The 57,671-nt window shown below is 49.7% G+C and carries 54 protein-coding genes and 2 tRNA genes (1 of these 56 running past the window's edge); 34 read left to right on the top strand and 22 right to left on the bottom strand.

What is annotated here, in order from left to right; translation table 11 throughout:
* Window positions 1-1,328, top strand: partial view of a flagellar protein export ATPase FliI gene (gene fliI, locus EDI28_RS20005; protein WP_128785659.1) — the 3' portion only. It extends 13 nt beyond the left edge of the window; 1,328 of the gene's 1,341 nt are visible here — the last part of the coding sequence; the start codon falls outside the window, past its left edge; its stop codon occupies window positions 1,326-1,328.
* Between the two features lie 3 nt (window positions 1,329-1,331).
* Complete coding sequence (locus EDI28_RS20000; RefSeq protein ID WP_128785658.1) at window positions 1,332-1,763, top strand: flagellar export protein FliJ; 432 nt, start codon at window positions 1,332-1,334, stop codon at window positions 1,761-1,763.
* A gap of 6 nt (window positions 1,764-1,769) precedes the next feature.
* On the opposite strand, the gene EDI28_RS19995 is transcribed toward EDI28_RS20000, so the two are convergent.
* From EDI28_RS19995 to flgA, 3 genes are all read right to left on the bottom strand, one after another.
* Window positions 1,770-2,204, bottom strand: a complete 435-nt coding sequence (locus EDI28_RS19995) for a flagellar protein FlgN (protein ID WP_128785657.1) — start codon at window positions 2,202-2,204, stop codon at window positions 1,770-1,772.
* Complete coding sequence (flgM, locus tag EDI28_RS19990; RefSeq protein ID WP_128785656.1) at window positions 2,204-2,476, bottom strand: flagellar biosynthesis anti-sigma factor FlgM; 273 nt, start codon at window positions 2,474-2,476, stop codon at window positions 2,204-2,206. Before flgM ends, EDI28_RS19995 begins: the two co-directional genes overlap by 1 nt.
* A gap of 95 nt (window positions 2,477-2,571) precedes the next feature.
* Window positions 2,572-3,321: a flagellar basal body P-ring formation chaperone FlgA gene (gene flgA / locus EDI28_RS19985; protein ID WP_233353480.1), complete on the bottom strand. Its 750-nt coding sequence runs from the start codon at window positions 3,319-3,321 to the stop codon at window positions 2,572-2,574.
* Between the two features lie 145 nt (window positions 3,322-3,466).
* Between flgA and flgB the strand changes: the two genes are divergently transcribed.
* From flgB to EDI28_RS19870, 23 genes are all read left to right on the top strand, one after another.
* Window positions 3,467-3,838, top strand: coding sequence for a flagellar basal body rod protein FlgB (flgB, locus tag EDI28_RS19980; protein WP_128785655.1), 372 nt, complete (start codon window positions 3,467-3,469; stop codon window positions 3,836-3,838).
* A gap of 5 nt (window positions 3,839-3,843) precedes the next feature.
* On the top strand, window positions 3,844-4,263 hold the full coding sequence (flgC, locus tag EDI28_RS19975; RefSeq protein ID WP_128785654.1) for a flagellar basal body rod protein FlgC: 420 nt from the start codon (window positions 3,844-3,846) through the stop codon (window positions 4,261-4,263).
* 9 nt (window positions 4,264-4,272) lie between these two features.
* Window positions 4,273-4,944 (top strand): flagellar hook assembly protein FlgD, encoded by a 672-nt coding sequence (locus EDI28_RS19970; protein ID WP_128785653.1) that lies wholly within the window; start codon window positions 4,273-4,275, stop codon window positions 4,942-4,944.
* Window positions 4,945-4,976: 32 nt separating this feature from the next.
* The gene (gene flgE, locus EDI28_RS19965) at window positions 4,977-6,182 is read left to right on the top strand and encodes a flagellar hook protein FlgE (protein WP_128785652.1); all 1,206 of its coding nucleotides are present in this window, start codon (window positions 4,977-4,979) and stop codon (window positions 6,180-6,182) included.
* 12 nt (window positions 6,183-6,194) lie between these two features.
* Window positions 6,195-6,929: a flagellar basal-body rod protein FlgF gene (gene flgF / locus EDI28_RS19960; RefSeq protein ID WP_128785651.1), complete on the top strand. Its 735-nt coding sequence runs from the start codon at window positions 6,195-6,197 to the stop codon at window positions 6,927-6,929.
* Window positions 6,930-6,998: 69 nt separating this feature from the next.
* On the top strand, window positions 6,999-7,784 hold the full coding sequence (gene flgG / locus EDI28_RS19955; protein ID WP_128785650.1) for a flagellar basal-body rod protein FlgG: 786 nt from the start codon (window positions 6,999-7,001) through the stop codon (window positions 7,782-7,784).
* A gap of 10 nt (window positions 7,785-7,794) precedes the next feature.
* Window positions 7,795-8,454 (top strand): flagellar basal body L-ring protein FlgH, encoded by a 660-nt coding sequence (gene flgH / locus EDI28_RS19950; RefSeq protein ID WP_128785649.1) that lies wholly within the window; start codon window positions 7,795-7,797, stop codon window positions 8,452-8,454.
* A 5-nt stretch (window positions 8,455-8,459) separates the two neighbouring features.
* A complete protein-coding gene (locus EDI28_RS19945) occupies window positions 8,460-9,563 on the top strand; it encodes a flagellar basal body P-ring protein FlgI (protein WP_128785714.1) in 1,104 nt (367 codons plus the stop codon).
* Window positions 9,563-10,066, top strand: a complete 504-nt coding sequence (locus EDI28_RS19940) for a rod-binding protein (RefSeq protein WP_128785648.1) — start codon at window positions 9,563-9,565, stop codon at window positions 10,064-10,066. The genes EDI28_RS19945 and EDI28_RS19940 overlap by 1 nt, the downstream gene beginning before the upstream one ends.
* Window positions 10,063-11,469: a flagellar hook-associated protein FlgK gene (flgK, locus tag EDI28_RS19935; RefSeq protein ID WP_128785647.1), complete on the top strand. Its 1,407-nt coding sequence runs from the start codon at window positions 10,063-10,065 to the stop codon at window positions 11,467-11,469. The genes EDI28_RS19940 and flgK overlap by 4 nt, the downstream gene beginning before the upstream one ends.
* A gap of 24 nt (window positions 11,470-11,493) precedes the next feature.
* On the top strand, window positions 11,494-12,408 hold the full coding sequence (flgL, locus tag EDI28_RS19930) for a flagellar hook-associated protein FlgL (RefSeq protein ID WP_128785646.1): 915 nt from the start codon (window positions 11,494-11,496) through the stop codon (window positions 12,406-12,408).
* A gap of 67 nt (window positions 12,409-12,475) precedes the next feature.
* Window positions 12,476-13,561 (top strand): hypothetical protein, encoded by a 1,086-nt coding sequence (locus EDI28_RS19925; RefSeq protein WP_128785645.1) that lies wholly within the window; start codon window positions 12,476-12,478, stop codon window positions 13,559-13,561.
* 407 nt (window positions 13,562-13,968) lie between these two features.
* Window positions 13,969-15,234 carry a flagellin N-terminal helical domain-containing protein gene (locus EDI28_RS27610; RefSeq protein WP_128785644.1) on the top strand — a complete coding sequence of 422 codons (1,266 nt, stop codon included), beginning with the start codon at window positions 13,969-13,971 and terminating at the stop codon, window positions 15,232-15,234.
* Between the two features lie 208 nt (window positions 15,235-15,442).
* Window positions 15,443-16,993 carry a flagellar filament capping protein FliD gene (fliD, locus tag EDI28_RS19915; RefSeq protein ID WP_164918595.1) on the top strand — a complete coding sequence of 517 codons (1,551 nt, stop codon included), beginning with the start codon at window positions 15,443-15,445 and terminating at the stop codon, window positions 16,991-16,993.
* Window positions 16,994-17,005: 12 nt separating this feature from the next.
* Window positions 17,006-17,413, top strand: a complete 408-nt coding sequence (gene fliS / locus EDI28_RS19910) for a flagellar export chaperone FliS (RefSeq protein ID WP_128785643.1) — start codon at window positions 17,006-17,008, stop codon at window positions 17,411-17,413.
* Window positions 17,403-17,693, top strand: coding sequence for a hypothetical protein (locus tag EDI28_RS19905; RefSeq protein ID WP_128785642.1), 291 nt, complete (start codon window positions 17,403-17,405; stop codon window positions 17,691-17,693). The genes fliS and EDI28_RS19905 overlap by 11 nt, the downstream gene beginning before the upstream one ends.
* Window positions 17,694-17,701: 8 nt before the next feature.
* Window positions 17,702-18,925 (top strand): flagellar hook-length control protein FliK, encoded by a 1,224-nt coding sequence (locus EDI28_RS19900; protein ID WP_128785641.1) that lies wholly within the window; start codon window positions 17,702-17,704, stop codon window positions 18,923-18,925.
* Window positions 18,926-18,970: 45 nt separating this feature from the next.
* Complete coding sequence (locus EDI28_RS19895) at window positions 18,971-19,462, top strand: flagellar basal body-associated FliL family protein (protein WP_128785640.1); 492 nt, start codon at window positions 18,971-18,973, stop codon at window positions 19,460-19,462.
* Window positions 19,463-19,487: 25 nt separating this feature from the next.
* Window positions 19,488-20,228, top strand: coding sequence for a FliA/WhiG family RNA polymerase sigma factor (locus EDI28_RS19890; protein WP_233353479.1), 741 nt, complete (start codon window positions 19,488-19,490; stop codon window positions 20,226-20,228).
* An 11-nt stretch (window positions 20,229-20,239) separates the two neighbouring features.
* Complete coding sequence (motA, locus tag EDI28_RS19885; protein ID WP_128785638.1) at window positions 20,240-21,091, top strand: flagellar motor stator protein MotA; 852 nt, start codon at window positions 20,240-20,242, stop codon at window positions 21,089-21,091.
* 3 nt (window positions 21,092-21,094) lie between these two features.
* Complete coding sequence (locus tag EDI28_RS19880; protein WP_128785637.1) at window positions 21,095-22,081, top strand: flagellar motor protein MotB; 987 nt, start codon at window positions 21,095-21,097, stop codon at window positions 22,079-22,081.
* Between the two features lie 428 nt (window positions 22,082-22,509).
* On the top strand, window positions 22,510-23,556 hold the full coding sequence (parM, locus tag EDI28_RS19875) for a plasmid segregation protein ParM domain-containing protein (protein WP_128785636.1): 1,047 nt from the start codon (window positions 22,510-22,512) through the stop codon (window positions 23,554-23,556).
* Complete coding sequence (locus tag EDI28_RS19870) at window positions 23,549-24,583, top strand: hypothetical protein (protein ID WP_128785635.1); 1,035 nt, start codon at window positions 23,549-23,551, stop codon at window positions 24,581-24,583. The genes parM and EDI28_RS19870 overlap by 8 nt, the downstream gene beginning before the upstream one ends.
* A 122-nt stretch (window positions 24,584-24,705) precedes the next feature.
* On the opposite strand, the gene EDI28_RS19865 is transcribed toward EDI28_RS19870, so the two are convergent.
* The 3 genes from EDI28_RS19865 to EDI28_RS19855 form a co-directional block, all read right to left on the bottom strand.
* A complete protein-coding gene (locus tag EDI28_RS19865; RefSeq protein WP_128785634.1) occupies window positions 24,706-26,409 on the bottom strand; it encodes a sodium:solute symporter family protein in 1,704 nt (567 codons plus the stop codon).
* An 11-nt stretch (window positions 26,410-26,420) separates the two neighbouring features.
* Window positions 26,421-26,687, bottom strand: a complete 267-nt coding sequence (locus EDI28_RS19860; protein WP_128785633.1) for a DUF4212 domain-containing protein — start codon at window positions 26,685-26,687, stop codon at window positions 26,421-26,423.
* 228 nt (window positions 26,688-26,915) lie between these two features.
* Complete coding sequence (locus EDI28_RS19855) at window positions 26,916-27,551, bottom strand: response regulator transcription factor (RefSeq protein WP_128785632.1); 636 nt, start codon at window positions 27,549-27,551, stop codon at window positions 26,916-26,918.
* A 188-nt stretch (window positions 27,552-27,739) separates the two neighbouring features.
* On the opposite strand from EDI28_RS19855, the gene EDI28_RS19850 reads away from it, so the two are divergent.
* Window positions 27,740-28,918 (top strand): GGDEF domain-containing protein, encoded by a 1,179-nt coding sequence (locus EDI28_RS19850; protein ID WP_128785631.1) that lies wholly within the window; start codon window positions 27,740-27,742, stop codon window positions 28,916-28,918.
* 89 nt (window positions 28,919-29,007) lie between these two features.
* Here EDI28_RS19850 and EDI28_RS19845 read toward each other — a convergent pair whose 3' ends face one another.
* The 3 genes from EDI28_RS19845 to aspA all read right to left on the bottom strand — a co-directional run bounded on the left by EDI28_RS19845 (window position 29,008) and on the right by aspA (window position 33,928).
* On the bottom strand, window positions 29,008-30,885 hold the full coding sequence (locus EDI28_RS19845) for a protein-disulfide reductase DsbD (RefSeq protein ID WP_128785630.1): 1,878 nt from the start codon (window positions 30,883-30,885) through the stop codon (window positions 29,008-29,010).
* Between the two features lie 169 nt (window positions 30,886-31,054).
* A complete protein-coding gene (locus tag EDI28_RS19840; protein WP_128785629.1) occupies window positions 31,055-32,356 on the bottom strand; it encodes an anaerobic C4-dicarboxylate transporter in 1,302 nt (433 codons plus the stop codon).
* A gap of 111 nt (window positions 32,357-32,467) precedes the next feature.
* Entirely contained in the window at window positions 32,468-33,928 is a 1,461-nt protein-coding gene (aspA, locus tag EDI28_RS19835) for an aspartate ammonia-lyase (RefSeq protein WP_128785628.1), read from the bottom strand.
* Window positions 33,929-34,378: 450 nt separating this feature from the next.
* Between aspA and EDI28_RS19830 the strand changes: the two genes are divergently transcribed.
* Window positions 34,379-34,915: an FxsA family protein gene (locus EDI28_RS19830; RefSeq protein WP_128785627.1), complete on the top strand. Its 537-nt coding sequence runs from the start codon at window positions 34,379-34,381 to the stop codon at window positions 34,913-34,915.
* Between the two features lie 106 nt (window positions 34,916-35,021).
* Here EDI28_RS19830 and EDI28_RS19825 read toward each other — a convergent pair whose 3' ends face one another.
* Window positions 35,022-36,389 (bottom strand): MATE family efflux transporter, encoded by a 1,368-nt coding sequence (locus EDI28_RS19825; RefSeq protein WP_128785626.1) that lies wholly within the window; start codon window positions 36,387-36,389, stop codon window positions 35,022-35,024.
* 209 nt (window positions 36,390-36,598) lie between these two features.
* On the opposite strand from EDI28_RS19825, the gene EDI28_RS19820 reads away from it, so the two are divergent.
* Both EDI28_RS19820 and groL read left to right on the top strand, forming a co-directional pair.
* Entirely contained in the window at window positions 36,599-36,889 is a 291-nt protein-coding gene (locus EDI28_RS19820; protein ID WP_128785625.1) for a co-chaperone GroES, read from the top strand.
* A 41-nt stretch (window positions 36,890-36,930) separates the two neighbouring features.
* Window positions 36,931-38,577 (top strand): chaperonin GroEL, encoded by a 1,647-nt coding sequence (gene groL, locus EDI28_RS19815; RefSeq protein ID WP_128785624.1) that lies wholly within the window; start codon window positions 36,931-36,933, stop codon window positions 38,575-38,577.
* A gap of 807 nt (window positions 38,578-39,384) precedes the next feature.
* Here the strand turns inward: groL and rimK are convergent.
* From rimK to epmB, 4 genes are all read right to left on the bottom strand, one after another.
* On the bottom strand, window positions 39,385-40,290 hold the full coding sequence (rimK, locus tag EDI28_RS19810; RefSeq protein ID WP_128785623.1) for a 30S ribosomal protein S6--L-glutamate ligase: 906 nt from the start codon (window positions 40,288-40,290) through the stop codon (window positions 39,385-39,387).
* A 439-nt stretch (window positions 40,291-40,729) separates the two neighbouring features.
* Window positions 40,730-41,944, bottom strand: a complete 1,215-nt coding sequence (gene alr / locus EDI28_RS19805; protein ID WP_128785622.1) for an alanine racemase — start codon at window positions 41,942-41,944, stop codon at window positions 40,730-40,732.
* A gap of 40 nt (window positions 41,945-41,984) precedes the next feature.
* The gene (locus tag EDI28_RS19800; protein WP_128785621.1) at window positions 41,985-43,601 is read right to left on the bottom strand and encodes a methyl-accepting chemotaxis protein; all 1,617 of its coding nucleotides are present in this window, start codon (window positions 43,599-43,601) and stop codon (window positions 41,985-41,987) included.
* 215 nt (window positions 43,602-43,816) lie between these two features.
* Window positions 43,817-44,839 (bottom strand): EF-P beta-lysylation protein EpmB, encoded by a 1,023-nt coding sequence (gene epmB / locus EDI28_RS19795; RefSeq protein ID WP_128785620.1) that lies wholly within the window; start codon window positions 44,837-44,839, stop codon window positions 43,817-43,819.
* 33 nt (window positions 44,840-44,872) lie between these two features.
* Between epmB and efp the strand changes: the two genes are divergently transcribed.
* Window positions 44,873-45,439 carry an elongation factor P gene (gene efp / locus EDI28_RS19790; protein ID WP_128785619.1) on the top strand — a complete coding sequence of 189 codons (567 nt, stop codon included), beginning with the start codon at window positions 44,873-44,875 and terminating at the stop codon, window positions 45,437-45,439.
* A 140-nt stretch (window positions 45,440-45,579) separates the two neighbouring features.
* Here efp and frdD read toward each other — a convergent pair whose 3' ends face one another.
* From frdD to frdA, 4 genes are read right to left on the bottom strand one after another with little or no spacing between them, the layout of a single operon-like run.
* Window positions 45,580-45,942 carry a fumarate reductase subunit FrdD gene (gene frdD, locus EDI28_RS19785; protein WP_128785618.1) on the bottom strand — a complete coding sequence of 121 codons (363 nt, stop codon included), beginning with the start codon at window positions 45,940-45,942 and terminating at the stop codon, window positions 45,580-45,582.
* A 10-nt stretch (window positions 45,943-45,952) separates the two neighbouring features.
* On the bottom strand, window positions 45,953-46,336 hold the full coding sequence (frdC, locus tag EDI28_RS19780; RefSeq protein ID WP_128785617.1) for a fumarate reductase subunit FrdC: 384 nt from the start codon (window positions 46,334-46,336) through the stop codon (window positions 45,953-45,955).
* Between the two features lie 2 nt (window positions 46,337-46,338).
* Window positions 46,339-47,079 carry a succinate dehydrogenase/fumarate reductase iron-sulfur subunit gene (locus tag EDI28_RS19775; protein WP_128785616.1) on the bottom strand — a complete coding sequence of 247 codons (741 nt, stop codon included), beginning with the start codon at window positions 47,077-47,079 and terminating at the stop codon, window positions 46,339-46,341.
* Window positions 47,079-48,893: a fumarate reductase (quinol) flavoprotein subunit gene (gene frdA / locus EDI28_RS19770; RefSeq protein ID WP_128785615.1), complete on the bottom strand. Its 1,815-nt coding sequence runs from the start codon at window positions 48,891-48,893 to the stop codon at window positions 47,079-47,081. The genes EDI28_RS19775 and frdA overlap by 1 nt, the downstream gene beginning before the upstream one ends.
* A gap of 550 nt (window positions 48,894-49,443) precedes the next feature.
* On the opposite strand from frdA, the gene epmA reads away from it, so the two are divergent.
* Complete coding sequence (epmA, locus tag EDI28_RS19765; protein ID WP_128785614.1) at window positions 49,444-50,415, top strand: elongation factor P--(R)-beta-lysine ligase; 972 nt, start codon at window positions 49,444-49,446, stop codon at window positions 50,413-50,415.
* Window positions 50,416-50,852: 437 nt separating this feature from the next.
* Here the strand turns inward: epmA and EDI28_RS19760 are convergent, their stop codons facing one another.
* From EDI28_RS19760 to rsgA, 4 genes are all read right to left on the bottom strand, one after another.
* On the bottom strand, window positions 50,853-52,736 hold the full coding sequence (locus EDI28_RS19760; protein WP_128785613.1) for a methyl-accepting chemotaxis protein: 1,884 nt from the start codon (window positions 52,734-52,736) through the stop codon (window positions 50,853-50,855).
* 227 nt (window positions 52,737-52,963) lie between these two features.
* Window positions 52,964-54,379 (bottom strand): SLC13 family permease, encoded by a 1,416-nt coding sequence (locus EDI28_RS19755; protein ID WP_128785612.1) that lies wholly within the window; start codon window positions 54,377-54,379, stop codon window positions 52,964-52,966.
* Between the two features lie 140 nt (window positions 54,380-54,519).
* A complete protein-coding gene (gene asd, locus EDI28_RS19750) occupies window positions 54,520-55,407 on the bottom strand; it encodes an archaetidylserine decarboxylase (protein ID WP_128785611.1) in 888 nt (295 codons plus the stop codon).
* A 164-nt stretch (window positions 55,408-55,571) separates the two neighbouring features.
* Window positions 55,572-56,624 (bottom strand): small ribosomal subunit biogenesis GTPase RsgA, encoded by a 1,053-nt coding sequence (rsgA, locus tag EDI28_RS19745; RefSeq protein ID WP_128785610.1) that lies wholly within the window; start codon window positions 56,622-56,624, stop codon window positions 55,572-55,574.
* A gap of 133 nt (window positions 56,625-56,757) precedes the next feature.
* Between rsgA and orn the strand changes: the two genes are divergently transcribed.
* From orn to EDI28_RS19730, 3 genes are all read left to right on the top strand, one after another.
* Window positions 56,758-57,303, top strand: coding sequence for an oligoribonuclease (gene orn, locus EDI28_RS19740; protein WP_128785609.1), 546 nt, complete (start codon window positions 56,758-56,760; stop codon window positions 57,301-57,303).
* A 127-nt stretch (window positions 57,304-57,430) separates the two neighbouring features.
* Window positions 57,431-57,507: transfer RNA gene (locus EDI28_RS19735), tRNA-Met, on the top strand.
* Between the two features lie 18 nt (window positions 57,508-57,525).
* Window positions 57,526-57,601: transfer RNA gene (locus EDI28_RS19730), tRNA-Gly, on the top strand.
* Window positions 57,602-57,671: the final 70 nt, after the last annotated feature.

Below are 57,671 nucleotides of genomic sequence, written 5' to 3'. Positions count from 1 at the left end.
TCCAGGAGCTGAATGCTCGTTTATCCTCGGCTGTCGAGCAGGTTCCTGATGTACCGGTTGCCCGTACTTACGGGCGGCTAACCCGCATGGCGGGACTGACCCTGGAAGCCGTCGGCTGTCGTCTGTGCACCGGCCAGCGCTGTATGATTGAAACCGATCTCGGCACCTTGGTCGAAGCAGAGGTGGTAGGGTTTGACCGCAATGCCTCGGTATTGATGCCAATTCGCCATACTACCGGGTTGCGGCCGGGCAGCCGGGTGCTGCCGCTTCAGGGCGATAGTAAAATCAATGTCGGCTACAGCATGCTGGGCCGGGTTCTCAATGGCCTCGGCGAGCCTCTGGATAGCCGCGGTGCTATCTCGGCCGAGCAGCGAATCAACCTTCATGGTGACACCATCAACCCGTTGCAGCGTCTGCCGATTTCTACCCAGCTGGACGTCGGGGTCCGGGTGATCAACGGCATGCTGAGTGTCGGCAAGGGGCAGCGGATGGGGCTGTTTGCCGGTAGTGGTGTCGGCAAGAGTGTGCTGCTCGGGATGATGACCCGCAATACCACCGCCGAAATTACCGTGGTCGGGCTGATTGGCGAGCGTGGCCGTGAGGTACGCGAGTTTATCGAGCATTCACTGGGTCCCGAAGGGATGAAGAATGCAGTGGTTATTGCCTCGCCGGCGGATGATCCGCCGTTGATGCGGCTGCGGGCATCGATGCTGTGCCACCGTATCGCTGAGTTCTTTCGTGATCAGGGCCATGACGTACTGCTGCTGATGGATTCGCTGACGCGCTATGCGCAGGCCCAGCGTGAAATTGCCTTGGCCGTGGGCGAGCCGCCGGCCACCAAGGGCTATCCGCCGTCGGTATTCAGCTTGTTGCCGCAGCTTGTTGAGCGTGCCGGCAACGGTGCGACCGAGCATGGCTCGATAACCGCGTTCTATACCGTACTGTCGGAAGGGGATGATCAGCAAGATCCTATTGCCGATGCCGCACGAGCCATTCTGGATGGTCATATTGTTCTTAATCGTGAACTGGCCGAGCAGGGGCACTATCCGGCGATTGATATCGAGCAGTCTATCAGCCGCGCTATGCCTCAGGTGGTCGCGCCGGAGCAGCTGCAAAAAGCCCAGCGGGTGAAACAGCTCTATGCCCGATACCGTCAGGTGCAGGACTTGATTTCTCTCGGTGGTTACCAGCCTGGGCAAGACCAAAATTTGGATATGGCCGTGCATTATTACCCTGAAATTTGTGGTTTCCTGCAGCAGGGAATGCATGAACAGGTTCCGCTTAGCGACAGTCAGCAACAGATGATGCAACTGGCCGGAGGGCAGTAAGCCGTGAAAAAGCGAGTGAAAGTGGTACAGGGCTGGCGTGATCAGCAACAGAAGAAATTTGATGAGTTACAGCAACAGCATTCCGAGCTTAACCGACAAACCCATGCTCATCAGCAGCGTCTGGATCTGTTGGAAGATCTGTCTGGTCAATATGCGGTGGCTAGTGGTAGCGAAACCTCGGCTTTGTTGCTCAAGGGGATAGGGCGATTCCGTCATCAGCTGGACAATTTAACCAACCTCCAGCGTCAGGAACTGGCGCTGTCGCAGGTAGAGCTTCGCAGTATGAATACCCGTCTGGTTGAGCAGCACTGTCAGGTTAAAATGGGCGATAAGATCATTGATAAGCGCCTGGCCCAAATCCAGCGCAAGCAGGAACGGCAGGAGCAGAAAGTGATGGACGAACTGTCGATGAATCGTTTTTTTCACCGTCGTTGAACGAGCTCAGCAGCCAGGGCTATAGCAATACTGCTGCTCAGGCTTCAGTAGCTTATCAATCATTTGCTTCTGCTGTGCCAGCAGGCGTCCGTTGCAATTATTACGTTCCTGACATTGCAGTGTTAACTCATAGAGTTGTTGCCATAATACGTTGCCTTGCTGCTGGTACTGAGCAGGCAGGGCCGCAAGCAGGCGTTTCATGCCGGTATCATCGGCACTAACCCCCAAAGATTCAAGATATTCGCATCGGCGCTGTGCGTGATCACCGAGCTGTTTCATCAGCTGCTGGAGCTGGGCATTATGTGTCAGCAACGCTTGGCTGTCTCGGTTAACCAAGAGTGTTTCCTGATGCTGTAGCTGTCGCGCTAGTTGCTGGTAGCTTTTTACATCCAGAGCCAGCTCACTGAGCAGGGCTTTGACCAGTTCGGCTTGTGAGGCCATCAGCTCTGTCCCTGATAGAAGTCAACCATGCTACCTGCCAGCGAGTCCAGATTGACTGAGATATTGCCTGACTTCAGCATTGCCTTCATTTCGGCAACTTTATCCATATCGACATCGCTGGTTTTCGCCATAGCCTGCTTGGCTGATTGCAGCGATTGCATGTCATGGCTGAGTTCAACTTGTGCTACTGGTGCCGCTTTTGCCCCAGCAGGTTTGTTTGCTGCCTCCGTCGGCAATGCGACGGGCTGCGAGTGAGATATTTTTCCAATCATAGTCTTCACATAAAAACAGATGTGCGGTTACTGATCTAAAGCGACCAATCAGCGGAACGCTTAAATTATTTTGTGGTTATTTGGATATATTACCATTAAAAGGTTGTTTGCACTCTTTGTTGTCCGATCACCGTTGCGAAAATCTCTTTGTTGGACGACAGGTTTCGGACCCTGATCGAGTCACCCTGAGTCCCCGATTCCAGTGCAACTCCCTTCATTTTAGCGGTCATGCTACCCATGCGGGCTTCGATGACCACTCCTTCATTACGCTGTACCAGCTCAGGCGCCTCGATCATTCGCGGGCTAATAATTTTTCCGGCTATGATCTTTCGGCGGCTGTTTAACCCGGCTACGGCACTGATATCGGTGAAATAACTGTGGCGCAAATAGGCCAAGTTACTGCGTTTGAGGCTGAGATCGGCCCGGGTGATGGCTTGGTTGCGGGCCAGAGGGTGCTTGGCAACCACGAGCGGAAGAAAAATGGCCACCTCGGCCCTGGCCCTGGCTTTCCAGTAGCTGGGCTGGTGGCACTCCAGCGTTACGGATAGCCGGCCGACAGGTTGCGTCGGTTCACTTAGCGTTTGCTGCAATGGTTTATTACATCGGGGAAGTTCCGCGAGGGGCTGTAGATTAATTTGATAGTCGCGGCTGCCAATGCTGGCGGCGTAGCGCCGAACCTGCTGTTTCAGGTAGCGGGAAACTTCTTGCTGGGCGGAAGATGTGCCTGCCGAGACTGTCGGTGTGGTTTTTGCCAGACAGGCGGAAGGTACTGCATATCCGAGCAAGCAGGCGATTAGGACAGTTTCCGCTCGGAAGTGGTACTTCCGCATTGGCTTTTGATCCACGCTGATACAACCATAACTGTTTGAATAAAAAGGGTATAACTGTTGGCACGTTTTGTGCTTGTTATCGTTCTGGTTTGACCATCACAACGGTGTGCATCTAGGCATGATTGCGATGAACAATAGTGATAAGTAATGGCGGCAAATAATGGCAATTAACTTTGAACAAGCACTGGGGGTACACCCTAATACATTGGCGTTTCGAACACAACGCGCAAAAGTATTGGCCAGTAATTTGGCCAATGTCGATACCCCTAATTTCAAGGCGCGCGATATTAGCTTCGAAGAGGCAATGAAGCAGGTGGCCAATGATGCAAGGGCCAAACATCAGGCCCGCCGTCGTCCTCAAAGCTACGAGTTGCTCTATCGAGCTCCGCAGCAGCCCGCACAGGATGGCAATACCGTTGAGCTGGGGGTGGAGCAAGCCCAGTTCGCCGCCAATGCAATGGCTTTTCAGACCAGTACTACTTTTTTGAATATGAAACTCAGCGGCTTGAAAAAAGCCATTAACGGACAGTAACAGCTATGGCTTTTTCTACGATTTATGACATCGCCGGTTCCGCAATGACGGCACAGACCGTACGTCTGAACACGGTGGCCAGTAACCTGGCTAACGCAGACGTGGTGTCGGGCTCTGAGCAAACCGGCTATCGCGCTAAGCGACCGGTATTTTCCACTGTGATGGTGGATCTCAATAGCCCGGCAGCAGGCGCGAAAGTGCAAATTGAGGATGTGATTGAGAGTGACGAGCCACTACGCCGTCGCTATGAACCGAATCATCCGAAGGCAAATAAAGACGGGTATGTCTTTCATTCGACGGTTAATGCGGTTGAAGAAATGGCGGACATGATGGCGGCATCCCGAAGTTTCGAAACCAGTGTTGATGTAATGAGCCGAGCTCGCAGCATGCAGCAGAGTATTTTGCGTCTGGGTCAGTCAAGTTAGGAGGCTTAAGTGAGTTTGCCACAAATTAGCACCACCAGTCAGTACAGCCCAAAGGCGGCACCTAAAGAACCTCAGGTGGCCGGCAACGGAATGAATCCGTCCAGCAATGATTTCCTGACCATGATGGTCGCCCAGGTTCAGAATCAGGACCCGCTCAATCCGACAGACGGCACTGAGTACCTGACCCAGCTGGGCATGATGTCAGCTGTCGAGAGCTTGGAAGGGGTCAAGTCGGGGTTAGCGAACCTCAACATCGGTATGACCAATGTGGAGATGCTGCAGGCGACCAATCTCGTTGGCAAGAAAGTGCTGATGGAGGCCAACCAGGAGGTCGACGTGGCCAAAGGCCAGGTGATTGACGGTCGGGTCCAGTTCGATCAATCGGTCGACAGTGCCAAGGTCATGGTCTACGACGAAGATGGCAAAGTGGTTGATGAAATCAAGCTTGGTCCTCAGGGCTCTGGCATGGCGGAATTCAAGATCGACGGCGATGATCTGGGCTCAGGCAGTTATACCTTCGAGGTGCTGGCTGAGAAAGGCGATGATGCCTGGAGCCAGAAAATGATGATTGCTGCCGAGGTTGAGTCGGTCAATATTCCGTCTGGCGGCGGTGCGATCCTGCTAAGTCTCAAGGGGCTGGGCAAGATGTCTATGTACGATATGCGTGAAATAACGGCGTAATCACGTCAACAAGAATTAAAGTAGGAAAGGTAATGTCAATTAATATTGGTATGAGTGGCCTCAAGTCCACCACCGAACAAATGAACACCATCAGCCAGAATATCGCCAACGTCGGTACCATTGGCTACAAATCATCACGTACCGAGTTTCAGGATATCTATGCGCCACAGTTTGGCGGTGGCGAGATGAATGGTGTCGAGGTATCAACTACCCGCCAGAGCTTCATGAGTGGTAGCACCACGCCAACCGGCCGCAACAGTGATTTGGCGATCAATGGCGAAGGTTTCTTCATGGTGCAGAGCAACGGCCAGCAGATGTTCACCCGCAACGGGGTAATGAACCTGGATGCCGACGGCTATCTGGTGACGGCTGATGGCTACCGCCTACAAGGCTATGATGCGACGGATACAGGCCAGATCCAGACCGGTAATATGGCCGACCTGAGTGTCAGCACCGGTGATATGGCGGCAAAAATAACCACAAAAGTTAATCAGGGTCTTAACCTGGATGCCAACTCTGCTGCTATCGATACGGCTAAAACCCCATTTGACCCTGAAGACCCAGCCACTTTCACTACCAGAACGACCACGACTATCTATGACTCGATTGGCGGCGAGCACGAGATGACCCAGTACTTTGTCAAAACTGGCGACAATCAGTGGCAGGCACATTATGTACTTGATGATCAGAAGACGCCGATACAGACAGAGGCGGTAGTGTTCAATGCCGAGGGTAAGATTGTAACGCCGGCAGGTGGTGTCAGCCTGAACTTTGCTCCAGGCAACGGTGCCAACCAGCAAACAGTTACCTTCGATATGGCCGAAGTGAGCCAGTACGGCAGCAAGTTCTCAATCAATAAAAATGCCCAGGATGGCTACGCGCCGGGCAAGCTTGCGGGCTGGTATTTCGAAGATGACGGCACGGTGTACGCACGTTATTCCAATGGCCAGACCAAGGCCCAGGGCCAGGTTGTGCTGGCACGCTTCCCGAATCAGGAAGGTTTGCAACAGGCTGGTGGTACCCGCTGGACTCAGAGCTTTGCCTCTGGTGCGCCATTGACCGGAACGGCCAATACTGGCCAGATGGGCTCACTTCGCACTGGTGTATATGAAGGCTCGAACGTTGACCTGACTAATGAGATGGTTGGTTTGATGTCGGCGCAGAGCAACTACCAGGCCAATGCCAAGACGATCCAGGTGTCTCAGGAAATGACCCAGATATTGTTCCAAAATCTGTAGTAGGAGCCGGTAATGGATAAGCTGTTATTCACCGCCATGTCTGGCGCCAGCCGGGTCATGATGGCCCAGCAGGTACATGCCAATAACCTGGCCAACGTCAATACTACCGGTTTCCGGGCGGATATCGAACAGGCCGAAAGTATTGCGGTAAAAGGGGAGGGCTATAACAGCCGTACCTTGGTTGCGGCAAGATCGGGCGGGACGGACTTTTCCAGCGGCGCCCTGCAAAATACCGATAATCCGTTTGATATTGCTATTCGTGGTGAGGGCTTTTTTGCGGTGCAAGCCGGAGAAAATGATGAAGCCTATACCCGGACCGGTAACTTTCATCTTGATCAGGATGGCGGGCTGATGCTCGGCGACCGGCCGGTAATGGGCGAGGGTGGCCCGGTAGTGATCCCTGAATATCAGCAACTGGATGTGGGTACCGACGGTACGATTTCAATTGTGCCGCAGGGAGGCGGACTCGTGCAGGAAGTTGGCCGACTTAAGTTGGTGAAACCGGACTTGGCCAATTTACACAAAAGAGAAGATGGTCTATTTCGTGTCGCGGGTGCAGGTGGACAGGCCGAAATGGATGACACGGTTACGGTTGCGGCAGGCTACCTTGAAAGCAGCAACGTGAATGCGATTGACTCGCTGATCAACAATATGTCCCTGTCCCGGAACTTTGAGTTCCAAGTCAAAATGATGAAGACCGCAGAAGATTTGGCCACCGCCGGTAATCGCATTGTACGCGGTAATTAATCCCGGCCAATTAGAACGATCACAGTCCTTACTACTCAGGGGCTGAATATTTTTTAGGAGCAACGCCACATGCATGCAGCACTTTGGGTCAGCAAGACCGGCCTGGCGGCACAAGATACCCAAATGCAGGTTATCTCAAACAACCTGGCCAACGTGAACACTGTCGGCTTCAAGCAAGATCGTGCGGTATTTGAAGACCTGTTCTATCAGATGAAAAAACAGCCGGGCTCAATGGCTGATCAGCAAAATGAAACACCGGGTGGTTTGCAGCTGGGTAATGGTGTTCGCACTGTCGGTACCCAAAAGCTGATGAAAACCGGGGCCTATCAGAATACCGAGCAGGCAACCGATCTGGCGATTCTTGGCTCGGGCTTTTTCCAGGTGGAAATGGCCGACGGAAATACCGGCTATACCCGTAATGGTCAGTTCCATCGCAATTCGGAAGGTGCGCTGGTAACGGCATCGGGTTTGCCGTTGATGCCTAACATCGAAATCCCGGAGAATGCGACGAGCTTTAGCGTTGGCTCTGATGGCATCGTCACTATCTCGACTGCAGATGATCCGCAGGCTCAGGAAATCGGTCAGCTCACCCTGGCAAACTTCACTAACCCGGCGGGTTTAGAATCCTTGGGTGGAAACCTGTTCAAAGAATCGGGAGCTTCAGGCGCGCCGATTGAAGGGGTGGGTGGTGAAGATGGCTTGGGCCAGATCAGCCAGTTCAGCCTTGAAGGTTCCAATGTGAACGTGGTGGAAGAAATGGTGAATATGATCACCACCCAGCGCGCCTATGAAATGAATGCCAAAGTGGTATCGAGTGCTGATCAGATGCTGAAATTCGTCAGCCAGTCAATGTGAGTTTTCAGGCATGTTACGCGTAATTTATTTGTTCGGTGTTCTGTTGCTAACTGGATGCGCGCCCGTTTCTTCGCTTGTCGATGTGCAGCCGAAGGAATCGGTGCCAAGTATGGAATTTCCGGAGTACACCGTTGACCCTGATGGCAGCTTGTTCAGTGCCAATTATGGTATGGCGCTGTTTCAGGATCGCCGGGCCTTTCGTCTTGGTGATATTTTAACGGTTGAGCTCGATGAGCAGACCCGCTCCAGCAAAAAGGCCGGTACCAGCTATGGCAAAGACAGTAATGTCGGAATTGGCATCCCGCTGATTGCCGGAAAAGCACAGCCTAAAGGACAGTTTACTCTGGAAGGCGAGCGTGACTTTAAAGGCTCGTCATCAAGCTCGCAGCAAAACTCGCTGTCGGGCAGTATTACCGTGATGGTAGCCGAGGTGCTGCCGAACGGGGTGCTGCGGATCCGGGGGGAAAAGTGGCTCAAGCTCAATCAGGGGGATGAATATATCCGCCTTTCCGGCTTAGTGCGGGTTGATGATATCGACGGCTCTAACCGGGTCTCCTCGCAGCGATTGGGCGATGCCCGGATCACCTACTCTGGTCGTGGTGCACTGGCAGATGCCAATGAATCCGGCTGGCTATCCCGATTCTTCAATAGCTCCTGGTTCCCAATCTAATGGCGATGAAAAAATTTATAGCGGGCCTGCTTTTGCTGGCCACCCCTTTGCTGCTTCAGGCCCGTCCGTTGTTAAGTCTGGTGGATATCCAGGGCGTGCGTGATAACCAATTGGTCGGGTATGGCCTGGTGGTTGGCCTGAGCGGTACCGGAGACAAGAGCCAAACCAAGTTCACTTCCCAGTCGGTCAAGAACATGCTGAGCCAGTTTGGTGTTCAGCTGCCGGCCAAAGCCGATCCTAAGCTCAAGAACGTTGCCGCCGTGGCTATTCATGCCACGCTTCCACCGCTTGCAAGCAAAGGCCAGTCATTGGATATCACTGTTTCTTCAATTGGTGATGCCAAGAGCCTGCGTGGCGGCACCTTGCTGTTAACACCGCTAAAAGGGCTCGACGGTCAAATTTATGCGGTGGCTCAAGGCAACCTCGTCGTGGGTGGTGTCGTCGCTCAAGGTAACAGTGGTAGCGGGATCACCATAAATATCCCGACCGCAGGTTTGATCCCTAATGGCGGGATCATCGAGCGCGAAATACCGTCCTCGTTTTTAACCGCGACCGATGTGGTGCTGAATTTAAAACGGCCGGGCTTCAATACTGCCCGTAATATCGAGAAGGCAATTAACAAGGTATTTGGCCCGGAAGTTGCTGTCGCGCAGAGCCATGCAAGGATCACCGTCCGTGCCCCGCATAATCAAAGCCAGCGAGTCACCTTTCTGGCGATGCTGGAAAATATCGATGTTGAGCCCGGCCCGCGCAAGGCCAAGGTCGTCTTCAATGCCCGAACCGGTACCATTGTGGTCGGTAAAGACGTCAGGGTACATACCGCTGCCGTCAGTCACGGTAACCTGACTGTCAGTGTGGTGGAGAACTACAACGTCAGCCAGCCGAATGCGTTTGGCCGCGGTAATACGACGGTCACACCGGAGTCTGATGTGTCTATTGACCAAGAACGCGGCAAAGTATTTATCTGGCCTGAAAGCGACGAGGGAACTTCTCTGCAGACTATCGTTGATGCGGTAAACAGTTTAGGGGCGACGCCGAATGACTTGATGGCGATTTTGATTGCGTTGGATGAAGCTGGCGCTTTGGATGGCGAGCTGGTGGTGCTGTAATGAAAATTCTCGAGAACGACAATAATTCGGCGATGTATAACGATTTAACCAGCCTGCAGAATATCAAGGCCAACGGTGACAAGACCGAAGCCCTCAAGCAGGCCTCTGGTCAGTTTGAAGCAGTTTTTTTGCAAAGTGTGCTCAAGCATATGCGTCAGGCATCTGATGCGCTGAATGATGAGGAGGACTCCTTATTCAATAGCCGTCAGCAGAAGTTTTATCGTTCGATGCATGACAGCCAGATTGCGATGGAAATGAGCCAGCAGCAAAGTTTGGGTATTGCCGACATGCTGGTGAGGCAGCTGGGGCAACATGATGCATTTAAGCCGCAGCCCCAACTGGTCGCTGTTAATCAACAGGAGCTGAAAAATGCATCTGTGGCAGCCAGTCCGCTGCTCGGTGATACCGAAGCTTCGTACAGCAAAGTATCACGGTCATGGTGGGGGAATACCGCACCGTTATCGCAGCAACTGAATATCCATCTTGATGACGAAGAATTATGAGCATAATTAATATCGGTTTATCCGGCATGAGTGCCGCCAATGCTGGGCTTTCAGTCACAGCACACAATACAGCCAATGCGATGACGCCCGGTTACAGCCGTCAGCGTATCGGTTTCGGTGCCGAGGTCGGTGGCCAGGGCAGCGGCGCGGGTGTCGGAGTCAGCAGTGTTGAGCGAATGGCCGACAATTACCTGAACCAGCAAATTTATAAGCAGAAAGGTTCTTGGGGTTATAACGCGATCCGCTCTCAGTACATGGCAAAAACCGAGACGCTGCTCAATAACAATAGCACCAGTGTCAATACCGGGCTGGACCGTTTCAATGCCGCCTTGAGCGAAGCATCGACCAAGCCGCAAGATATTGCCTACCGCCAGACGATTATCAGTCAGAGCCAGTCAATGGTGCAGCGTTTCAATAACCTGAGCACGCAGCTAGACAGTCAGTCAAAGCAGGTGGGTAGCCAGCTAGATGCCGCAGTATCCGACGCCAATTCATTGATGGCCAGTATTGCCGAAATGAATGACAGTCTACGTAATAGCGGAGGCAACGGGCAGAAAATGACTGAGCTGCTTGATGCCCGTGACGAAGCCATTCGTCAGCTATCGTCGCAGATGAATGTCAATACTACCTATAACGATGATGGTACGGTGACGATTAGTCTCGATCAGGGTGAGCCTCTGGTCAGTGGCTCTCAGGCCAGCAAGCTACATCAGACTCAGGATGGCGGATTGGAACTGCAGCGAGGCAATGGCCGTTTTGCCTTGGGTAAAAAGGTCGGCGGAACGATTGGCGGGCTGATGAACTATCGTGACGGCGAACTGAAAGACTTGCAAAAAGAACTCGATGTGATGGCATATAGCTTTGCCACCCAGTTTAATGAAACACACAGTAAGGGGTATGATCTGAATGGCGATCAGGGTCAGGCGGTATTCGGCGGCGTCGACCAGATTGATGGTGCGGCAAAGAATCTGTCGCTGTTAATTGACGATCCCAAGCAACTGGCCTTTTCCGCCAAAGCAGGTGAACCTGGCAATAGCGAGAACCTGCAGCAGCTGATTGATCTGAAAAATGCCCCGATAGCGATTGATACCAGCAAGCTTGATCCCGCCGAGGCGGAAAAATTCAAGAATGCGATTACGGTTCTCGATGGAAAAAGTATCCACAGCAGCTATACCGGTATTACCGGTGACTGGGCAATTAAAACAGCCCAGCTAGAAGCGGATACCACTGCGGCAAAGTCGTTGGTGGATCAGGCCGAGGGCGAGCGTGCCAGTGTTAGCGGGGTCAACCTCGATGAGGAAGCGGCCAATATCATGAACTATACCCAGATGTATCAGGCCAATGCCAAGGTTATTTCAACGGCGCAACAGTTGTTTGATATTACCCTGTCGATGTTTCGCTAACGGATAAAAATAGAGGAAAGAGACATGCGTTTAAGTACGGCTCAGCTCAACAGTGTTATGCTCACCAGCATGCAGACCTCGACTACCGGGGTCAATAAATCGTTCATGCAGATGAGTTCCGGTGAGCGGATGCTCAAGCCGTCGGACGATCCGATCGGCTCGGTGCAGTTGATGATGCTCGATCGTGAGCAGGCCAATATCAGCCAGTTCCAGAAAAACATTTCTAATCTGGAAGCGCAGCTGGGCCAGACTGAATCCCATCTGGATGCATCAAATAATGCCGTTTTGCGGGCGCAGGAGCTGGTTACCAGCGTACTTAATGCCAGCAACAGTACCGAGGAAGGCCGCGAGGCGATCGCAACGGAGCTGGATTCGATACTGGATCAGCTGGTCGATGTTGCCAACAGCAAAAATCCCAATGGCGATTATATTTTTGCCGGTACCCAGACGGATACCCAGCCAGTGGTAAAAGATCCGGCTACAGGCAAGTACATCTATATGGGCAATAGCGATCAGCGGATGGTTCAGGTGGCAGAATCGATGACAATTCCATCCAACCAGACAGCAGATGCGATCTTTTTTAGCGGCGGAAGTGATATATTCAACACTTTGGATCAGCTGGTAACCGATTTGCGTGATCCGTCGATAGATCAAGGTGGGCTTACCGCCAGTGTGACCAGTGCACAAAGCAATCTCGATACCACCATGAGTACCATCAATCAGGTATGGACGGATGTTGGTGGTCAGCGTAATGCGCTGGCGAGGATCGAGGGATCTCATGCAGACAACAAATTATTGAATAACAAGCTGATCGGCGAAGTAAAGGATCTGGATTACAGCGAAGCGATTCTAGAGATGAATACTCAGATGGCAGCACTGCAGGCAACCCAGATGACTTATAGTAAAATTCAGAATCTATCCCTGTTTAAATTGATGTAATCGGGGAAACCCGAGTGGGTCGGTAACCAATTATCGGCCACTATCCGACTGATTATATGAGGCCACATTGGTTAATCAAATTACCTCCAGCCACAGTACTCTGCGCAGCAGTGACAGTACACAGCCCGATCGTATAGCGAAACAGCTGCCCGTTGTTGCGGTGGCAAAGGTTAGTGATAAACAACCGAAACAGCAGCAACAGCATTCGAGTTTGGCTGGTAAGAATGGTAGCCTGTTGGTGCAGACCAGCGAGGCGCATCGTCAGGCCGCACAGGCGCAGAGTACACAGAAAGCACTGCAGGAAGCGAGTGAGCTCTTGGGGCAGCTACGCCAGATGGCCCGCCGTTCGCTCAATGCCCAGGAAAATAAAAAAGACCAGCTGCAGCAGTCGTTACACCAGTTGAAAAACAAGCTGGTGAAGCTGACGCGTGAAGCCAAATATGAAGGCGAGCAGGTACTGCATCACGACTTGACCCCGCGGTTAAGCGAGCAGCCGCAGCAAGAAGGCTTTTCGGTGAAAGGTCTGCGCCTGAATACCCTGCGCCAGCAAGATGAAATCCTGCGCTTTCAGTTTGATTCCGGTACGCCCAATTCAGTGCGGGCGCGGATTGATAATGATGAAACGACCGAGGAAATTGCCGATAAGTTAAGTCAGGCGTTTGCCCCGCGCAGTATTCAGGTTGAGGTTGACAAATACGGTGATCTCGCTTTTTCGGTGCCGAAAGAGCAATGGTCGGAAATCAAGAAAGGGATCTGGATGTCCGGTGGCGGGCAGATCTTACCGTCAGGCAATCCGGTCAAGGCTAAACTGGAATCGAAAGACAAGGCTGCGGTTGAGCCGCAGGAACTTGATTTTGGCAAGCCCCAGTCAACCCGCAAGGCATTGGCGGATATTGAACGCATGATGCAGAAAATTCAGCAGGCCCTGAGCCAGATGAGTAAGGTACAGCGCCAGGTGAGTCTCGATTTGGAGCAGTTGATGACCACTAACCAGATGAAATCCGGAGTGATCAATGCCGACGGGGTTATCGAAGCCAGCTGGCTGGAAGCGCCTGATGACGTGTCGCTGCAACTTATCGATAATGCGGTGCCGACCCTGTTGGCCCAGGCCAATGCCTCACGTCATAACGTCGTGGCGTTACTCGAACCTTAAGTTATTCTCTTTCTTTCAAAAAAAGATATAAAAGCGAGCTTCGGCTCGTTTTTTTATTTCTGTTGTAACTCTCTGTTGTTGCCTATTGGTACTCGTTATTGACTATGTGTTATTAACCGTGCGCGTGGTTGCGTATAGCTGTTGGCTGTAAGTCAACTTATAGCGACAAAGCCCCCGCCAATGGCATTGGAAGCCATATCACGCTGCCTCGGTTCTCTTCGAAAAAAAGCCGAAAAAAGCCGAAAAAAGGTTTAAGCATTCCTCAGGGCAGGTCGCATTAAAAAAGTAACAAGACAAGAAGTACTGTCATTCGAACCTCGACCCAAGCATTTCGACGCTGGTTTTGACATCCGTTTTGACATCCGTTTTGACATAAACCGTTTAATACTGAACTGAGGAATATTCCCATGGCAATGAGCCTAAACACCAATTTCGCATCAATGAATGCACAGCGCAACATGATGGGCACCCAGAACTCTCTGAATACATCATTGAACCGCCTGTCTACCGGTCTACGTATCAACAGCGCAAAAGATGATGCTGCGGGCCTACAGATTGCCAACCGCATGGATTCTCAGATCAACGGTCTGGGTGTGGCTCAGCGTAATGCCAATGACGGTATTTCAATGTCTCAGACAGCGGAAGGTGCACTGCAAGAATATACCAACATTCTGCAGCGCCAGCGTGATTTGGCCGTCCAGTCTAAAAACGGCACCAACTCTGATTCTGACCGTAAGGCACTGGACAAAGAATTCCAAGCATTAAGCAAAGAGTTGGATCGTATCGTTGATACTACAATGTTTGGTAAAGGTGAAAATCTATTTGACAAGTTGAATACTGGCGTTAACTTCCAGGTTGGTGCCGATGTAGACAAAGGTGCGGGGAACCTTGCTGCCGTTGTTGATGATGGTAAAGGTAACCTTCGTGCACAAGCAGATATCGCAGATGCATTGTCTGAGACTCTAGGTACAACAACAACTGCTGATCTTACAAAAATCAAAGCGGGTGCAACAGCACTAAAAGATCCAGCTATAGCATCTAACTTTGCAATGACTGCTGATACTGTTGAAGCACTAAAAGCTGCGGGTATCACAGAGGCTAAAGATGGCACGTTAATCGCGGTTGGTACAAAATTAGACGCAATTGAATTACCTGATGATTTTTCAACTAAAATGACGGACCTAGAAACAGTCGCAACAGCCGCTGAAGCTTACCAGACAAAAGTAGATGCAGGTACGCAAACAGTAGCCGATATGAACACTGCGGTCACAGCACTAAATGACTACACTGCTAAAACAGCAGGCGGTGCGGGTGCTGGTGCGAATACAATCAAAGTAGAAGTGAAAGCTTCAGACTTAAATACGACTGCTTTAGGTGATGTTACATCAGAAGCTAATTCAGGTACTGCAGTTACTGAAATTGATAAGCTAATCGAAAACGTTGGCTCAATTCGTGCTGACCTAGGTGCGACGCAGAACCGCTTCCAGTCAACGATCAATAACCTGGGCAACATCAAAGAGAACATGTCTGTGGCGAAAGGTCGCATCATGGATGCAGACATCGCGGCAGAATCTGCCAACATGACTAAGCAGAACACAATGATGCAGGCTGGTATCACAGTGCTTTCTCAGGCAAACCAGATGCCAAGCATGGTTTCTCAGCTACTACGTTAATCGTTGTAGTTGCATAACTTCAGGCGGCTATTTTATGTCGCTTATTATTCAGAGCGGAAGTTTTACTTCCGCTTTCTTTTTATCTGTCCCTTTAAAATCACTGATTTATAAATGGTATGAATTTTGCTTGTAGTGCTATTTCGGAGCGTATCCGGTTGTTCCGGTTGGTTGAACTCGGGAAAAGGCACTCTTTGGCGGAGGTTAAAATATGTTAATGACAGGATTAGGCTCGGGCATTGATTATGAAGCCATGATCGGTGCCATTGTTGCTGCCGAACGTGCGCCGAAAGATAACCAGCTCAAACGCACCGAGGGCATGAACAGTGCCGAGATGGATGCGCTGAAAGAAATTCAGAACACCATTAACAGTTTCCGTGACAAAGTCGAGGATCTGAACTCCAGCAGCGAGCTTGAAAAATTAAAGGCGCTGCTAAGTAATGAGGACGTACTGTCGGCGACCGTCGATAGTAATGCGGTTTCTGGCGAATACAGCTTTGACGTGACCCAGTTGGCACAGACCCAGCGCGATCAGCTGTTCAAGGTATCGGAAGGTAGCACCTTTTCCAAGGGCAGTATTAGCTTTGACTCGGTCAACATTGATATTGCTACGTTGCAAACGGATCTGATCACCAAGGAAAACGATAAGAAGCAAGCGCATCAGGATCAGGTCTACAAAGATATCGCCGACAAGCATGGTCTCGATGTCACCACCGATCAGGCTGCGATCAAAGACATTCTGGAAAACTCGGCTAACTCAGATTTTGACCAGAGTCGACTCGATAGCTATAACACCCGGCAGAAAGCCTACGATGACGAAGTTACCCGCCTGACCAATGATGGGGTAACGATTGAAGAGCTGCAATCGGCGATCAATAGCCACCCGGATAATGACGGGGTGAAAGCGACGCTGGTACGTTCCGGTGACGGGATCAGCATGGTGCTGAACGGAAAGAATACCGGACAGGCCAATGCCATCGGCGGCGTTAGCGTGACCCTTGCCCCTGCGGATATCAAGGGTAATACGGTAGATATTACCCAGCCTGAAAATGGTCAGAAGAATCTGCAGGCGGCCAAAGATGCCATCGTGAAGTATGGCTCGATGGAGCTTACCTCGGCCACCAACAAGATGGAAAACGTGATCGACGGTATCAGTCTGAACCTGAAAGATACCGGTGCGGTCAACGTCAAGGTCGAGCGTGACGAGGCTGCGGTCAATACCAATATCAAGGCGTTTGTCGATGCCTACAACTCAGTGATCGAGACGGTGAATACCTACACCAAATCGAGCGAGGACGGTGCAGCGGCGCTGTCGGGTGATTCGGCTACCCGTAGCATGATCAGCCGGATGCGTGGAGTTATTGGTGACGAATACACCATATCGACCTATCAGACGCTGTCCCAGCTGGGTATTACCACCTCCCGCAAAGGGACGCTGGAAATCGACCAGAAGAAGCTCGATAAAGCATTGGAAGATGACTTCGAGGCCGTCTCTACCATGTTTCTGGGGAACGACACCCAAACCGGCATGATGGATGAGATGCTGGTTATTCTTGATGATTACCACAAGAACGGCGGTACTTATGATCGCCGGATAGATCAGCTGGAATACAGCAATAAGCAGATTGTAGAAGATCGCGAAAAGCTGGACGAACGGATGGAAGCCAAGACCCTCTATCTGCGTAACTACTACGCAAAGATGGATAGCCAGATTGCCCAAATGAACCAAACCCAGAGCATGCTGGTTAGCATGTTGATGTAATTAGAGCGGAAGATGATGAATAACGAAGGTTTAGGTGCTTACCAACATTCACAGAACCATGCCCAGGCGGCGTCGGCCAGCCCGCACCGTCTGATCCAGATGTTGCTGGAAGGGCTATTGGAGAACCTGGGACGTGCCCGTGGTTTTATGGAGCGCGGCCAGATTGCCGACAAAGGCATGATGATTTCCAAATGCCTCGATATCTTGAACGGTTTGAGTACCGTACTGGACGAGGAAAAAGGCGGCGAGGTAACTCAAGAATTGTTCCGTCTGTACGACTACTGCGGTCGTCGCTTGTTCGAAGCCAATATTGGCAACGATGTCGCAGCCATTGATGAGGTGGTCCACCTGATCAACGAAATCCTCGAAGGCTGGGTGGTACTTAAACCAAATCGCGTGCAGGTCGGCAGTGAAGCTTGATCTGCAACTGAAGGGATTACACAACAGCTTTGAGCAGGCTCTGGCCGCTCAGGACTGGGAAGCGCTCGCGCAGCTGGACTGCAAATTACAGCGTGCAATCCCGACAATCAGGCAACAGCGACTGACGGAAGCCGCGAAGCATCAGCTTCAGCGGCTTAATTTGCTTTATAGCACCATGATTGCTGAGGGCGAGCGAGAGAAAGCAAGCACCCAGCAGCAAATTCAGCAGCAGGCGGGTAACCGAGAAGGTATGCACGCTTATCTGCAAAACCAAGAATAAAGAGTGACATGCAAGTTTCAGCCAATGTAGCAGCAAAAAACGCAGCCCAGGCCACTTCCTCGTCAACGGGCTCTCCACGCGTTAAATCGAATGGTTCCAATGACAGCGAGCCGATGAGCTTTGCAGAGTTCGAGCAGCGACTGGATAAGCCGTCAGAGCCGAAGGAAGAAGTCACTGAACGTGATGAGGCATCTGCAGAACTGTCACAGGATCAGTCACAGGAAGTATCCGCTGAAGCGCAAGCATTGCAGGATAAGACACCTCAATCGTTAGCAATGAGTCTGGCCCAGCAGAACGCTTTGGCTGCCTTGCCAAAGGGCTCGTCAACAGAGAACCCTATCGCTGGTCTGGATGAAAAACAGCAGGCGCAAATGCTGGCCCAGCTTTCTACTCAGGCCTCTGAACAGTTGTCTGGTCAGGTTGCCGAGCAGCTATCGGCCCAGCTTTCTAATCCGCTAGTCGGGCAGCAAATAGGCCAGAGCAAGGGCCAGGATGCTGCGCAGCAGATGAACCAGTTGCTGGCGCAGTTAACTGGGCAGCAGGCGCAAACTGATCCGGCCAACGCCGAGTTGCTTGAGCAAATGCAGCATCTGCTTAAACAACAAAAAGCCAATACTGGTGATGCTTTGCCACTTGCCAAAGATATGGCGATACCGTTTGACGGTTCTCTGATGGATAAACTGGCAGCAACCACGCTGTCGGGGCCGGCAATGAATATGCACAGTAATTTGAGCAGCCAAATCAACAACAATATGTCCTTGCCATCATCTGCGGCAGCAGCTGCTACAACCCAGCAGCTACATGCAGGTGTAGATATCACCGAGCCTGAATGGGGCCGTGATTTGGTCGAGCAGCTACGCTCGCGTTTGCAGCTGAGCAAAACCGATCAGATCCAGCATGCTCATGTGCGTCTGGATCCGCCAGAACTTGGACGATTGGAAGTAAACCTGCGACTAGAGGGAGACAAGGTCTCGGTGCACTTTACCGCAGCCCATCCACAGCTGCGTGAGGCATTGGCGGCCAATGCCGACCGGTTACGATTTGATTTTGATGGTAGCCAGATGCAGCTAGCAGACGTGTCTGTTTCCAGTGGGTTGCATCAGCAATCACACCAGCAGTCAGGGGCGGAAGGCGAGTCAGACATTATGGCTAACCAAGTGGTGATGCAGGCTGAAGATACATCGTCAGCGACGTTGTCGGGGCTGGATGGTCGTTATGAGGCCATGGTTTAAGAACATGGTTTAAAAATGCGGTTTGATGATAAGTAAGATATTGATATGACAGATGAAATTAAAACGCCTAAAAGCAAGCGTCCGCTGATCATTGCGGCTGTTGTGCTGGTTGTCGCCCTTGCCGGGGGCGGTGGCTGGTGGTATTTCCAGCAGCAGGCAAAACAACAGGCAGAACAGCAGCTGGCGTTAGCTGAGAGCGTGTCTACAGCTGCATTAGTGAAAAAGCCGGTGTTTCTGCCGCTGACAAAGTTTGTGGTGAGTATTCCTGGTGATGATCGTCTGCATTACCTAATGCTGGAACTGTCATTGATGAGCTATAACCAGGAACAGCTCGACACGGTTCAGGAATATATGCCAGTCGTACGCAATGCTGTCATCACACTGTTGAGTGATCAGCATTACAACGATTTGGCCCAGTCGGGTGTAATGAAGCCATTGCAGCTGGCGTTGCGGGGTGCGATCCAAACTGTCATGAGCGATATGGCAAACAGTAATGGAATCGATCAGGTACTGATCACAAAAATGGTGATCCAGTAAGGTGGCCGATGTGCACGGTGCAGCAATGTCTTATGAATCTCAGGGGCTTCACGCCTATCAGCAGAGCCGTCAGCTGGGGCAGAAATCGCGAGAGCAGCGTCTGATCACTCAGTTTGCCGGCCTTGTGAAACGTGTAGTGAGGCACCTGACAGGGCAGGTGACGACAGTGATGTCGTCTGAAGATATGGAGCAAATCGGCCTGGTGGCCCTGCTCGATATTATTCGCCGTTACCCGGATGAAGATGATGCGGCACTGGAGCGTCTGGCTGCGCAGCGTGTTCGTGGTGCCATTCTAGATGAGCTGCGCCGGATGGACTGGCGTTCTCGCCGTTCTCGTCAGAACGGCCATGAACTCAGAGATACTGAGCGCCAGCTTAGTCGTCAGCTAGGACGGGTACCGACGGATCAGGAGCTGGCCGCAGAAATGGGGCTTGAGTTATCAGATATCCAACAACGGCGGCTTGATACCAAGGCCGAAAATCTCGGTAGCCTGGAAGGCCTGCAAGAAGATGGCGAGCAATTTTTCGGTTTGAGCTTCCAATGTAATAGCTACGAGCGTGCACAACTAAAACAGGCCATGGCCAAGGCATTGTCTCGCTTGTCCGAGCGGGAGCAGGTCATGCTGAGTTTTTATTATGAGCACGAAATGAACCTTAAAGAGATCGCCTTGGTCTTCGAGCTGACCGAAGCTCGTGTTAGCCAGATCCACAAAAAGGCCCTGAAAAGCCTGAACAGTATGTTGACTGACTGGCGTGAGTCAGTTTAGCGGAGTAGAAGATGCAAATTATTATCGGTTTTGTCATTGTTTTCGGGTGCATTGTATATGGTTACACCCATGCCTCGGGGCGCTTATTGGCACTCTGGCAACCTGCTGAATTTATTATAATCCTAGGCGCCGGTTTCGGTGCGATGGTGATCTCGAACCCTACTTATGTCCTGAAGAATACGGTCACTCGCCTTAAAATGACGTTTGGTAAGGGGTATGGTCCTGATTTCTATAAGTCGACCTTGGAGCTGATGTTCGAGCTGCTGGAAACCATTCGTAAAGATGGGATTAAAAAGCTTGATGATCACATTGAAAACCCGCAAGGCAGCGCAATTTTCAATAAATACCCTGAGGTGGCCAAGTCCAATGTGCTGGTGAGCTTTATTACCGACAACTTGCGCATGATGGCGATGGGAAAAATGAATCATCATGATCTTGAAGCCGTATTGGAACTAGAGCTGCACACTCTTGAAGAAGACTTGATGCGTCCATCGAAAGCGCTAGGCAAGGTTGGTGAGGCGATGCCGGGTTTTGGTATTGTGGCTGCGGTGCTTGGGATTGTGGTGACGATGCAAAGCATTGGGGGTGATCTGGCTTTGATTGGGGTAAAAGTTGCCGCCGCCTTGGTCGGGACATTCTTCGGTATCTTGATGTGTTATGCGGTATTTGAACCGTTGGCAGCGTCGGTTGCCAATCAGGTAAAGAAAGAAATGATGGCGCTGAATATGATCTCGGCCATACTGGTTTCTCAGGTTCAGGGTAAACCGACCTTGCTGGCACTTGATGCCGGACGTAAGGTTCTGCATACAGAATATAAGCCTACCTTTGCTGCAATGGAAAACTGGATGACAGGGCAAGGGTAAATCATGAGCAAAGATAACCATATCATTATTGTTAAGAAAAAAGCCCGGGGTCATCATGATGAGCACCATGGTGGTGCCTGGAAAGTAGCATTTGCCGATTTTGCGATTGCGATGATGGCTTTTTTCATGGTGCTGTGGCTGATGGGGATCACGACTCAGGAAGAGCGGATCGAAATCGAGAAACGGCTACAGACGGCGACAGTGTTTGACAATATTTTTGAAATTACCAATAGTCCTTTTCCAATCGATTTTGATGGTAATGTCTCGCCGTTTGAAAAACCGATGAGTGATACCTCCAACGGTAACCATCGGTTCGGCTCCTCAATGTCGCAACAAGTTCCCCAGGAGCAAAGTGCCGGCAGAGGGCGCAAGCTGAATGCGGCATTGGCAGGCAATCACCTATCAACCCCGCAGCTGGCTTTGCTGGCAAAGGCACTAAACCAGATCGCAGAAGAGCTCTCGGCATCCAACAATATTGTGCTGGAAATTGTTCCGCAGGGGCTGCGGATCCTGATCCAGGATGATAAGGATCATTTTATGTTCGAGCGTGGCAGCATTCAGATCACGCCTTTTTTTGAAGATATGTTATTTAACATTGCGCCGATATTGGGGCAAATCCAAAACCGGCTGGTGATCAGTGGCCATACCGATAGTACCCAGTTCCAGCGTAGTGATTATAGTAACTGGGATTTATCGGGATCTCGGGCGCTGAAGGCCCGTCAGGTGCTGGTTGATTCCGGCTTGCCAGGTAGTAATGTACTGCAGGTGGCTGCAATGGCTGAGCGGATGCCGGTAAATGAAAAAGATACCAGAAGTGGAAAAAACCGCCGGATTGAAATGATGGTGCTTACCAAGGAAGCCGATGAACAATTGGCGTTGTTGTTTGGTAAAGGCCAACCTGAAGGCAATGAGGGCACGGCAGTACACAAGGCGAGAAATTTTGCCGAGGCCAATCGTCCTGTGTCACGACTGGATATGATGGTGAATTAATACTATTGCTGGCCAGTTATGCCATTTTTGATAAATGTCTCTGGTCAGTATGTTTTTTTATTTAATAACATTTAGTTAGCTTTGTACTTGTGTGGTAGCGGGCGTTTTAATGGCAATTTGTAATCAGTAGCGAGCAGGTAATCATTGTTTATCGACGCTACCTGCAAGATAATGCAGCCGCTCTTACGTACTCTGAACTGCCCCGTAGGAAAGCTTCAAAGGACATAATGAGATAATGTGTTGATGGAAATGCATTTATATCTCATGAAAAATTGTTACTTATTGATTATTTTCGTTTTGTTTTTCAATAAATAAAACGTATTTCATTGTTTTTGGTTGATTGTATTTAGTTCGATTTTTTATAAGGGTGTATTTATAAATCATCGAGGCTGGTTGCGAATTATTAATAGTTATTGTGAGTGAAAGTTATGACGGTATCTGCGTTTAAAATTGCGGTTGATGATGGTTCAACGAATGTAAAAGTTAGCTGGATTGAGAATAACCAGTTGAAAACTATCGTATCACCGAACTCTTTCCGTAAAGATTGGAAGAGTGCAGCCCTACGACGCGATAAAAAGGTATATAACTACACTATTGGTACGACCAAATATACGTATGATGCGACATCGGACAAAGCGCTGGAAACGACTCACGTCGACTACCAGTACGATGATCTGAACCTGTTGGCTGTTCACCATGCGCTGCTACAGACAGGCCTGAAGCCATGCCCGGTTGTCTTGGTGGTTACCTTGCCAATTACCGAGTTTTATAATTCTGAAGACTGCCAGCGTAACGAAGAAAAAATTGCCAAGAAGCGCAAAAACCTGATGCGTGAGATCACCCTGAACAAGGGTGAAGTGTTCGAGGTGGTTGATGTCGAAGTCATGCCAGAAAGTCTGCCGGCTGTGATGTCGACGCTGATTAACTCAAACTGTAATGAGTTTACCCGCTCACTGGTTGTCGACTGTGGTGGTACAACTTTGGATATGGGTATTGTGGTTGGTGAGTTTGATGATGTATCGGCTATCTACGGTAACAACGAGATCGGTGTATGTATGGTTACAGATGCCGCGCGCAAGGCACTGGCTTCTGCCGACAGTGACTCAAGCTACCTGGTTGCCAACGAGCTGATCAAGCGTCGCAATGATCTGGAGTTTGTCAAAGAGGTCGTAAATGATGAGTCTAAGCTCGACAGCATTTTAGACAAAATTGATATCAAGATTGAAGAGCTGGGCAATGCCGTTGCTTATGAAGCAAAGAAGTTTGCCAAAAACCCGAACCGTGTTTACTTGGTTGGTGGCGGCGCACCTCTGGTTTATCCGGCGATTATGGCTGCCTATGAAACCTTGGGTGAACGTGTGGTACTGATCAAGGATGCCCAGTCAGCGCTGGCTCGTGAATTATGCCTGTATAACACTGAAGAAGAAGATATCCATATCGAACGCGAAACTCTCATCGAGGTAGAAGATGAGTAGTAAGCTAAAGCGAGTTAACTACTCGATTTATCTAAATCCTGTTAACTCCTTGTCCGACCGCTATGCGGTCGGCATTATGCAGAAGTGGGTGAACGAGCGTAAAGATATGCTTGATAACCCCGATGACGGCCTCAATCTGCATAACAGCCTGCATATGCATAAAAACATCTACCTATCCGGGATGTTTTTGCATCTGCTTAGCCCGACCCTCAGTGCCGGGCTGGCAAGCTCCTTGGGTGATGACTCCATCAAGATGGCGACGTTAAAACAGCATTTTGACGCGTGCGGCCTAATGATCCCGATGGCGCCAGCTTCGGAGTCTGCGATTTCCCGACAGGATCTTGATGGTCTTAGAGCGGCTGTCGATATGTCCCCGCTACTGAATGAAATCCAGTTCCTGCGCAGTGAACTGCAACAGGCAAATGAAAGCCACCAGCAGGTAAGCAAGGATCACCAGCGACATTTTGCACAGTCGTCCGAGCGTGAAAATGCACTATTGCAGTGTCAGCAGAAAACACAGCAGGAATTGGCTGAAACGCGACAGACCTTGGTGACGCTATGTACCGAGTCGTCCGAGCGCGAAAGTGCGTTGCTACAGACTCAGCAGCAGACCCAGCAGGAATTGATCGAAACCCGTCAGGCGTTGATGAGCCTCTGCTCAGAGCTGGCCGAGTCGGTTTCGGCCAATGCTGTCCAGCCAGCCGAGGTTACAGCTCCCGACGTTATCGCTGATGAGGCTATTGCTTCTGAGATCAAGGCTTCTGAGGATGTAGCGCCTGATGGTGAATCCGTAACGCCAGATATGACTGAGTTGCAACAGGCTCTGACTGAAGAGATCCGGGCCAATAGTCAAAAGCGTGAAATTGCGGAGCTAAAAGCGTTAATCAAGGCGCAAAGCCAGCTAATCAAGACGATGTCGCTGACAGCCTCTGCGGATTCGGTAAAAGAGCAGCCAGGTGATGATGAGGCGGATCTGACGACAACCATAGCCAATATGCAGAAGGTCAAGAAAAAAGGGTTATGGTAAGACTAAACCGAACAAGAAAAACGGAGCGTGATGCTCCGTTTTTGTTTTCTAGCCACTGACTCTTCAGGCAGTATGATACCAATCTACATCAGTATCTGAACAACTACTTATCCAGATTGGTATTAGTGATCCTGTGCGGCTCCGGCGCCTTTTGGATAACGGATGGATTCAACCATATCCTGTACTTCTGTCGGTACTTCGGCGGTGAACTTGTTCACAACAATCGAGACCACGAAGTTCAGACACATACCCAGCGTACCGATACCTTCCGGGCTGATACCGAAGAACCAGTTGTCAGGCGTATTTGCGGCTGGGTTGATGAACTTGAAGTAAATGATGTATGACGCAGTAAATGCGATACCAGAAAGCATACCTGCAATCGCCCCTTCCTTGTTCATCTTCTTGTAGAAGATACCCAAGATAATGGCCGGGAAGAAGGAGGCAGCCGCCAGACCGAAGGCAAAGGCTACAACCTGTGCCACAAAGCCCGGAGGGTTGATACCCAGATAACCGGCACCGACAATGGCCACTGCGGCACCCACCCGGGCAGCGAGCAGTTCTTGTTTGTCGGTCATGTTCGGCCTGAAGCCTTTCTTCAGCAAATCATGGGAAATCGAGGTCGAGATAACCAGTAGCAGACCCGCTGCTGTTGATAGTGCGGCAGCCAGACCACCTGCGGCCAACAGGGCAACAACCCAGTTTGGTAGGTTCGCCAGCTCTGGGCTTGCCAGTACGATGATGTCACGGTTGATCTTCATCTCGTTGCGTTCATCGCCCGAGTAGAACATCTTGCCATCGCCGTTTTTGTCTTCCCAGTTAACCAGGCCAGTTTTCTCCCAGTTTTTGACCCAGCCCGGTGCTTGCTCTGCAGCAACGCCCTGCATGTCCGGACCGTTGATAGTCTCAATCATATTGACACGGGCAAAGGCGGCAACAGCGGGTGCTGTGGTATATAGCAGTGAAATGAACAGTAGTGCCCAGCCAGCTGAAATACGCGCATCTTTAACCCGAGGTACGGTGAAGAAACGGATGATAACGTGCGGCAGACCGGCAGTACCCACCATTAGGGCTGCACAGATGAAGAACACGTCAACCATACTCTTCGAGCCGTCGGTATAGGCGGTAAAGCCTAATTCCGTGGTTAACCCGTCAAGCTTGTCCAGTACATAGGTTTCCGAACCTGTTAGCGTCGAGCCCATACCGATTTGTGGCAGCGGACTGCCTGTCATCATGATAGAGGTAAAGACAGCCGGTACCAGGAAGGCAAAAATCAACACGCAGAACTGGGCAACCTGGGTGTAGGTGATCCCTTTCATTCCGCCCAGTACCGCGTAGAAGAATACGATACCCATACCGATGATGATACCCATGTTGATATCAACTTCGAGGAAACGGGCGAATACCACGCCAACCCCACGCATCTGGCCTGCAACATAGGTAAAAGAAACGAAGATGGCACAAAAGACAGCTACCATACGTGCAGTTTTTGAATAATAACGCTCACCGATGAAATCCGGCACGGTGAACTGACCAAATTTACGCAGGTAAGGTGCCAGACAGAGGGCAAGCAGTACATAACCACCGGTCCAACCCATCAGGTATACCCCGCCGTCGTAACCGACAAATGAGATAATACCGGCCATCGAGATGAAGGAGGCGGCCGACATCCAGTCAGCGGCCGTAGCCATACCGTTGGCAACCGGGTGAACACCGCCGCCGGCGACATAGAATTCGCTGGTTGAGCCGGCCCGGGCCCAGATTGCGATGCCGATATAAACCGCAAAGGTTATACCTACTAAAATAAACGTCCAGGTTTGGATATCCATGCTGAAACCTCTTAGTCTTCTTGTACGTTGAACTTACGATCGAGCGCATTCATACGCACTACGTAGACAAAAATCAGGACAACAAAGGTGTAGATTGAACCTTGCTGCGAGAACCAGAATCCCAACTTAAAACCGCCAAGCTGGATGCTGTTGAGGGCATCGACAAATAGAATGCCTGCACCGTAAGATACGAGGAACCAGATGGCTAGGAGGGAGCCCATCGTTGCGAGGTTCTCTTTCCAATAGGCCTGGGCCTGCTCCTTGGATTCAAACGCCATTGTCATCTCCTTTCACGTCGTCATAAATCACGTTAATAAAATGTTACGTAGTGACAATAGCAACGTTCAGGCAATGAAACAGTGCAACTTTAGTCGAGACAGAAACGACAAAATCGCCGAAAATACGGCGATTCTGTGAGCAGTGCAGAGATTTAAAGATGTTACGTAAATGTTGGGTTAGCCGAAAGTCTAACTGTTCAGAGAAAATAACTTGCGGCTAGATAGTGCCTACTGACTCAGATCCATCTGTTGCAGAAGAATAACCGCTTGGGTACGGTTCTTTACCCCGAGCTTACGAAAAATAGCGGTCATATGGGCCTTGATGGTCGCTTCGGACACACTAAGATCATAGGCAATCTGCTTGTTGAGCAGGCCGTCAGACAGCATACACAATACCTTGTATTGCTGTGGTGTCAGGGCGGCAATGCGCTCGGCCAGCTCGTTGACCTCATCGTCTTCGTCACCGAGTCCTTCGGGGAAGTAGGGGTCGCCTTCCAGTACTTGGTTCAGGGCACTAATTAGAGCCCGCATGTCACTGGATTTGGGAATAAAGCCAAAAGCACCATGGCTGCGAACCTGACGTACGACATTGGTTTCTTCGCTGGCAGAGATCACCACCACGGGGAGATCCGGGTACTGGTTACGAAGCTGGATCAGCCCGGACATGCCGTTGGCTCCGGGCATTTTTAAGTCCAGCAGCAGCAGGTCAACGTCCGGCTCTTTTTCCAGCAGGGAGAGCAGGGTATCAAGAGAATCAGCTTCCAGCAGATTGGCACCGCTTATGGCCATATGCACTGATTGAAACAGGGCATTGCGAAACAGCGGGTGATCATCGGCAATAACAATAGTGTACTGAGCGTCCATGGCAGTCTTGTCTGATTGTTTTTAATTACGCTATCACTGCTTATAGAGTAGATCAATTTGTTAACAGTCAAGATCTGAACTGGATCGGTTCTTATGTTACAAGTAGGGCAATGACGAATTACTTGTTAAGGAGCTGATCAAATTGGTCGCTTAATATCAATGGGATAGCGTGAATCTAGGAATGCGGAATGATCCGGCACATCGAGACATGGACGACAGGGAAAGACTATTTTGAGCAGCAGCAATTTAAGCGCCAGGAACAAGGCTGGAAGCTGATCACGATTACCTCTTTGTTGCTGCTGGGTCTGGTTATCATTGAGCTGTTCTGGTTAGAACCCACGGTATCTAGTCATGTTAAGTCCATCTTTAGCGGCGTTTTTGCGCTGATGGGGGGCGTGGCATTTGTCTTATGGCTGGTGGTGCAAGTTATACCGATTAAAGTTCGCTGGCAGGTTGCCTCTTTGGCATTGGCCGGTTTGCTGGGGGGCTGCTGGGCGGTCTTGTTTCCGTTACTGATCCACTACTCCCATTTTTCTACATTTTACGTGTATAGCGATTTATTCATCTTCCTCTCCGTGGTGGCATTTTTCAGTTACCGCCCCGCGATGTACCTGGCGATTGGCCCCGTTTTCTGTTCGTTTTTATTTGCTGGTGTATATCTGGATCCCACCCACGAGGCGCTCACTGTCCTGAGTGTCGCAAGCCGTCTGGTGATGGCTATTGTGGTGCGTGAATGTTTATACCACTGGTTCCATGCGTCGGTATTTCATGAATATGAAGAGCAGCGTTTGCGTCTTGAGCTGGCCTCTGTCTCTTTGGTTGACCAAGTCACCGGGCTGCAAAATAGTCGGCATTTTGAATTGATGCTAGAGCGCGAAATTATGGCAGCGCGCCGCCATCACAGCGAGCTGACGTTGATGATCGTGAGTGTAGAACCGTTACGCTTATATACCATGACATGCGGTCACCAGGCCTATGAACAGCTGCTACAGCGGGTGACCAAAGGGCTGCGTCGTGGGATCTATCGTCCTCGTGATTTTATTGCCCGGGTCGGAAGTGACGAGTTTGCGATCTTGCTACCCGATACCGACGTCGGCGGTGCTGAAATGGTGGCTGGACGGATCCAAAGGCATATTCATCGCTGCTGTGACAATTTGGTGAAAGCGGATCTGGAGCAGCCGGTTTGTGTCATGATCTCGATAATGGAGTGGGCACCGAACTGGAATGTTAACCAGATGCGCAAGTATATGCATGATGCGATTAATGAATTACGCGCCGATAATGAACTCGATGATCAGGATAATGATAACGAAAACGAACAAGTTGATGTTATTGCTCGTTATGAGCCAATAAGCCGTCCTGGATAGTTAAGTTACCGAGAATAACCGTATGACAGGTTATAGAGGGAATAAAAAAAGAGCACTTAAGGTGCTCTTTCTTGTATGTGAGTAATCACTTAGTTGAGTAGCTTGTGATTATCCAGGTGGCTGAGAAAAGGCGAGGCTTCCATGAAACCAGTCAGGCGGGCATTGCTAATACGGTTGCCTTTGGTATCCCAGAAGTCCAGCGTCGGCAGGCCGAGTACATCCATTTCCTTTAGTAACTCAATGTCTGTCGGTGAGCTTTTGGTGACGTCGGCCTGCAGCAGGACAAACTGCTGTAACTTGGGTGCAACCTCCGGATCATGGAAGGTATATTTCTCAAATTCCTTGCAGGCCACACACCAGTCGGCGTAGAAATCCAGCATTACGGGCTTGCCCTGGGCTTTGGCCTCGGCCAGCGCCAGGTTCAGATCGTCAATAGTACTGATGCGCTCAAATTCTACCGTGACTGGTTCCTGGCTTGTTGATGGCGAGTTGCCGGTCAGAGACTGATACAGCGGCTGAACAGAAGCAAACAGGCCGACAATGGCAATCACCGCCAGCGTACTGCTGCGCCACGATACCGTTAGGGTGTTTTTGACATGGTATAGCCAACCGAACGCGGCGATCCCCAGTACTGACCACAAATAAGGAACCAGTTCGTGCGGCAGAATGCGTTCAAGCAGGAAGACCGGAACAGCCAGCAAGATAAAGCCAAAGAAGACTTTGACATGGTTCATCCAGTTACCGGCTTTAGGCAGTAGCTTGTTGCCAAACATCGCCGCGAGAATGAGCGGGATCCCCATCCCCATAGCCAGTGCGTATAAAGCGATGGCTCCGGTTAGCAAGTCACCGCTTTGGGCGACATAAATTAAGGCTCCGGACAATGGGGCGGTGGTGCAAGGTGAACATACCAGTCCGGAAATGGCCCCCATTGCAAATACGCCACCGGTATTGCCCCCTTTTTGCTTGTTACTCAGGCCGCTGAGCCAGGTTTGGATGCTGCTCGGCAGTTGCAGGGTGTAGGCTCCGAACATCGACAGTGCCAGCAGGACGAACATCACGCTCAGGCCGATCAGCACATAAGGGTGCTGCAGGGCTGCCTGGAACTGCATACCCGCAGAGGCAACAACCAGACCGAGCAGGGTATAGGTCAGTGCCATCCCCTGTATATAGGTAAAGGATAGACGGAATGTCCGGCCATGGCTGAGCTGGCCGTTGCCCAGTACAATTCCGGTCAGGATGGGGTACATCGGCAGCACGCAAGGGGTAAAGGCCAGGCCTACCCCCAGCGCTAGGAAAACAAGCGGCGTCCACCATTGTTCGGCCAAATCACTGGCCAGCTTATCCTGCTCAGAAGCGGGTGGCTGTGTCGCTTTTACGCTATTGGTGTTAGTACTTACTTTGGCTGGGTTGCTTGCTGTTTTTGTTCTTTCGCTTGCATATCCACTATCGGTAGCGTCTGTTGGCAGCCGCGACGATGAGCCTGCTGTAACGGCGGACAGCGGTACTTGGCGGATCTCCGGCGGATAGCAAAAACCCGCTTTGGCACAGCCTTGATAACGTACGGTTAGCACCGAGCTGTCTGTGGCGTTAACTATAGGGACGCTGACGGTTAGCGGATCGGTGTAGATAAAGACATCACCGAAAAATTCATCCCTGTACGGCTGGCCCGCGGGAATATCAATGGTGCCCAGTTCGGCATTGTCTGAGGTAACCGATAGCTGGTGCCGGTACAGGTAATAGCCGGGTTTGACTTGCCAGTCGAGGTAAACCACATCACCTTGCTGGCTGAAATTGAAAGGAAAGGCCTCGTCAACAGTCACAAACTTGTTGGCACTATTGTCTGAAAACCCGGGGAGGGAAAATTCAGCTCGGACAGGCAGGCTGACCACACTGGCCAGTAAGGTTCCCGTTAGCGCAACAAGGGCAAGAAATCGGGAGAATCCGCTATATTGTTTAAATTTCATCATTCAGATCAGGCTCGTCAGCAGGGATTTATACCCAAACCACCTCAAGGTGCTTTGGGTATCTACTATACCCTCTCAGACCGTGTTATTCAGTGTTTGGTTTCATCTACGGTGTAAAAACAAAAAGGCCACCCGAAGGTAGCCTTTGTATTTGATTGCCTGACCGGCGCTATTACAGGAAGATACCGCCAATAGCAAAGCCCAGTGCCACAGAGGTTGAGATGGTTACAACACCCGGAATGAAGAATGGGTGGTTGAATACAAGGTTACCGATACGGGTAGAGCCTGTGTCATCCATTTCAACGGCTGCAAGCAGTGTTGGGTAAGTCGGCAATACGAACAGTGCACTTACGGCGGCGAAAGAAGCGACAGCGGTTAGCGGAGCCACACCAATTGCCAGTGCCGCAGGCATTAGAGCCGTTGTTGTTGCGCCCTGAGAGTAAAGCAGCATAGAAGCAAAGAATAGCGTTACCGCAAGCATCCAAGGGTATTGCTCAAGCACTTCACCGGCGAACTCTTTGATTTCGGTAATGTGTCCAGATACGAACGTATCACCTAGCCATGCGACACCCAGTACGCACACACAAGCACTCATACCAGACTTGAACGTTGCCGCGTTGGCAATCTTGGACGCATCGATTTTGGTGAAAGTAACGATAGCCATGGCTGCTGTCAGCATGAATACCATGATGGCATCGTTACGACCCAGGGAAGGATCTTCGATAAGGCCTACCGCACTTGAAATCATGGTTGCGTAGGCAACGACTGCAATAATGGCAGCAATAAAGATATAAGTTGCTGTTTTTGCTGTTGGCAAGATTTCACGCTTAGTGGCACCTTGGATCTTGATCAGGCCCTTGGCCAGGCGATCTTGGTAAATCGCATCGTCTTTTAGCTCGCAGCCCAGGAAGTTAGATACAAATGCACCAGCCATACAAGCCACAAATGTGGTTGGGATACAGATAGCCAGTAGCGTTAGGTAGCCCACTCCCAGCGGTTCGAGAATGCCAGAGAAGAATACAACCGCTGCGGAGATAGGCGATGCGGTGATGGCAATTTGTGATGCCACAACTGCAATTGAAAGCGGACGAGAAGGGCGAACGCCTTGCTCTTTGGCAACTTCAGCGATAACCGGCAGGGTAGAGAACGCGGTATGACCGGTACCTGCAAGCAGCGTCATGAAGTAAGTAACCATCGGCGCATAGAAGGTGATGCGTTTCGGGTTTTTACGCAGAAATTTTTCTGCTAGGTCAACTAGCCAGTCCATACCGCCTGCAACCTGCATAGCTGCGATCGCGGTAATTACTGACATGATAATAAGGATTACATCTACAGGGATATTACCTGCATCCATACCGAGAATAAGGGAAAGTACTAATACACCGGCACCGCCAGCAAAACCAATACCAATACCGCCGATTCGTGCGCCTAAATAAATAAACGCGAGAACGACAAATAGTTCTACACCAATCATGAGATTGTCCTGTCTTTAAAGTAAAAAAATATAAAAGGGGGAAATCTGTAGCAAAAAAATGGCGGATCCTCTTCTTGAAAATCCGCCGGGTTTTATCGCGTTTGCGTTCTATTAATTGTAACGCTTCGCTTTATATTCTGGGTGCATCAGGTTCTGGACTGAGAAGATGTCATCGAGCTGTTCTTCAGTTAGAAGGCCACGCTCTAGCACGACGTCACGTACGCTCTTGCCTGTCTCAGCACAGATCTTACCAACGATGTCACCTTCGTGGTGGCCGATGAACGGGTTCAGATAAGTCACGATACCGATAGAGTTGAATACGAAGTACTCACAAACTTCTTTGTTTACCGTGATGCCGTCAATGCACTTGTCGCGTAAGTTGATAGATGCATTCTTCAGTAGGTCGATTGACTCGAACAGTGCCTGGCCGATAACCGGCTCCATCACGTTTAGCTGAAGCTGGCCCGCTTCTGCTGCAAAAGTAATGGTCGTGTCGTTACCGATCACTTTGAAGCAAACCTGGTTGACCACTTCTGGGATCACTGGGTTTACTTTTGCTGGCATGATAGAAGAGCCTGCCTGCATTTCAGGTAGGTTAAGCTCGTTTAGACCAGCGCGAGGGCCTGAAGATAGCAGACGAAGGTCGTTACAGATCTTAGAAAGCTTAACAGCAGTACGCTTAAGCGCGCCGTGGATCATAACGTATGCGCCACAGTCCGACGTTGCTTCAATCAAGTCTTCTGCAGGTGTGCATGGAAGGCCAGTGACTTCAGCCAGACGCTGAACGGCCAGTTCCTGGTAACCTGTCGCAGCGTTCAGACCAGTACCAATCGCTGTAGCACCCAAGTTAACTTCAAGCAGAAGCTGCGCGGTGTGGCGAAGGTTCTTGATCTCTTCTTTGATCAGTACGCCGAAAGCGTGGAATTCTTGACCGACAGTCATTGGAACAGCATCTTGCAGCTGGGTACGGCCCATTTTAAGTACGTCTGCGAATTCTTTGTCTTTCGCGTCGAATGCACCTTTCAGGTACTCAAGAGCTTCAACCATATTCAGGATGCTGTTGTAAACCGCAACACGGAAGCCTGTTGGGTAAGCACAGTTAGTTGACTGGCTCTTGTTTACGTGGTCGTTAGGGTTAACGATGTCATACTCACCTTTTTCTTTGCCCATAAGCTCAAGAGCAAGGTTTGCAATCACTTCGTTGGCATTCATATTAACTGAAGTACCGGCACCACCCTGGTAGACGTCAGACGGGAACTGATCCATGCACTTGCCTGTTTCAAGGATCTCGTCACATGCTTTGATGATGAACTCGCCAACATCGGATGGGATAGCACCCAGCTCTTTGTTCGCCATGGCAGCAGCTTTCTTGGTGAAAACCATACCGCGAACAAACTCAGGTACGTCAGAAATAGTCGTTTGGGAAATGTTGAAGTTCTCAACGGCACGAAGAGTGTGAATACCCCAGTATGCGTCTGCTGGGACGTGGCGATCGCCAAGAAGATCTTCTTCGATGCGGGTTGCAACGTTTAAAGTTGCTTCATTTTTTTCTAGATCAATCATCTGAGACATAATGTAGCCTTAGTATAATCTGCTGATAAAATTCAATTATTGAGCCAATTCTTAAAGTATAGAATCCGTTCTGCAGAGATTTTGGCTAGATGATCGTACCTGACACCTATTGTTTGGAGCCGATAATACTACCCTTTAGGGGTAAAAACATAATCCAGATCACTTTTTGAATCCGGCTGAAAAGATTTGCACAAAAACGAGATCTTGATCACATCCAGTGTTAACAACCCTCCGGTGGTTTGTGTGTAAAAATGACAGGGTGTGACAGAATGTGAAGGTTCTGTTTTTCGTTGTCAGCATGGGTTCAGCTTCCGACTTCTGGTACACTCGAGAGGTTGAAAAGCGTCTTATTATTCCCAATATTAAAAGATAGAACGTAGAGTGATGACTGCTGGTGATTTTATCCGTGTAGTGCATAATTCACAGACAGCAACCGCAAAGAGGTGAGTCGTGTTTCCTGTTTTACTATTTCTGTTTATTGTTGTTCCAATTATTGAAATTGCCTTATTTGTCCAGCTAGGGGGATTTCTGGGCTTATGGCCAACAATTGCACTGGTTCTGGTGACGGCGGTTGTCGGGGCATCGCTAGTAAGGAGCCAGGGGATTGCTACCCTGATGTCGGTGCAAAGCCGCCTGCAGCAAGGTGAGCTGCCGGCACAACAAATTGTGGAAGGGGTGATGCTGGCGGTTGCCGGGGTGCTGCTACTGACTCCTGGATTTATGACAGATGCACTGGGGATGTTGGTATTGCTGCCTGCTCCGCGAGCTATGTTGGCCAAGCAGCTGATGAGCCGAGTGAAGGTTCAGGGTATGGGTTCGGGCTTTAGTGCCGGCTTTGGCGGTGGTCAGGGTTTTAGCGGTCAAAGTCCGTTTGAGCACCATGACTCGAATTCGCCGGATAAGCGCTCTTCAAATGGCGATGTATTTGATGGTGAATTCGAACGTAAAGACGAGAATAAGGATAACAATGATCGTCGGTTACCTTGATAGGTTCTGCCACCGCTATGCAATAAAGTGAATTTAAAAGGCAGCCAACAGGCTGCCTTTTTGTTAATACTGTTCATATTTTGGGGCTAACAGAAAGGGCGCCAAATTAGCTCGAGCTGGCTAAATTGCTATACATGTTACGCCGCATTTTAACCGCATATAAGTATGCCCCGATCCCGCTAAGCATGTTGGCGACAGCAATGCCGATAAATAACCCCTCGGTACCATATATCCAGCTACCCAACCATGCAGAAGGCAGCAGGAAGGCAAATAATCGCAATAAGTTCCATACCAGTGCATGGATTGATTTGTGCATTGCGTTGAGCGCGCTGATCAGCAACATACACACCGCCTGCATACCGTAGCTAATCGGGACTACAATCAAGTAGTGCCAAAGCTGCTGCTGTACGGCACTATCTTGGCTAAATAGTGAAGATAGGGGCCAACTGAGCGGTATCATCATAATAAAGATTAACAGCTGGAACATAATGGCGAAGCGCATTGCAGTAAACATTGCCTTGAATGCGCGCTGGGGCTTGTTGGCACCGAAATTCTGGGCCATGAACGGCATCAGTGCCGATCCCAGGGACATCATTACAATCACCAACAGAGATTCTATACGCATAGCAGCACCATAGGCCGCCACTGATGCCGTTCCCTGAAAAGCGAGCAGCGACATCAGTATGGCACCGGACAAAGGGTTCAATGCATTCGACAGGGCGGCAGGAGTTCCGACTTGCATGATCTGGTGGCAGTCTCTACTGAATAGCCTAAGCTGCGGCATCGCCAACAGTTTTTCTCTCCTGATCAATATATAGAGGGAATAGATCAGGGCAAAAGCCCAGCTGATCCCACTGGCAATGGCCGCCCCTTTTACGCCCAGTTCGGGAAAAGGTGCGTAGCCAAAGATCAGTAAAGGATCGAGTACACCATTGATCCCGCCGGCCAGCATCATGATTTTTGCCGGCGTCTTGGCATCCCCGGTGGCTCGGATGGCACTGTTGCCCGCCATCGGTATTACCAGTAATGGAATTGCCAGATACCAGATACCCATATACTGTTTGATGATTGGCAGCAGTTCCGGCGAAGCACCAATGAGGGAAAACAGGGGCTCGAGAGTCAGCAAGCCAATACCGGATGCCGTAACCATCAATACCAAAGCCAGCAACAGCCCGTGAGTGGCAAAGCGAGCGGCCGTGTGATTATCCCCGCTGCCGAGCAAGCGGCCAATTTTGGTTGATATCCCGACACTGACACCCATGGTGATGCAGTTGATGGCAAAAGTTACCGGAAAGGTAAAGCTGACAGCTGCCAGTGCCTCGGTGCCCAATAGCGAAATAAAGAAGGTATCGACCAGGTTAAACATCAAGATCGCAACCATTCCGAATACCATCGGAACGGTTAAGCGGCGCAGGACGGTAGGAATGGGCGCGGAGAGTAGCCCATGTTTGTCTGCTTTTCTTTCTGTTGACATAGTGGTCTCGGAATTGGGATGCCCGCCTACCCTAAAGCAAAGAGTGTGATCGGGCAAAAATCTCAGAGAATTTTTTTAAAAAAAATGGCCTCAGGGGCTTGGGATCTAGAAAAACGTCCCAACATGTTTAGGTATCAGAAAAAGTTAGCGTGAAACTACGCTAGCCTTATTAATCCTATGGATATTACCAAAATCAGGAGAGACGACCGATGAACATTCGTCCTTTACATGACCGAGTTATCGTTGAACGCCAAGAAGTTGAATCTAAGTCTGCCGGCGGCATCGTTCTAACTGGTTCTGCAGCTGAAAAATCTACTCGCGGTATAATACTGGCAGTAGGTAAAGGCCGCATTCTAGAAAACGGCACAGTACAGCCGCTGGACGTTAAAGTTGGTGATACTGTGATCTTTGCAGAAGGCTACGGCACTAAATCTGAAAAGATCGACGGTAAAGAAGTCCTGATCATGTCTGAAAATGACATCATGGCAATCGTTGAATAATCCGATCACTACGAATAAAGAATTAAGAAAGGAAGAAAGACATGGCTGCTAAAGACGTTAAATTTGGTAACGATGCACGAATTAAAATGCTGGAAGGTGTGAACGTTCTGGCTGACGCAGTAAAAGTTACACTGGGTCCTAAAGGTCGTAACGTAGTTCTAGATAAATCTTTCGGTGCACCAACAATTACTAAAGATGGTGTATCTGTCGCGCGTGAAATTGAGCTGGAAGACAAGTTCCAGAACATGGGCGCACAGATGGTTAAAGAAGTTGCTTCTCAAGCGAACGACGCGGCGGGTGACGGTACAACTACAGCGACTGTTTTGGCTCAGTCTATCATCACTGAAGGCCTAAAAGCCGTTGCTGCTGGCATGAATCCTATGGATCTGAAGCGCGGTATCGACAAAGCTGTTGTTGCTGCTGTTGAAGCACTTAAAGAGCTGTCTGTACCATGTGAAGACACTAAAGCGATTGCGCAGGTTGGTACTATCTCTGCGAATGCTGATGCGACAGTGGGTAACCTGATTGCTGAAGCAATGGAAAAAGTAGGCCGTGATGGCGTTATTACGGTTGAAGAAGGCCAGGCACTTCAAGACGAACTAGACGTTGTTGAAGGTATGCAGTTCGATCGTGGCTACCTGTCTCCTTATTTCATCAACAACCAAGAAGCGGGTTCTGTTGATCTGGAAAGCCCATTCATTCTACTTGTAGACAAGAAAGTATCGAACATCCGTGAACTACTTCCTGCTCTAGAAGGCGTAGCGAAAGCTTCTCGTCCACTGCTTATCATTGCAGAAGACGTTGAAGGTGAAGCGCTGGCGACACTTGTAGTGAACAACATGCGTGGCATCGTGAAAGTGGCTGCGGTTAAAGCTCCTGGTTTCGGTGATCGTCGTAAAGCAATGCTACAAGACATTGCTGTTCTTACTGCTGGTACGGTTATTTCTGAAGAAATTGGCTTAGAGCTAGAAAAAGTTCAGCTTGAAGACCTAGGCCAGGCGAAGCGCATTACTATCACCAAAGAAAATACCACGATTATTGATGGTGCTGGTGAAGAAACAATGATTCAAGGTCGTGTTGCTCAGATCCGTCAGCAAATTGAAGACGCAACATCTGACTACGACAAAGAAAAACTTCAGGAGCGTGTAGCGAAACTTGCTGGTGGTGTTGCCGTTATCAAAGTAGGTGCAGCAACTGAAGTTGAAATGAAAGAGAAGAAAGACCGTGTTGAAGATGCCCTACACGCAACGCGTGCAGCGGTAGAAGAAGGCGTGGTTGCTGGTGGTGGTGTTGCCCTAATCCGTGCTGCATCTAAAGTGGTTGGCCTTGAAGGCGACAATGAAGAGCAGAACGTGGGTATCCGTGTTGCACTACGCGCAATGGAATCACCAATTCGTCAAATCACCAAGAATGCCGGTGATGAAGAATCTGTTGTTGCTAACAACGTTCGTGCGGGCGAAGGTAACTACGGTTACAACGCGGCAACTGGCGAATACGGCGACATGATTGAAATGGGTATTCTAGACCCAACAAAAGTGACCCGTTCAGCCCTGCAGTTCGCTGCTTCTGTTGCTGGCCTGATGATCACCACTGAAGCAATGGTTACAGACCTGCCACAAGATTCTGCTCCAGCAATGCCTGATATGGGCGGCATGGGCGGTATGGGTGGTATGGGCGGCATGATGTAATTGCCGTAATAGTTTATCTCTTTGCGGTATTTGAACAATACTGCTTTGAGCTGAACCGTTACTACTTTCTACGATAGTAGATTGTTGAAAGCTGGAGCTCTGTCTCCAGCTTTTTTGTACCTGCCGTATATCGTAAAGAAGCGGCTTCTTTCCTGACCGAATGTTGTCGTTCCGACTATTTTATTTGACAGTTAAGGCTGCTTTTCTTTCCCCGAACAGTTCATCCGTAAATTTCCTTAAAAAGCTGTACGCTTATTATTATTGTTTAAAACAATAACTTACCATCACATTTGGAGCCTTCGCCTTATAGTGTTACTTTTGCTCTGCTTTTTGCTGAACAAAGCTCTGTTTGCTGATCATGTTCGACAGTACGAGAAGGGAAAAGCCATAAAAAGACTGTGCAGGGTTCTCCGGAGAAAAAGCCGGAAAAGCTGCACGGTTTTTTATTGTTTAAATTCAAAATCTTATATGTGGGTGTGAAGTTATTAGAACTAGGTGTTCTACTTGATCGCATAAAAGCTGTCTCAGGAAAGAAAAGCTGTACACAATCCAGAGTAATACAGCATTTTAATTATGATAAGCTTAGTGGGAAAAAAGCTCGAAAAGCTGATCGGAATTATATCCTTTAAAAACAAGCGCTTAAATTAGTGATGCGAGTTATTGTATTAAGTGTTTGTTTTGCTCGGCTTTAAGGTGTACTTCATTGAGAAAGGTGTACTAATTATTTCTCGGGTTGCGGCTGAGGCGGATTGCGCTTCATCAGTTTACGCTGACGTTGGTCAGGCCACATTGCATTGTTCTCCTGGTTTATTGAAACGGTAGCCGGCGACGCCCTTTCTTGGTGGCATGCTTTTCGATGTACTCGACAATCAGTCCGGCAATGTCCTTTCCTGTTGCGCTTTCGATGCCTTCCAGACCCGGTGAGGAGTTGACTTCCATAACCAGCGGTCCACGTTTTGAACGCAGCAGATCAACTCCGGCGACGCTGAGCCCCATAGCCTTGGCAGCAGCCACGGCTGTCTTGCGTTCTTCCGGACTGATTCTAATTAACGTTGCACTGCCACCGCGGTGCAGATTCGAGCGGAACTCGCCATCGGCAGCTTGGCGTTTCATTGCGGCAATTACTTTGTCACCAATGACAAAGCAACGTATATCGGCGCCACCGGCTTCTTCAATAAACTCCTGGACCATGATGTTGGCTTTCAGACCCATAAAGGCTTCTATAACACTCTCTGCTGCCTTTTGAGTTTCAGCCAGAACCACGCCAATGCCCTGGGTACCCTCGAGTAATTTAATGACCAGCGGTGCTCCGCCGACCATCTTAATCAGGTCGGGCACATCATCGGGCTTGCTGGCAAACCCGGTAATAGGCATGCCGACCCCTTTGCGACTTAATAGTTGCAGCGAGCGCAGTTTGTCGCGAGAACGGGAGATCGCAATGGATTGGTTGACCGAAAACACATCCATCATTTCAAATTGACGCAGTACCGAACAGCCATAAAAAGTGATGTCTGAACCAATACGGGGAATGATGGCATCAAAGCCCGTTAAATTATTACCCTCGAAATGAATCGAAGGCTGCACCGAGTTGATATTCATATAGCAACGCAGGGCATTGATAATTACCGCTTCGTGGCCTCGTTCTTCACAGGCTTGACGCAAACGGCGGGTGGAATATAGGTTTTCGTTCTGGGATAAAATGCCAATTTTCATTGCGTTACTCGTCATCAATAAAATACAAGGTGGGTTAGCAAGGGAAGTTTGGCTGCCTTCCTACCTTGCTAAATGGAGCGCGACTATGCGCCCGGAGCGGCTGAAAAGCGAGCGAAATGATGATGATATATTTTTATCGTAAGTAGAAAGGAATTCGTTTGTTTGAGGGAATTTGAAAGAGTTTTTATGATATGGCTGCTCAAAAAGTGGAGGCCTTGTTTGTTTGGAAAAAAACTCAAAAAGCTGTACAGATTTAAATCTATTGAAATCAATGATTTAGAATGATTACTTTCATTTTATCTATGGTTGGTTGAATGGTGCATCTATTTGCTGTTTATAGCTGCGAAAGCTGTACCTGTGATGGTTGTTGTTATTTTGGAGAGAGTAGTAAGAAAAAAGGCCAACATGATGCTGGCCTTGAAGCATTAAGTGTTATGAATTAGCGGTAGATACGTGGGTTGGTTGCACCCCATACGGTGTAGTGTTCTGGCAGAATTCGACCGCTTTTTTCTTCGGTCTCTTCGCCGGTGATTTTTTCAACGCCCTGGCGGCCAAAAATGACGACTTCGTCGTTGGCTTGTACGTCGACGATATCAGTGACATCAACCATGGTGGTATTCATTGATGCCATTCCCATGACTTTCGCGCGCTGGCCGTTGATCAGTACGTCAGCCTTGTTACTCAGAGAGCGGGCAAAGCCATCAGAATAACCGATAGGCAAGTTAGCCAGAACAGAGTCGCGATCCAGAACTTTTGTGCTGCCGTAGCCGATGGTGCTGCCTGCCGGGAAATGGTGCAGCGACGCGACGCGAGTTTTGAAAGATACGATACGCTGGTACGGGGCCGTTGCCGGGTAATCACCGTAAAGCATGCCGCCCGGGCGAACCATATCCAGATGAGCTTCTGGCAGGTTTAGCGTAATGTACGAGTTGGCAACGTGCAGGGTGATGTCCTCACGTTTAAGGTCGGCGCTGTCCATCAGCCATTTTGTTTCTACCTTGAAGCGTTTTACCTTGCGCTTGATTTCGTCAAGACCCTCGTTCGGGAAGTGGGTCATCATACCGACGATTTCTAGATTGGGATCGCCAGCGATCTCGACACCTTCTACCTGGCCTTCATAAGTTGTCAGATCCAGGCCGTTACGACCCATGCCTGAAGTATTCAGTGCGAGGTGAACAGGAATGGTTGTACTGTGTGCTTGGGCGATGTCGATGATTTGATCGGCCTGTGCCTTGGTACCGATTAATTCTTCCATCTGGTATTCCAGACCGCCCTCAATTTCGTTCTTGCTTGCAGCGCGAACCCGCATGATTTTGCCAGTGTAGCCATGCTTGCGCACGACACGGGCTTCTTCGTTGCTGGTGATCCCCACACAAGGTACCTGGTTGGCGATGATGCTTGGCATCAGGCCTGCAATACCATTACCGTAAGCATCTGCTTTCATGATGGCACAAATTTTTGTATCGGCTTCGAGTTGGTTCTGGAGTAACTGAATATTGCCAGAAAAAGCCTGGGTATCAATTTCCAGCCAGGCATTGCTTGACTGAACGCGCTCTTCGCGTTCGCTGTTGTCGAAATCGACCAGCAGAGGGGCAGCATTGGCGGTAGTTTGACCCATAAGGGCTAGAGCAATTAGGCTAAGTTTCAGTTTCAAAATGTATTTCCTGTTATTAATAGTAAAAAGGGCAGTTAAGCTACAGTGTAAAAAGCTGTACGACGTCGCGTAGCGAAGTCGCGCGGCGTTTCAGCTCTTCCACCCCTTGTTGTGCATCCTGTGTGGAGAGGCGGTTTTCGTTGGCGCTGCTACTAAGAGCAGCAACATTGGAGGACAAGTGCTCGGCGGCAAACGCCTGCTCTTTGACCGATTCGGCAATTTCTTCCATACCTTCCGTCACCGAGGTGATTTCAGTACGGAAGCCATTGAGGGATATGTTGGCCTGATCAGCGTGCTGTACACAGCTATCAACCTGACCAACAGCAAGCTGCATGGTGTCGGTAGTCCCGCTGGTATCGCTTTGAATGGTGGTGATCATTGATCCAATTTCGATAGTCGCCTTGGCAGTTCGCTCTGACAGTTGGCGCACTTCGTCGGCAACCACTGCGAAACCACGTCCCTGCTCACCTGCGCGGGCTGCCTCGATAGCGGCATTCAGTGCCAATAGATTGGTCTGGTCGGCAATATCTTTGATCACCTCGACAATGGAGTTGATGTCATTGGCACGGCTGTCTAACTGGTGGAGTTTTTCGGCAACCGTATTCGTCTCTTGCTGGACATTCTGCATCCCGGTGACGGCATGGGTGATAGCCCCGACGGTGCTTTGGGTATGCTGTTCAAAATGCGTCATTTTTTGGTTGGCGACGTTAACGACTTCTGAAATGCTTTGTGAACTGGTCGCCAGCTCTTCGATAGCTGCTGCACTGTTGCCAACATTTTCTGCCTGTTCGACCGAGCGTTCGGTGACAGCCTGAACGAGTTGGTCAAGCTGGCTGGTAATTGCCGCAACGCTTTCGGTGCTTTGACTAACTTCTGTCAGGCGCTGACGCAATGCTGCCATAAAGGTATTGAAGGCGTGCGACATTGCCCCTATTTCATCCTTGCTGCTTACCGGTACTTGCTGCGTCAGATCCCAGTCACCATTGGCAATGTTGAGCAGTACACCATTGAGCGTATTGATTGGGGCAACAAGATGATTGGCGACCAGGCGGGCTACTATCAGGGCGATTGCCATTACGATCAGTGCGGTGATACAGACTTGTTTGAGCTCGCCTTCTATCATTGCATCAACTTCGCTCAGCGATACATCGACCCCTATTACATAGGTTTCGCCCCCGAGAGTACGAAACGGAACAAAAATCGAGCGATATCTGCCGTATTCGCCTTGGTACTCTTCAAATTGGACTTGTTGGGTGGTAAATGCCTTGCGCAACATTTTTGGTACGATTTTGTATTCTTCCAGGTACCAATTTTGGTAGCGACCAGAGCGCGCTTCATCGTCTGTCTGGTTAATGTAGGTGTAGTACACCCGTCCGTTTCTCATGACGGTTGAATAGGCCCAATCCAAATCTGAGGCTTGGGTGAAGCTGGTCAAGTCTTGGGAAATTTCGTCGTAGTCGTTGTTGGCTTTGTCGAGTTGAGCGTGTCGCTCATCACCGATAATTTTTTTGGTGGCATGGGCCGCCGTAGTCAGTTCTGTGTTCAGGCTGCTAATGGTTCGGCTTTGCAAAGCTTGGTAGGAAAAGGTGGACAACACCAAGATGATGATGAGTGAGAGGGCTGCAAAGCATGCCGAGAGTTTAGTTTTAAGATTCATTTTATTATTTGCTTCTTGATGATGTGATATTAGTTCCATAATTGTGTTGCGTGGATAATATGCGACATATCAATTAAGACACTTAAGCGAAAGAACACCGTTCGCTGTTTTTTTCCGCGTTTTGGGGAAATAAGGTGTATCAGAGGGGATTATTCAAGGTGGGTTTGCGTTACTTGTGACGCAAACCCAATTCATTTGACTGGAAGGTCAGGGGATTATTCGAGGTGAAGATCAAGTGGGGTCTTGCTGGTCCTGCCCCCGATTTCACGTGTCAGGCGAGGCACCAGATAACCGGATACATTTTCCAGTAGCCCGGCGATTAGCTTGCGGGCCTGCTCGTCATCAACCATGAAATGTGCTGCCCCCTGTACTTTATCCAGAACATGGAGATAGTAAGGTAAAATACCTGCGTCAAATAAAGCCTCGCTCAGTTGCGAAAGGGCTCCGACTGAATCGTTAACGCCTTTCAGCAATACGCCTTGGTTAAGCAGCATGATTTCGGCATGTTTTAGCTTGATCATTGCCAGGCGAAACTCGTCGTTAATTTCGTTGGCGTGATTAATGTGTGTGACCAGAACTGTTTGCAGCCGGGTTTGTTTTAGCAACTCGCACAGGCGATCGGTAATACGTGCCGGGAGTACGACTGGCAGGCGGGAGTGAATTCTGAGACGCTTGATATGCGGTATTTGACCTATCCCCTCAAGCAACCACTGTAATTCATGATCTTTGGCCATTAGGGGGTCCCCCCCGGAGAGAATAACCTCATTGACCTCTGGTTGGGTGGCGATATAGTCGAGTGCTGCCTGCCAATGGCGCTTGCCGCCTTTGTTGTCCTCGTAAGGGAAATGACGGCGGAAGCAGTAACGGCAGTTCACCGCACAGCCCCCTTTTACGATCATTAAAACCCGGTTTTTGTACTTGTGTAACAAGCCGGGAATCGCATTGTCCTGCTCTTCCAGCGGATCGAGGGAATAACCACTATGTACCTCGAACTCTTCCTTGAGCGGGAGAACTTGCCGCAGCAGTGGATCGTAGGGGTTACCCACCTCCATTCTTTCGACGAAGCTCATAGGAACACGCAGCGCAAATAGTTTCCGGGCAGCAAGCCCTTGTTCCCAGTGTGTGGGATCAATTTTTAGGATTTTTAGGAGCTGAAAGGGATCTGAAATCGCATTAGCTAGATCATTGAGCCAGTTTTGCTCAACAGTTGATGCGTTTCGGGTTATTATATGCGGCATTAAATACAACTCGAAGATGTTAAGAGGATAGAAATGGCGTCTTTCAGCACCAATGAATTCCGCGGCGGAATGAAAATTATGCTAGATAATGAACCTTGTGTCATTATCGAAAACGAATTTGTTAAGCCGGGTAAAGGCCAGGCATTCAACCGCGTTAAGATCCGTAAGCTACTTTCAGGCAAGGTGCTTGAAAAGACTTTCAAGTCTGGTGAGTCAGTTGAAGCTGCAGACGTAATCGACATCGATCTTGATTACCTATACAACGACGGCGAATTCTACCACTTTATGAACAACGAAACATTCGAGCAGCTTGCTGCAGATGTTAAAGTTGTTGGTGATAATGCCAAGTGGCTGGTAGAAAACAATACTTGTACGCTGACGCTTTGGAACGGTAACCCAATCACTGTGACTCCGCCTAACTTTGTTGAGCTGGAAGTGGTTGAAACTGATCCTGGTCTTAAAGGTGATACACAAGGTACTGGCGGTAAGCCTGCGACACTGACAACGGGTGCCGTTGTACGTGTTCCACTGTTCATCCAAATCGGTGAAGTAGTGAAAGTTGATACACGCTCTGCTGAATATGTGGGCCGTGTGAAGTAATCATCGATTACTGCTGAAAGAGGTCGCTTCGGCGGCCTTTTTTGTTGCCTGCATTTGGCCCCATGGCTGAGCCTATAAAAAAAGCACCGCTCAGCGGTGCTTTTTTATAATGGCAATTTGTTATTAAAATATCTTGATGATTAGATCATGAAGACAAAGATAACCGCCAGTGCAGACACTAGGAAGGCAGATGCGTAACACGCGATTTTACCTGCCACACCCGTGTGGAATTTCAGGTCGTGCATACCGTGGTGTAGACGGTGCATTGCATGCCACATTGGAAGTGCCAGTGTCGCAATTGTAAATAGCGCACCGATGATGCTGGTTACGAAGCCTGTTACACGCTCGTAGCTCATCGCTTCGGCATCAATGATGCCTAGTGGTACCATGATACCCAGTACAAGTACCGTTACTGGTGTCAGCATTGCGAACCAAGTACCACCAGCACCGAACAGACCCCACCATACCGGCTCGTCAGAACGTTTAGGATTTAGATTTACCACGTGGCTCTCCTTAAACTAGCACTAGAACGACTAGTGAGATAGCAGCAACGGCTGCCCACTGCGCCAGTACAACAATTTTCTTATCAAGCGCTTTGCCTTTGATTTTAATCGGCATTACTTGAGGCATCATGCTGAAGAATGTTTGTGCGTGGAACAAGCTGCCGGCAAGCGCCAGAATGTTAAGCACAACAACGACTGGGTTAGACATAAAGCTTAACCAGGTTGCCCAAGCTTCAGGACCTTTTACTAGGCTACCCAGACCGAAAGTCAGGCACACGGTGAAAAAGATCAATGGCAAAATTGTTGCTTCACGAACCATGTAGAAGCGGTAGAAAGGATGATCTTTCCACCAGGTACGTGTCATTTCACGAACGTAAGGTTTACGGTTGCTCATCCTTATGCCTCCTGAGGCTTAATCATGGCAATAACAAAATCTTTAGAAGATTCGACTTTACCTTGGTTAACCGCTGCTGCTGGATCGACGCTCTTCGGACAAACTTCAGAACAGTAACCAACAAACGTACAGCCCCAAGCGCCGTTTTCGCCGTTGATCAGCTTCATACGCTCTGCTGCACCGTTGTCACGGCTGTCAAGGTTATAACGGTGAGCCAGAGTCAGAGCGGCAGGGCCGATGAACTCAGGGTTTAGGCCAAACTGAGGACAGGCTGCATAGCACAGGCCACAGTTGATACAGCTAGAGAACTGCTTGTATTTTGCCATTTGCTCAGGCGTCTGGTTGTTTGGTCCATCTTCAGGCTTACGATCGTTACCGATGATGTAAGGCTTGATAGCTTCCAGACGTTCGATGAACGGTGTCATGTCGACGATCAAATCTTTTTCGATGGCGAAGTTAGACAACGCTTCGATTTTCAGACCGTTCGGGTAGTCACGCAGGAAGGTCTTACAGGCCAGTTTTGGCACCTTGTTAACCATCATGCCGCAAGAACCACAGATCGCCATGCGGCAAGACCAACGGTAAGCCAGATCTTTGTCTAGGTTGTCTTTGATGTAACCCAGAGCATCGAGCACAGACATGGTTTCGTTAAACGGTACTTCGAACATCTCGAAGTAGGGTTCTGCATCTTTTTCTGGGTCATAACGCAGAATTTCAACTTTTTGGATACGGTTGCCTGACATTATGCCTGCTCCTCTTTTTTCGCTGCCGCTTCTGCCGCTTCTTTCGCTGCTGCCTCTTCTGCTGCCGCGCCGTATAGACGAGCTTTAGGCTGAGACTTGGTGATTGTCACGTCGCTGTATTCGATGCGAGGTGCTTGGTCACCGTTGTAGAATGCCAGCGAGTGCTTCAGGTAGTTCTCGTCATCACGTTCTGTGCAGTTGTCGTCCAGACGCTGGTGTGCACCACGTGACTCGCGACGAAGAATCGCAGAGTGAGCCATGGCTTCAGCCACTTCCAGGCCGTAACCCACTTCGATTGCGTAAAGCAGATCGGTGTTGAATACCTTGCCTTTGTCTTTGATGCTGATGTTTTTGTAACGCTCACGTAGCTCTGCAAGTTTATCGACAGTCGCCTGCATCAGATCTTCCTGGCGGTAAATACCACAGCCCGCTTCCATGGAGTGACCCATTTCAGTACGGATGTCAGCCCAGTTTTCGTCGCCTTCCTGAGATAGAAGCGTGTCGATGCGGTCTTGAACAGCCTTCACCTGCTTGGTGATAGACTCTTCGTTCCAACCTTTGAATTCTGCGGCACGTTTTGCTGCGCCTTCACCCGCCAGGCGGCCGAATACAACAAGCTCTGCCAGCGAGTTAGAACCCAGACGGTTGGCACCGTGTAGACCAACAGAAGAACACTCGCCGACTGCGAACAGGCCAGAGATGCGTGTCTCGTTGTTCTTGTCTGTTTCGATACCACCCATGGTGTAGTGCACGGTTGGACGAATTGGAATTGGCTCTTCCGCAGGGTCAACGTTCACGTATGCTTTCGCAAGCTCACAGATGAATGGTAGACGTTCGTGTAGGTATTCTTTACCTAGGTGGCGTAGATCAAGGTGGACTACATCACCCAGAGGGTGCTTGATAGTGTTACCTTTTTGCATCTCGTGCCAGAACGCTTGAGAAACTTTGTCACGTGGACCGAGTTCCATGTATTTGTTTTTAGGTTGGCCGATTGGCGTTTCAGGGCCCATACCGTAATCCTGAAGGTAACGGTAGCCATTCTTGTTCAGCATGATACCACCTTCACCACGACAACCTTCGGTCATCAGGATACCGGTACCAGGCAGGCCTGTTGGGTGATACTGGACGAATTCCATATCACGTAGCGGTACACCGTGGCGGAATGCCATCGCCATACCGTCACCTGTTACGATGCCGCCGTTCGTATTACAGTTGTAAACACGACCTGCACCACCTGTAGCAAGAACAACAGATTTAGCTTTAATACAAACCAGCTCGCCTTCAGACATGTGAATCGCGATAAGGCCTTGTACTTCACCTTCTTCTACCAGCAGATCAACTACAAAGTACTCGTCAAAGCGGTTAATTTGCGTGTATTTGATAGACGTCTGGAACAGTGTGTGCAGCATGTGGAAGCCGGTTTTATCTGCAGCGAACCAAGTACGCTCAACCTTCATACCACCGAAACGACGAACGTTAACGTCACCGTTTTCTTTACGGCTCCACGGACAACCCCATTGCTCAAGCTGGGTCATCTCGCGAGTCGCGTTTTCTACGAAATATTCAACAACGTCCTGTTCACATAGCCAATCCCCACCGCCAACGGTGTCGTTGAAGTGGTTATCTAAGCTATCCTCATCCTTGATGACGGCAGCGGAGCCACCCTCTGCAGCTACGGTATGAGAGCGCATTGGGTAAACTTTGGAAATTAGTGCAATTTCTAAGTCTGGGTTTGCTTCTGCAGCAGCAATGGCAGCACGTAGGCCTGCACCACCTGCGCCGATTACAGCGATATCTGTGGTAATAGTCTTCACAGCTATCCTCCGAAGGTAAGACGATAAAATTTAAAAAAGTACGCATAGGCGTACTTTCCCTTGAAATCCTAGCTTCATTTTATGAAACAATATCGATGGAAAATTTGATTTAGACGCAGCTTTTTTACTGAAATAGCCCAAAAGTATAGGGCGATTACAGAAAGTGTGATTATTGTCACAAGTTGTAATGTTTTGCGGTTGTTAATTAACCGTTTTATTTTGTGTTAATTGTTTCTGGCTCATTAATGATGTGTTTTGTGGTTGGTGTTTAAATCCTTTATTCAAAAGAGAAACTAAACCGATAGTGGTAGTTGTGTGTGACAGAATGTTGCTCTTGTGTCGACTTGGTTGTGCTTTTGTTGTGTATTGGTTTTTGTTGGGTGATAATTTTGGTGGCGAGAGCTTGCTGGGATGATGCCCCTCTGTTCATAATTCTTAATAACTATGATAGATGCCTGGCTGGTATGAGTGAGATGCCAGTAGCTGCTGCTTATTGAGGAGTTTGATAAACTGGTTCCTCAATGATCACCCGTTAGATAAGAAGTGAGCTATGACCTTGCACTGGCAACCGACAGCCTCGATTGCGCAGCTGAAACAGCGCGCCACTACCATTGCTTCAATTCGTGATTTTTTTGCCTGTCGACAGGTGCTGGAAGTCGACACGCCGGCCATGAGTCAGGCGACAGTAACGGATATACATCTCCATACTTTCCAAACAGAGTTTGTAGGGCCGGGTTATGCCAAGGGGCAGAGCTTATACCTGATGACCAGCCCTGAATTTCACATGAAACGGCTATTATCAGCTGGTAGTGGCCCTATTTATCAGATCTGTAAGTCATTTAGGAATGAGGAGTCGGGCCGGTTCCATAATCCTGAGTTCACCATGCTGGAATGGTACCGTCCGGGTTTTGATCATCATGCCCTGATGGATGAAATGGATGAACTGTTGCAGTTGGTGCTGGGCTCCGGTCAGGCAACGCGTATGACTTATCAGCAGGTATTTGTTGATGCGCTGGGGGTTTGTCCGTTGGAAGGCAGTATAGCGGAGCTAAAAGGTGCGGCATCGACGTTGGGTCTGGCAGATATAGCTGAACCTGAAGATGATCGCGACACCTTGTTGCAGCTACTGTTCAGTGTCGGTGTCGAGCCGAATATAGGCCAGAAAGTCCCCGCTTTTGTCTATGATTTTCCGGCCTCTCAGGCAGCACTTGCACAAATCAACCCGGCAGATCCGCGGGTTGCAGAGCGTTTTGAGGTGTATTTTAAAGGGGTTGAGCTAGCTAATGGTTTTCATGAGCTTGCTGATGGCGATGAACAGCTGGCCCGTTTTGAAGAAGACAACCGCAAGCGCTTGATAATGGGGCTACAGCCTCAGCCGATTGATCTCCACTTGGTTGAATCTTTGCGTGCAGGATTTCCCGATTGTGCAGGGGTTGCCCTAGGTATTGATCGTTTGATCATGCTGGCGCAGGAATTGGATCATATTGATCAAGTTACAGCATTTCCGATCAATATTGCCTGATTTTCAACGCACTGTCTGACCAACTACTTATTCCGACTGATATAAGCATAAAAAGCGCGGCCAGTGCCGCGCTTTTCATGTCTGGCTATTAACCAAGTTCAGTACTGAGCAGAGGGGCGTCATTACTGTTGCTTGGCATTGCCGTCTCTTAGCCACTTGACACGGACTTTACTTCCTAGCCGATAAGGCAGGAAGCTGGGGGAACTGCAAGTATGTTATCGACAGGCGGCAAGTTAGGATTTCAAGGCGTCTTGTCGAAGCGGCCTAAACTATAAGCAACTTCAAACCCAAATGCAAATAGTTATCACTTGGTTTTGGTGGGTGTTATGAGGATACCTGTGTTCAAGCGTCTTTAACTTGGCATTACTATAGATAACATCATGGGGTGCGCTGCCAAGCTTTTGGGAAGCGATGGCTTAGCAGCGCAAAGGGGTTAGTTATACTCTAAAACGTGATACATCCTGGCGCATTGTTTCTGCTGAATCGTTCATCTCCCGGCTGCTCAGGGTTACCTCGGCGGTTTGCTTCGCTAGGTGATCGGAGACATCCTTGATAGCCTGCGTATTACGGCTGATATCTTCACTGACCGCACGTTGCTCTTCGGCCGCGCTGGCAATATGGGTGGCCATATCTGAGATCTCAGTAATAGTGTGGGTGATTTGATTTAGGCTTTCACTGGCAGCTTCCGCATAATCAACACTTTGGCCTGCCAGCTCGGTACTGGTTTGCATGCTGTCGACGGCCTGATGGGTATTTTTCTGAAGGCTGTCAATCATACTGCGGATCTCTTCGGTCGAGTCATGGGTACGCTGGCTCAGTACCCGGACCTCATCGGCCACAACAGCAAAGCCGCGCCCCTGTTCACCGGCACGCGCCGCCTCGATTGCCGCATTCAGTGCCAGCAGATTGGTCTGTTCGGCAATTCCCTGAATGGTCGACAGGATCTGGTTAATGCCCTGAGCATTGCTTTCCAGTTCATGGATAACAGTGGCGGCATCCTGAACCTGATTCGCCAGGGAAGTAATTGCATCACGGTTCTGACCGATAACTTGCTGACCTTGCTCACATGCCGAGGTTGAGGCTTGCGCGGCAGTTGCCGTCATCTCGGCGTGATTGGCTACTTCGCCTGATGTTGCTGACATTTCATGGATTGCGGTGGCTATCTGGTTGACGTCATTCTGCTGATCGGTAACACGCTCCGAGGCAAGGTTGCTGAGCTGGGCTGAACGTTCGGCATGCTGGATCAGATCCTGTGAATGGTTGACGACACCTTTGATCATGGCCTGTAACTGAGCCAGGAATTGGTTCATGTTATCGGCCAGTTCGCCAATTTCATCCATTCGCTCGATGGCAATACGTTGTGTCAGATCACCGCTGCCCTGTGCTAGCTGGCTCACGGATTGGTTCAGATTATTCAGTGGACGAAGCAGGCTGTTGATGATCATTGTGGCGATAACAGAGATAACCAAGTAAAGCATGACGGATGCCAAGAGGATAAACTTGATCTGCTCTCCGATTGAGGCAAAAGCCAGTGACTTGTCTTCGACGAGGGCTAGTGTCCAGTCCGTCCCGGCAATCGGGCTGGCATAGATTAGCTTTTCTTGATTGTCGCTATCGAGGGTGAAGCTCTGGATTGCCTGATCGCTCTGCAGTTGACGGAACAATGCCGATGTCAGCTCATTGTCTAGCTGGGTAATGGGCTGCTGGCTGAGTTTTTCATCGCGGTAGGCAACAATATTGTGGTTACCGTCGATCAGGAAGGCAAACCCGTTATGTTCCAGCTTTAGGTTCAACACCTGCTCAATGATGTGGCTGACGGTTAGATCAGCTGCGAGAACACCTTGGTGCTGGCCCTGAAAGGCTTTGGCAAAGCTGACGACGATGCTGCCATCAAAATCTTGATACGGCTCGGTTAACACTAGCTCGCCGGCGCTTATTGCATCCTGGTACCAAGGACGAGAGCGAGGATCGTAGTCAGCTGGCCAGTCTTCTGTTTTATCCCCATAGGCGATACTACCGTCACTGAAGCCGGCATATACCGAGAGGAATTGGCCGGAGCGCTTGGTCAGCAGCAGTTCGCGATCAACGTTATCCTGGTTGGCAATCAGGGGTTCATTTGCCAGCATCATGTCACTACGGGTATCGAGCCAGTCGGCAATATAGCGGCTGGTGGCCTGTCCGATGTCTCGCATCTGGTTGCTAACTTCCGTTGTGGTTTCTTGTTTTAGCTGAGTGATGGATATCCAGGCCTGTACGGCACTGACTGAAGCAATAATTACGGCTATTGCGACCTGTATTTTTAGCTTGATCGTATATTTCATTTTGGGCTCTCGCATATGGCCAAATTTATAGATTTAAGGGTATGACTCAGTGAGAAGAGTTGTTTTGATCGTATCTCTTGGTTGTTATATCGGCTGGTAAAGGATGATCATCAGCGACCTGTGGCATAAATAATGTGATTGCAGTAGCAAATAAATCCGAAAGGTAACAGGAGGGGAAGGGGCGAAGGCAGTCATGATTGCCTTCGCTGGTGTGACTTGTAAATGTATTAGGTCAGTATCATTGCGCCGATATAGACCACGACCAAACCGACCAGACCGATAATCAATCCGGTCTTGGCCATATCTTTGCTTTCAATCAATCCGGTCGAGTAGGCCAGTGAATTCGGTGGTGTCGAGACAGGCAAGATCATCCCCAGAGATGCCGAGAAGGCGACAACAACCAGTACTCCCTGCAGGCCACCTATTGCGGCCAGGCTTTCCATCGACGCGGCCACGGCTGCGGCAATCGGCATCAACAAGTTGGCCGTGGCAGTGTTGGACATGAAGTTAGCCATGAGCCAGCAGATAATCGACAGTGTTAGTACGACTGCAACAGGTGAGAGGGCGTCATAGTCGATGGCGTGGGCCAATGCAGCTGCCAGCCCGGTTTTATCCAGACCAAGGCCGATAGCGATACCACCGGCGACCAGCCATAGTACATCCCAGTTAATCAGCTTGAGCTCTTCCTTGCCCATGATCCCGGTGAGAGTAAAGACAGCGAGCGGAATAATGGAAACAACATAGGTGTTCATACCGTGCAACGAGGTCGTCATCCACATGATGATGGTGAGGGCAAAAGTAATGTAAACAACAATGGCCTGCCAGCTTTTTTGGAAACGACCTTCGAGTTTGAGTTCCATTTGCTGCTGCGTCGACGGGAACAGCTTTTGTAGCAGCCACCAGGCGAAAGTCAGTTGCAAGATGACAAACGGCAGACCCATCATCATCCAGCCAAGGAAACTGATACTGTGCTCTCCAGTGAGATACTGCAAGGCGATGGCGTTGGGCGGAGTACCGATAGGGGTGGCAATACCACCGGTGTTGGCGGCGATTGGGACACACAAAACCAGAGCCTTGATGCCGATATCTCCCTTAGGGACGGAAGCCACAATCGGTGCAAGCAATGCCAGCATCATCACCGTGGTCGCAGTATTTGACATGAACATCGAAAATACTGCAGTGATCAGCATCAGCCCGAGCATGATAAATTTGGGCTGAGTACCGAAGGGCTTGAGTAGTACCCGGGCTAGGTTATTATCCAGTTCGTACTTGGAAGCGGCGATAGCCAGGGCAAAACCGCCCATAAACAGGATAATTATTGGTGATGAAAAGGCACTAAAGATGTCGGTGTATTTCATCATCTCGCCCATTTCGTGTCCACTAGGTGCTGAGCGGAACAGATGCAACCCCTTGTCGGAGATCATGATCAGTTCAAGGGCGATGATGAGAATGGAAGTGGCAAAAACCGGGACCGGTTCGAGGACCCAGAGAAGGGCGGCAAGAGCAAAAATGGCCAGCAGCCGGTGCTGGATGAGGGTCAGACCTTCTATCGGGATGGCATCGATAGGGAGCATCAAAATACCGAGTGGGATCCCGAAGGCAATCAGCAGCTTGATCAGCTGCGCAATGGATATCTTCTTCATAGTATGTTGGTTTGCTTATTTATAGTTATAGACTACAAATCAGCATACTATTTGAGCGCTTAAAATTTCCACGATATGGTCAATTTTTTACATTAAAAAAGGGGCTGTTAAGGCCCCTTTTATTCAAAAATGTTAAGTGGTTACGCTTCTTCTTTCTTCTGTTCCTGAGCGTTTAACTTCGCATAGGGTTCACCCATGCGCGTCGGTTGCTCTGGCTGCATGTCGTCAACAAAGTGGATCATGCCTTTCGGGAACAGGTTGATCACTGTTGAACCTAGTTTGAAGCGTCCCATCTCATCGCCTTTTTGCAATACGATAGCCTGATCGCCCGCTGCCGGATAATCCCAGCGGCGGACATCGGGCCCGGTCGGCGGCGTCACCGTACCTGCCCATACTGTTTCTATGCTGCCGACAATTGTTGCGCCAACTAGCACCTGGGCTACCGGACCGTGGTCGGTATCAAAGATGCACACCACGCGCTCGTTGCGGGCAAACAGATTCGGTACATTTTGTGCGGTCAGCGGGTTGACCGAGAACAGATCGCCAGGAATGTAAATCATCTGACGCAGGGTCCCGTCACATGGCATGTGGACACGGTGGTAGTCACGTGGTGACAGATACAGGGTGGCAAACTCGCCATCCTTGAATTCGTCAGCCAGGGTTTCGTCTCCGCCCAATAGTTCAACAGCATCAAAGTAATGACCTTTGGCCTGGAACAGGCGCCCTTCCGTTATTGGGCCTAGTTGGCTTACACACGCGTCGGCTGGGTGAGAGATGATATCGCCTTCGTCATTGACAGGACGAGCCCCTTCCTTCAGTTCGCGGACAAAGAAGTCGTTGAAGGTTGCGTAAGCAGCAGGATCTGGGTTGCGTGCTTCAGACATATCAACCTTGTATCGGCCGATGAACCAGCGAATGACAGCGGTGGTCAGCATGCCGGCTTTCAAAGAAGCCAGCTTACCCGCTAAACGGGTCAGAGCATGTTTTGGCGCGCAGTACTGCAGGCCGATTTTGAGATTATCTTGCACGGTATGTTTTCCAGAAAGTGTCAACCAATCAACAACTTGGTTACTATTATAACATCTTAAGAATAACTCGAACCAAGAATGATACCTAAAAGGCAGAGGAAAGTCAGTTAAATGCAGAGTGTTACTGAGGTGAGAAACACCCCCTGTTGCCAGGGGATGTTGTATTAATCGGGTTTATTGCGAGAAAACTGACGGTTGGCTATGTTCTCTGACATGCTGTCAATGATCTTGTGGTAGCTGTCGTAGCGCTCTCGGCTTATTTTGCCCTCTTCCATGGCTTCTCTAATGATACAACCAGGATCATTGCCGTGTTTACAATCGCGGAACTTACATCCGCCGAGGTATTCACGGAACTCGACAAAGGCTTCGGTTACTTGTTCTGGTTCTAAATGCCACAGGCCAAACTCTCGCACCCCTGGTGAGTCGATCAAATCACCGCCTCCCGGGAAATGGTACAGTCGGGCCGCGGTTGTTGTGTGGGTTCCTAGACCAGAGTTTTCAGAGACATCACCGATTTCGGCATCGACTTCAGGCATCAGTGAGTTCACCATGCTCGATTTGCCGACGCCTGACTGGCCTGCAAAGATATTGACATGATCTTTCAGGTCATCTTTAAGGTCTTCCATTCCTTCTCCGGTATCGGAGCTGACATAGCGAAGTTCATAGCCAATGTCCTGGTACAGAGACAGTGTCTTTTCTACCTGTGAGCGGCTTTCAGCATCAAGCAAATCGACTTTGTTGAGTACGATCAGTGGTTTAATTCCAACGGTCTCGGCAGCAATCAAATAGCGGTCAATGATGTTTAGGGAGAGCTCCGGCAATACCGCCGACACGATGATGATGCGGTTGACGTTGGCTGCGACAGCCTTCACGCCATCATAATAATCGGGACGAGTCAGCATCGATTCACGTTCGTGAACGGCTTCGACGACACCGGTAATCCCTTGCAGGGCTTCAACGCCAGGACGCCAGACTACACGATCGCCTGAAACTAGGCTCTGGATGCTACGCCGAAGATTACAGCGATGGATCGTCCCGGTTTCCGGATCTTCGATATCGGCATGTTGACCAAAGCGAGTGATTACTAGACCTTCACGCGCAGACTCCAGTAGGGTTTCATCCCACTGTACGTCATCTTTTTCACGACGAAGTCGTTTGTTTTGGTTCGAGCGTACGCGACGGCTCTGACCTTTGGTGAGCTTTTTCTTTTTTGCCACAAGAATATCGTTCAGTTGAGTTGGCTTACGGTAATATACCCTTTGGAGTGATTATCTGGCCCGGTTAGGATCCAGATAATGGCTCCGTTTGGTATTATCATACATGGTTTACTCATAAAATAGGCAATATCCGATGACGATCAGCGATCAGAACCTTATTTGGATTGATTTGGAAATGACTGGACTTGATCCAGAAACACACCAAATCATTGAAATCGCAACCATAGTGACAGATGCTCAGCTCAACATTTTAGCAGAAGGCCCTGTACTGGCTATTCATCAGCCTGAAGCTGAGTTAGCCAAAATGGACGAGTGGTGCACGACAACTCATACCAGCAGTGGGTTGGTTGAGAGGATCCGCGAAAGTAAGGTTAGCGAAGATGAGGCGGTTCGCCAGACGATTACTTTCTTGGAACAGTGGGTACCGAAAGGGGCCTCTCCGATCTGCGGTAACAGCATAGGACAGGATCGCCGTTTCTTATACAGGCATATGCCTGAGCTGGAACAGTATTTCCATTATCGCTACTTAGACGTCAGTACGCTAAAAGAGCTTACCCGTCGTTGGAAGCCGGAACTTCTTGATGGTTTCTCTAAGAAGGGGAGTCACTTGGCGCTAGATGACATCCGTGATTCGATTGCTGAATTGCGCTATTATCGTGAGCATATTTTTACTATTTGATGGTAAAATAGGCGCTTGGAGGGAAATCTGTGGATTTTTATTAAGATCTATTGCATCCGTAAATTTTCCTCGTATAATGCGCAGCCTCGAAAGGCAATTATCAATTGCTTACTTTCGACAATACGGACGCGGGGTGGAGCAGCTTGGTAGCTCGTCGGGCTCATAACCCGAAGGTCGTCGGTTCAAATCCGGCCCCCGCAACCAATTCTCCTTTGAGAATATGCGACACTAGCTCAGCTGGTAGAGCGCAACCTTGCCAAGGTTGAGGTCACGAGTTCGAACCTCGTGTGTCGCTCCAAATTGGTCTTATTGCTTCGGCAGTGAGACAATAGTTGTTACCGTACTTTAACGGTGAGATATAAATCGGA

The organism is Photobacterium chitinilyticum, from assembly GCF_004104355.1.
GTDB lineage: Bacteria > Pseudomonadota > Gammaproteobacteria > Enterobacterales > Vibrionaceae > Photobacterium > Photobacterium chitinilyticum.
This window is presented reverse-complemented; position numbering and strand designations above follow the sequence as displayed.

Bases quoted from the DNA above. Each gene is read 5' to 3' on its own strand.
- EDI28_RS19995 (WP_128785657.1), bottom strand. From the start codon at position 2,204: ATGGCCTCACAAGCCGAACTGGTCAAAGCCCTGCTCAGTGAGCTGGCT.
- flgM (WP_128785656.1), bottom strand. From the start codon at position 2,476: ATGATTGGAAAAATATCTCACTCGCAGCCCGTCGCATTGCCGACGGAG.
- flgB (WP_128785655.1), top strand. From the start codon at position 3,467: ATGGCAATTAACTTTGAACAAGCACTGGGGGTACACCCTAATACATTG.
- flgC (WP_128785654.1), top strand. From the start codon at position 3,844: ATGGCTTTTTCTACGATTTATGACATCGCCGGTTCCGCAATGACGGCA.
- flgE (WP_128785652.1), top strand. From the start codon at position 4,977: ATGTCAATTAATATTGGTATGAGTGGCCTCAAGTCCACCACCGAACAA.
- flgF (WP_128785651.1), top strand. From the start codon at position 6,195: ATGGATAAGCTGTTATTCACCGCCATGTCTGGCGCCAGCCGGGTCATG.
- flgG (WP_128785650.1), top strand. From the start codon at position 6,999: ATGCATGCAGCACTTTGGGTCAGCAAGACCGGCCTGGCGGCACAAGAT.
- flgH (WP_128785649.1), top strand. From the start codon at position 7,795: ATGTTACGCGTAATTTATTTGTTCGGTGTTCTGTTGCTAACTGGATGC.
- EDI28_RS19945 (WP_128785714.1), top strand. From the start codon at position 8,460: ATGAAAAAATTTATAGCGGGCCTGCTTTTGCTGGCCACCCCTTTGCTG.
- EDI28_RS19940 (WP_128785648.1), top strand. From the start codon at position 9,563: ATGAAAATTCTCGAGAACGACAATAATTCGGCGATGTATAACGATTTA.
- flgK (WP_128785647.1), top strand. From the start codon at position 10,063: ATGAGCATAATTAATATCGGTTTATCCGGCATGAGTGCCGCCAATGCT.
- flgL (WP_128785646.1), top strand. From the start codon at position 11,494: ATGCGTTTAAGTACGGCTCAGCTCAACAGTGTTATGCTCACCAGCATG.
- EDI28_RS27610 (WP_128785644.1), top strand. From the start codon at position 13,969: ATGGCAATGAGCCTAAACACCAATTTCGCATCAATGAATGCACAGCGC.
- fliD (WP_164918595.1), top strand. From the start codon at position 15,443: ATGTTAATGACAGGATTAGGCTCGGGCATTGATTATGAAGCCATGATC.
- fliS (WP_128785643.1), top strand. From the start codon at position 17,006: ATGATGAATAACGAAGGTTTAGGTGCTTACCAACATTCACAGAACCAT.
- EDI28_RS19900 (WP_128785641.1), top strand. From the start codon at position 17,702: ATGCAAGTTTCAGCCAATGTAGCAGCAAAAAACGCAGCCCAGGCCACT.
- EDI28_RS19895 (WP_128785640.1), top strand. From the start codon at position 18,971: ATGACAGATGAAATTAAAACGCCTAAAAGCAAGCGTCCGCTGATCATT.
- EDI28_RS19890 (WP_233353479.1), top strand. From the start codon at position 19,488: ATGTCTTATGAATCTCAGGGGCTTCACGCCTATCAGCAGAGCCGTCAG.
- motA (WP_128785638.1), top strand. From the start codon at position 20,240: ATGCAAATTATTATCGGTTTTGTCATTGTTTTCGGGTGCATTGTATAT.
- EDI28_RS19880 (WP_128785637.1), top strand. From the start codon at position 21,095: ATGAGCAAAGATAACCATATCATTATTGTTAAGAAAAAAGCCCGGGGT.
- parM (WP_128785636.1), top strand. From the start codon at position 22,510: ATGACGGTATCTGCGTTTAAAATTGCGGTTGATGATGGTTCAACGAAT.
- EDI28_RS19870 (WP_128785635.1), top strand. From the start codon at position 23,549: ATGAGTAGTAAGCTAAAGCGAGTTAACTACTCGATTTATCTAAATCCT.
- EDI28_RS19865 (WP_128785634.1), bottom strand. From the start codon at position 26,409: ATGGATATCCAAACCTGGACGTTTATTTTAGTAGGTATAACCTTTGCG.
- EDI28_RS19860 (WP_128785633.1), bottom strand. From the start codon at position 26,687: ATGGCGTTTGAATCCAAGGAGCAGGCCCAGGCCTATTGGAAAGAGAAC.
- EDI28_RS19855 (WP_128785632.1), bottom strand. From the start codon at position 27,551: ATGGACGCTCAGTACACTATTGTTATTGCCGATGATCACCCGCTGTTT.
- EDI28_RS19850 (WP_128785631.1), top strand. From the start codon at position 27,740: ATGATCCGGCACATCGAGACATGGACGACAGGGAAAGACTATTTTGAG.
- EDI28_RS19845 (WP_128785630.1), bottom strand. From the start codon at position 30,885: ATGATGAAATTTAAACAATATAGCGGATTCTCCCGATTTCTTGCCCTT.
- EDI28_RS19840 (WP_128785629.1), bottom strand. From the start codon at position 32,356: ATGATTGGTGTAGAACTATTTGTCGTTCTCGCGTTTATTTATTTAGGC.
- aspA (WP_128785628.1), bottom strand. From the start codon at position 33,928: ATGTCTCAGATGATTGATCTAGAAAAAAATGAAGCAACTTTAAACGTT.
- EDI28_RS19825 (WP_128785626.1), bottom strand. From the start codon at position 36,389: ATGTCAACAGAAAGAAAAGCAGACAAACATGGGCTACTCTCCGCGCCC.
- EDI28_RS19820 (WP_128785625.1), top strand. From the start codon at position 36,599: ATGAACATTCGTCCTTTACATGACCGAGTTATCGTTGAACGCCAAGAA.
- groL (WP_128785624.1), top strand. From the start codon at position 36,931: ATGGCTGCTAAAGACGTTAAATTTGGTAACGATGCACGAATTAAAATG.
- rimK (WP_128785623.1), bottom strand. From the start codon at position 40,290: ATGAAAATTGGCATTTTATCCCAGAACGAAAACCTATATTCCACCCGC.
- EDI28_RS19800 (WP_128785621.1), bottom strand. From the start codon at position 43,601: ATGAATCTTAAAACTAAACTCTCGGCATGCTTTGCAGCCCTCTCACTC.
- epmB (WP_128785620.1), bottom strand. From the start codon at position 44,839: ATGCCGCATATAATAACCCGAAACGCATCAACTGTTGAGCAAAACTGG.
- efp (WP_128785619.1), top strand. From the start codon at position 44,873: ATGGCGTCTTTCAGCACCAATGAATTCCGCGGCGGAATGAAAATTATG.
- frdC (WP_128785617.1), bottom strand. From the start codon at position 46,336: ATGAGCAACCGTAAACCTTACGTTCGTGAAATGACACGTACCTGGTGG.
- EDI28_RS19775 (WP_128785616.1), bottom strand. From the start codon at position 47,079: ATGTCAGGCAACCGTATCCAAAAAGTTGAAATTCTGCGTTATGACCCA.
- epmA (WP_128785614.1), top strand. From the start codon at position 49,444: ATGACCTTGCACTGGCAACCGACAGCCTCGATTGCGCAGCTGAAACAG.
- EDI28_RS19760 (WP_128785613.1), bottom strand. From the start codon at position 52,736: ATGAAATATACGATCAAGCTAAAAATACAGGTCGCAATAGCCGTAATT.
- EDI28_RS19755 (WP_128785612.1), bottom strand. From the start codon at position 54,379: ATGAAGAAGATATCCATTGCGCAGCTGATCAAGCTGCTGATTGCCTTC.
- orn (WP_128785609.1), top strand. From the start codon at position 56,758: ATGACGATCAGCGATCAGAACCTTATTTGGATTGATTTGGAAATGACT.